Annotated in this window: 49 protein-coding genes (1 of these 49 only partly in view); 9 read left to right on the forward strand and 40 right to left on the reverse strand. The window is 45.4% G+C overall.

The window, feature by feature from the left end; genetic code table 11:
- Positions 1–254 precede the first annotated feature (254 nt).
- Positions 255–1,802, forward strand: a complete 1,548-nt coding sequence (locus NL645_RS12440) for a sodium:alanine symporter family protein (RefSeq protein ID WP_253651780.1) — start codon at positions 255–257, stop codon at positions 1,800–1,802.
- Between the two features lie 99 nt (positions 1,803–1,901).
- Here NL645_RS12440 and NL645_RS12445 read toward each other — a convergent pair whose 3' ends face one another.
- The 5 genes from NL645_RS12445 to guaB all read right to left on the reverse strand — a co-directional run bounded on the left by NL645_RS12445 (position 1,902) and on the right by guaB (position 9,399).
- Complete coding sequence (locus tag NL645_RS12445; RefSeq protein ID WP_005391518.1) at positions 1,902–2,492, reverse strand: GPR1/FUN34/YaaH family transporter; 591 nt, start codon at positions 2,490–2,492, stop codon at positions 1,902–1,904.
- 182 nt (positions 2,493–2,674) lie between these two features.
- Positions 2,675–4,378, reverse strand: a complete 1,704-nt coding sequence (locus tag NL645_RS12450; protein WP_253651781.1) for a chitinase — start codon at positions 4,376–4,378, stop codon at positions 2,675–2,677.
- A gap of 212 nt (positions 4,379–4,590) precedes the next feature.
- Positions 4,591–6,114: a Na+/H+ antiporter NhaC family protein gene (locus NL645_RS12455; protein ID WP_253651782.1), complete on the reverse strand. Its 1,524-nt coding sequence runs from the start codon at positions 6,112–6,114 to the stop codon at positions 4,591–4,593.
- Between the two features lie 165 nt (positions 6,115–6,279).
- Positions 6,280–7,833, reverse strand: coding sequence for a glutamine-hydrolyzing GMP synthase (gene guaA / locus NL645_RS12460; RefSeq protein ID WP_005391523.1), 1,554 nt, complete (start codon positions 7,831–7,833; stop codon positions 6,280–6,282).
- Positions 7,834–7,932: 99 nt separating this feature from the next.
- Positions 7,933–9,399, reverse strand: a complete 1,467-nt coding sequence (gene guaB / locus NL645_RS12465) for an IMP dehydrogenase (RefSeq protein ID WP_005391524.1) — start codon at positions 9,397–9,399, stop codon at positions 7,933–7,935.
- Between the two features lie 231 nt (positions 9,400–9,630).
- Here guaB and xseA point away from each other — a divergent pair, with 231 nt between their 5' ends.
- On the forward strand, positions 9,631–10,962 hold the full coding sequence (xseA, locus tag NL645_RS12470; protein ID WP_253651783.1) for an exodeoxyribonuclease VII large subunit: 1,332 nt from the start codon (positions 9,631–9,633) through the stop codon (positions 10,960–10,962).
- A gap of 13 nt (positions 10,963–10,975) precedes the next feature.
- On the opposite strand, the gene NL645_RS12475 is transcribed toward xseA, so the two are convergent.
- The 20 genes from NL645_RS12475 to trmJ all read right to left on the reverse strand — a co-directional run bounded on the left by NL645_RS12475 (position 10,976) and on the right by trmJ (position 29,761).
- The gene (locus NL645_RS12475) at positions 10,976–11,200 is read right to left on the reverse strand and encodes a zinc ribbon domain-containing protein (RefSeq protein WP_012842112.1); all 225 of its coding nucleotides are present in this window, start codon (positions 11,198–11,200) and stop codon (positions 10,976–10,978) included.
- Positions 11,201–11,509: 309 nt separating this feature from the next.
- A complete protein-coding gene (locus NL645_RS12480) occupies positions 11,510–12,385 on the reverse strand; it encodes an alanyl-tRNA editing protein (RefSeq protein ID WP_253651784.1) in 876 nt (291 codons plus the stop codon).
- Positions 12,386–12,444: 59 nt separating this feature from the next.
- A complete protein-coding gene (gene der / locus NL645_RS12485; RefSeq protein ID WP_005391527.1) occupies positions 12,445–13,941 on the reverse strand; it encodes a ribosome biogenesis GTPase Der in 1,497 nt (498 codons plus the stop codon).
- 167 nt (positions 13,942–14,108) lie between these two features.
- The gene (bamB, locus tag NL645_RS12490) at positions 14,109–15,269 is read right to left on the reverse strand and encodes an outer membrane protein assembly factor BamB (protein WP_253651785.1); all 1,161 of its coding nucleotides are present in this window, start codon (positions 15,267–15,269) and stop codon (positions 14,109–14,111) included.
- A gap of 12 nt (positions 15,270–15,281) precedes the next feature.
- Positions 15,282–15,896 (reverse strand): YfgM family protein, encoded by a 615-nt coding sequence (locus NL645_RS12495; RefSeq protein ID WP_005391529.1) that lies wholly within the window; start codon positions 15,894–15,896, stop codon positions 15,282–15,284.
- Positions 15,897–16,022: 126 nt separating this feature from the next.
- The gene (hisS, locus tag NL645_RS12500) at positions 16,023–17,291 is read right to left on the reverse strand and encodes a histidine--tRNA ligase (RefSeq protein ID WP_253651786.1); all 1,269 of its coding nucleotides are present in this window, start codon (positions 17,289–17,291) and stop codon (positions 16,023–16,025) included.
- Between the two features lie 26 nt (positions 17,292–17,317).
- Positions 17,318–18,436, reverse strand: coding sequence for a flavodoxin-dependent (E)-4-hydroxy-3-methylbut-2-enyl-diphosphate synthase (ispG, locus tag NL645_RS12505; RefSeq protein ID WP_253651787.1), 1,119 nt, complete (start codon positions 18,434–18,436; stop codon positions 17,318–17,320).
- A 6-nt stretch (positions 18,437–18,442) separates the two neighbouring features.
- Positions 18,443–19,393, reverse strand: a complete 951-nt coding sequence (gene rodZ, locus NL645_RS12510; RefSeq protein ID WP_253651788.1) for a cytoskeleton protein RodZ — start codon at positions 19,391–19,393, stop codon at positions 18,443–18,445.
- A gap of 435 nt (positions 19,394–19,828) precedes the next feature.
- Positions 19,829–20,956, reverse strand: a complete 1,128-nt coding sequence (locus NL645_RS12515) for a bifunctional tRNA (adenosine(37)-C2)-methyltransferase TrmG/ribosomal RNA large subunit methyltransferase RlmN (RefSeq protein ID WP_253651789.1) — start codon at positions 20,954–20,956, stop codon at positions 19,829–19,831.
- Positions 20,957–21,332: 376 nt separating this feature from the next.
- Positions 21,333–21,758, reverse strand: coding sequence for a nucleoside-diphosphate kinase (ndk, locus tag NL645_RS12520; protein WP_005391542.1), 426 nt, complete (start codon positions 21,756–21,758; stop codon positions 21,333–21,335).
- A 95-nt stretch (positions 21,759–21,853) separates the two neighbouring features.
- Positions 21,854–23,152 (reverse strand): aminopeptidase PepB, encoded by a 1,299-nt coding sequence (pepB, locus tag NL645_RS12525; protein ID WP_005391544.1) that lies wholly within the window; start codon positions 23,150–23,152, stop codon positions 21,854–21,856.
- Positions 23,153–23,313: 161 nt separating this feature from the next.
- The gene (gene iscX, locus NL645_RS12530) at positions 23,314–23,508 is read right to left on the reverse strand and encodes a Fe-S cluster assembly protein IscX (protein ID WP_005391546.1); all 195 of its coding nucleotides are present in this window, start codon (positions 23,506–23,508) and stop codon (positions 23,314–23,316) included.
- Positions 23,509–23,552: 44 nt separating this feature from the next.
- Positions 23,553–23,891: an ISC system 2Fe-2S type ferredoxin gene (fdx, locus tag NL645_RS12535; protein WP_005391548.1), complete on the reverse strand. Its 339-nt coding sequence runs from the start codon at positions 23,889–23,891 to the stop codon at positions 23,553–23,555.
- A 13-nt stretch (positions 23,892–23,904) separates the two neighbouring features.
- Positions 23,905–25,758 carry a Fe-S protein assembly chaperone HscA gene (gene hscA / locus NL645_RS12540; RefSeq protein WP_104971307.1) on the reverse strand — a complete coding sequence of 618 codons (1,854 nt, stop codon included), beginning with the start codon at positions 25,756–25,758 and terminating at the stop codon, positions 23,905–23,907.
- A 21-nt stretch (positions 25,759–25,779) separates the two neighbouring features.
- On the reverse strand, positions 25,780–26,295 hold the full coding sequence (hscB, locus tag NL645_RS12545) for a co-chaperone HscB (RefSeq protein WP_012842113.1): 516 nt from the start codon (positions 26,293–26,295) through the stop codon (positions 25,780–25,782).
- A 55-nt stretch (positions 26,296–26,350) separates the two neighbouring features.
- On the reverse strand, positions 26,351–26,674 hold the full coding sequence (iscA, locus tag NL645_RS12550) for an iron-sulfur cluster assembly protein IscA (protein WP_005391554.1): 324 nt from the start codon (positions 26,672–26,674) through the stop codon (positions 26,351–26,353).
- Between the two features lie 70 nt (positions 26,675–26,744).
- The gene (gene iscU, locus NL645_RS12555; RefSeq protein ID WP_005381718.1) at positions 26,745–27,128 is read right to left on the reverse strand and encodes a Fe-S cluster assembly scaffold IscU; all 384 of its coding nucleotides are present in this window, start codon (positions 27,126–27,128) and stop codon (positions 26,745–26,747) included.
- Positions 27,129–27,166: 38 nt separating this feature from the next.
- On the reverse strand, positions 27,167–28,381 hold the full coding sequence (locus NL645_RS12560; RefSeq protein ID WP_005391556.1) for an IscS subfamily cysteine desulfurase: 1,215 nt from the start codon (positions 28,379–28,381) through the stop codon (positions 27,167–27,169).
- A 28-nt stretch (positions 28,382–28,409) separates the two neighbouring features.
- Positions 28,410–28,916 carry a Fe-S cluster assembly transcriptional regulator IscR gene (gene iscR / locus NL645_RS12565; RefSeq protein ID WP_005381720.1) on the reverse strand — a complete coding sequence of 169 codons (507 nt, stop codon included), beginning with the start codon at positions 28,914–28,916 and terminating at the stop codon, positions 28,410–28,412.
- Positions 28,917–29,041: 125 nt separating this feature from the next.
- Positions 29,042–29,761 carry a tRNA (cytosine(32)/uridine(32)-2'-O)-methyltransferase TrmJ gene (trmJ, locus tag NL645_RS12570; RefSeq protein ID WP_006741887.1) on the reverse strand — a complete coding sequence of 240 codons (720 nt, stop codon included), beginning with the start codon at positions 29,759–29,761 and terminating at the stop codon, positions 29,042–29,044.
- Positions 29,762–29,992: 231 nt separating this feature from the next.
- Between trmJ and suhB the strand changes: the two genes are divergently transcribed.
- Positions 29,993–30,796, forward strand: coding sequence for an inositol-1-monophosphatase (gene suhB, locus NL645_RS12575; RefSeq protein WP_012842115.1), 804 nt, complete (start codon positions 29,993–29,995; stop codon positions 30,794–30,796).
- Between the two features lie 209 nt (positions 30,797–31,005).
- On the opposite strand, the gene secF is transcribed toward suhB, so the two are convergent.
- The 6 genes from secF to NL645_RS12605 form a co-directional block, all read right to left on the reverse strand.
- A complete protein-coding gene (gene secF / locus NL645_RS12580) occupies positions 31,006–31,953 on the reverse strand; it encodes a protein translocase subunit SecF (RefSeq protein ID WP_005391572.1) in 948 nt (315 codons plus the stop codon).
- A gap of 14 nt (positions 31,954–31,967) precedes the next feature.
- Positions 31,968–33,824 carry a protein translocase subunit SecD gene (gene secD / locus NL645_RS12585; RefSeq protein WP_006741889.1) on the reverse strand — a complete coding sequence of 619 codons (1,857 nt, stop codon included), beginning with the start codon at positions 33,822–33,824 and terminating at the stop codon, positions 31,968–31,970.
- A 21-nt stretch (positions 33,825–33,845) separates the two neighbouring features.
- Positions 33,846–34,175 (reverse strand): preprotein translocase subunit YajC, encoded by a 330-nt coding sequence (gene yajC / locus NL645_RS12590; RefSeq protein ID WP_005381725.1) that lies wholly within the window; start codon positions 34,173–34,175, stop codon positions 33,846–33,848.
- A 166-nt stretch (positions 34,176–34,341) separates the two neighbouring features.
- On the reverse strand, positions 34,342–35,490 hold the full coding sequence (gene tgt / locus NL645_RS12595; RefSeq protein ID WP_005391577.1) for a tRNA guanosine(34) transglycosylase Tgt: 1,149 nt from the start codon (positions 35,488–35,490) through the stop codon (positions 34,342–34,344).
- Between the two features lie 150 nt (positions 35,491–35,640).
- On the reverse strand, positions 35,641–36,693 hold the full coding sequence (gene queA, locus NL645_RS12600; protein ID WP_046874341.1) for a tRNA preQ1(34) S-adenosylmethionine ribosyltransferase-isomerase QueA: 1,053 nt from the start codon (positions 36,691–36,693) through the stop codon (positions 35,641–35,643).
- 270 nt (positions 36,694–36,963) lie between these two features.
- On the reverse strand, positions 36,964–38,130 hold the full coding sequence (locus tag NL645_RS12605; protein WP_046874342.1) for a trypsin-like serine protease: 1,167 nt from the start codon (positions 38,128–38,130) through the stop codon (positions 36,964–36,966).
- A gap of 323 nt (positions 38,131–38,453) precedes the next feature.
- On the opposite strand from NL645_RS12605, the gene NL645_RS12610 reads away from it, so the two are divergent.
- On the forward strand, positions 38,454–38,903 hold the full coding sequence (locus NL645_RS12610; RefSeq protein WP_005391583.1) for a CBS domain-containing protein: 450 nt from the start codon (positions 38,454–38,456) through the stop codon (positions 38,901–38,903).
- A gap of 124 nt (positions 38,904–39,027) precedes the next feature.
- Here the strand turns inward: NL645_RS12610 and aceA are convergent, their stop codons facing one another.
- The 3 genes from aceA to NL645_RS12625 all read right to left on the reverse strand — a co-directional run bounded on the left by aceA (position 39,028) and on the right by NL645_RS12625 (position 43,602).
- Entirely contained in the window at positions 39,028–40,341 is a 1,314-nt protein-coding gene (aceA, locus tag NL645_RS12615) for an isocitrate lyase (protein ID WP_005381733.1), read from the reverse strand.
- 120 nt (positions 40,342–40,461) lie between these two features.
- Positions 40,462–42,090 carry a malate synthase A gene (gene aceB, locus NL645_RS12620; RefSeq protein WP_253651790.1) on the reverse strand — a complete coding sequence of 543 codons (1,629 nt, stop codon included), beginning with the start codon at positions 42,088–42,090 and terminating at the stop codon, positions 40,462–40,464.
- Positions 42,091–42,696: 606 nt separating this feature from the next.
- The gene (locus tag NL645_RS12625; protein ID WP_005383681.1) at positions 42,697–43,602 is read right to left on the reverse strand and encodes a hydrogen peroxide-inducible genes activator; all 906 of its coding nucleotides are present in this window, start codon (positions 43,600–43,602) and stop codon (positions 42,697–42,699) included.
- 199 nt (positions 43,603–43,801) lie between these two features.
- On the opposite strand from NL645_RS12625, the gene NL645_RS12630 reads away from it, so the two are divergent.
- The 3 genes from NL645_RS12630 (at position 43,802) to ppk2 (ending at position 46,287) form a co-directional block, all read left to right on the forward strand.
- Complete coding sequence (locus NL645_RS12630; RefSeq protein WP_005381738.1) at positions 43,802–44,413, forward strand: peroxiredoxin C; 612 nt, start codon at positions 43,802–43,804, stop codon at positions 44,411–44,413.
- Positions 44,414–44,690: 277 nt separating this feature from the next.
- Entirely contained in the window at positions 44,691–45,440 is a 750-nt protein-coding gene (locus tag NL645_RS12635) for a copper homeostasis protein CutC (RefSeq protein WP_172606002.1), read from the forward strand.
- Positions 45,441–45,510: 70 nt separating this feature from the next.
- The gene (gene ppk2 / locus NL645_RS12640; protein ID WP_253651791.1) at positions 45,511–46,287 is read left to right on the forward strand and encodes a polyphosphate kinase 2; all 777 of its coding nucleotides are present in this window, start codon (positions 45,511–45,513) and stop codon (positions 46,285–46,287) included.
- Between the two features lie 62 nt (positions 46,288–46,349).
- Here the strand turns inward: ppk2 and phoU are convergent, their stop codons facing one another.
- Genes phoU through NL645_RS12660 form a run of 4 tightly spaced genes read right to left on the reverse strand, consistent with a single transcriptional unit; the run spans position 46,350 to position 51,808 of the window.
- Complete coding sequence (gene phoU / locus NL645_RS12645) at positions 46,350–47,048, reverse strand: phosphate signaling complex protein PhoU (RefSeq protein ID WP_005381744.1); 699 nt, start codon at positions 47,046–47,048, stop codon at positions 46,350–46,352.
- Positions 47,049–47,078: 30 nt separating this feature from the next.
- Positions 47,079–47,897 carry a phosphate ABC transporter ATP-binding protein PstB gene (gene pstB / locus NL645_RS12650; protein ID WP_005381745.1) on the reverse strand — a complete coding sequence of 273 codons (819 nt, stop codon included), beginning with the start codon at positions 47,895–47,897 and terminating at the stop codon, positions 47,079–47,081.
- Positions 47,898–47,899: 2 nt separating this feature from the next.
- The gene (gene pstA, locus NL645_RS12655; protein WP_253651792.1) at positions 47,900–49,573 is read right to left on the reverse strand and encodes a phosphate ABC transporter permease PstA; all 1,674 of its coding nucleotides are present in this window, start codon (positions 49,571–49,573) and stop codon (positions 47,900–47,902) included.
- A gap of 30 nt (positions 49,574–49,603) precedes the next feature.
- Positions 49,604–51,808 (reverse strand): ABC transporter permease subunit, encoded by a 2,205-nt coding sequence (locus NL645_RS12660; protein ID WP_253651793.1) that lies wholly within the window; start codon positions 51,806–51,808, stop codon positions 49,604–49,606.
- A 207-nt stretch (positions 51,809–52,015) separates the two neighbouring features.
- On the opposite strand from NL645_RS12660, the gene ppk1 reads away from it, so the two are divergent.
- A complete protein-coding gene (gene ppk1 / locus NL645_RS12665; protein WP_005391598.1) occupies positions 52,016–54,106 on the forward strand; it encodes a polyphosphate kinase 1 in 2,091 nt (696 codons plus the stop codon).
- Entirely contained in the window at positions 54,090–55,595 is a 1,506-nt protein-coding gene (gene ppx / locus NL645_RS12670) for an exopolyphosphatase (protein ID WP_139060325.1), read from the forward strand. The genes ppk1 and ppx overlap by 17 nt, the downstream gene beginning before the upstream one ends.
- A gap of 34 nt (positions 55,596–55,629) precedes the next feature.
- On the opposite strand, the gene NL645_RS12675 is transcribed toward ppx, so the two are convergent.
- Positions 55,630–56,589 (reverse strand): PstS family phosphate ABC transporter substrate-binding protein, encoded by a 960-nt coding sequence (locus tag NL645_RS12675; protein ID WP_253651794.1) that lies wholly within the window; start codon positions 56,587–56,589, stop codon positions 55,630–55,632.
- Positions 56,589–57,671, reverse strand: the 3' portion of a protein-coding gene (gene phoR, locus NL645_RS12680) for a phosphate regulon sensor histidine kinase PhoR (RefSeq protein WP_005383667.1). 216 nt of this gene lie beyond the right edge of the window; 1,083 of the gene's 1,299 nt are visible here — the last part of the coding sequence; its start codon lies off the right edge, out of view; it ends in the stop codon at positions 56,589–56,591. The genes NL645_RS12675 and phoR overlap by 1 nt, the downstream gene beginning before the upstream one ends.

A 57,671-nucleotide genomic window follows, 5' to 3' on the forward strand; every position in this document is an offset into this window, starting at 1 on the left:
TTTGGCATTTTTAACTCATCAAATATGCAGCACATTTTAATAACAATATGCTGCATATTTAATCATCAGACAAATCTTCTACCCCAAAGGAGCAAATAAGCAACAAGAACTAAATTTTAACAATCACTCTCCATTCTGTGTTCACCATCACGCTACAAAGGATTTATAGCCAAAAAAGTTAACAATTGCATTACATAAAGGGTAATGTATTGTGTGAAAAACAACCACAAACACAACTAACAGGGAAAATACTCATGCAGTCATTAGTTGATTTTCTGAATGGAATTATTTGGAGCCCGGTACTGATCTATTTGTGCCTTGGTGCAGGTTTGTTCTATTCAATCATGACGCGTTTTGTACAAATTCGTCACTTCTTTGAGATGTGGCGCTTATTACTTTCAGGGAAGAGTTCAACAAAAGGGATATCATCATTTCAGGCACTTGCCGTTTCACTATCTGGCCGTGTAGGTACAGGTAACATTGCTGGTGTTGCTGCCGCTATCGGTTTTGGTGGACCAGGCGCCATATTCTGGATGTGGGTCGTTGCCTTCTTTGGTGCAGCAACCGCATACGCAGAGTCGACACTTGCACAAATCTATAAAGAAGAAGACGAAGGTGAATTCCGTGGTGGTCCTGCTTACTACATTGAAAAAGCAATGGGACAAAAATGGTACGCTTGGATCTTCGCTATCGCAACCATCTTTGCATGTGGTGTTCTACTTCCAGGCGTTCAATCGAACAGCATCGGTAACGCAGTAGAAGCAGCATTTGGCTCAGGTGACATGATTGAAACCGCTATTGGTACCTTCAGTTTTGCTAAAATTTTCACTGGTACGGTTGTCTGTGTCATTCTGGCCTTCATCATCTTCGGTGGCGTAAAACGTATTGCGAACTTTACCCAAATCGTTGTGCCATTTATGGCGCTGGCTTACATCATCACTGCATTTGTCATCATCCTTCTAAACATTGGTGAGGTTCCACGCATTTTCGGCATGATCATTGGTGACGCGTTCACACCAATGGCAGGTGTTGGTGCGGCAATCGGTTGGGGTGTAAAACGTGGCGTTTACTCCAACGAAGCAGGTCAAGGTACAGGTCCTCACGCTGCAGCTGCAGCGAGTGTTGATCACCCAGCTCAGCAAGGTCTTGTTCAATCTTTCTCTATTTACATCGATACACTACTTGTGTGTTCAGCAACCGCGTTTATGATTCTTATCACTGGCGCGTACAACGTAAATGGTGCAGTTGAAGGTACGTTCCTAATTCAAAACCTACCAGCTGATATTGGTGCGAATGGTCCTGTATTTACGCAAATGGCGATCGAAAGTGCACTACCTGGCGTGGGTAAGCCATTCATCGCAATCGCACTCTTCTTCTTTGCGTTTACGACCATTCTGGCTTACTACTACATTGCAGAAACGAACATTGCTTACATTCGTCGTACATTCAAAGTAAATGGGCTGATGTTTATTCTGAAAGTCATCATTATTTCATCCGTGTTCTACGGAACCGTGAAAACCGCCAACTTAGCCTGGGCGATGGGTGATGTAGGTGTAGGTCTAATGGCATGGCTTAACATCGTCGGTATTTTGATCATCTTCTTTATGTCAAAACCAGCTCTCAAAGCATTGAACGATTACGAGGAACAACAAAAACGTGGTGTGACCGACTTTACATTCAACCCTGTAGCGCTAGGCATTAAAGGCGCAGATTACTGGGAAGATAAGTACAAGCGTAAAACGGGTAAGGCACCAACGGCAGACAACAGTACTACAGAAACTGTAGAACAACCATCAACATAGCCTTAACGCATAAACAAGAAAAAGCAGTGGTCCGTTTAAGGGCATAAAAAAGGGGATTAACCATTGGTTAATCCCCTTTTCTGCATTATGTGTAAAGGATTAAGCAGCGACAGCTTCAACTTTACGAGCGATTTTTGCTTTACCTACAGGTAGAACTTCACGACCAAATTCGTTGTTTAGTACCTGCGCCATTGCGAAGTAAATTGCACTTGCGCCACAGAAGATACCTTCGAAGCCAGCGATAGCACCGATCACTTCGCTACCAGTGAAATCACGAGCAGCAAGCAAGAAGAACAGGATAGTTAGAGAACCAAATACAACTTGCTTCGCTGTTGGGTAGCATAGAGAACCAATGAACATGAAACCAGTGAAGATGCCCCAAAGCGCTAGGTACCAACCCATAAAGCTTGCAGGGCTTGCAGGGAGACCCATGTGAGGCATTACGATTAGACCAACCAATGTTAGCCAAAATAGACCGTAAGAAGTAAACGCAGTTGTGCCGAACGTGTCACCGCGTTTAAAGCACATGATGCCAACGATTACTTGGCTAAGGCCACCGTAAAAGATGCCCATCGCTAGAATCATAGAGTCAATTGGGAAAAATCCTGCATTATGAATATTAAGCAGAATAGTGGTCATACCGAAACCCATTAGACCTAGCGGTGCTGGGTTAGCCAGTTTTGTCGACATGTACAAATACCTTTTTTCAAAAATGTTGATAAAAAATGCGCGCGAATTTTAATGGGCGCCAGAACAAAAGAGAAAAACTGTTATTGAAAACTTAGATTCCATAAATAAGCAACCACTCAAATAAAAAAAGACCCCGCTAAAAAGCAGAGTCTTTATAGATGGTTAGACTATTTTTCAATCAACTACAGGCAAAAGATCTCGTCCCAGAACCAGTTACTTTGCGTTGGGCTTTCCCACACACCTGGACCATTTTTCGCAACAAAACATTTGTTTTGGTACGTCACTTTATCGCCGTTAGCGACTTGCGTTACGCCCGGCTCCCACTGAATAAAATTACCTGTCACTGGTGGTTCTGGCTCGGTTACTGGTGGCTCAGGTTCTGTGACGGGCGGTTCTGGCTCAGTCACCGGCGGTTCAGGTTCCGTTGTTGGCGGCTCTGTCGGAGTGCCTGAGACCAACTTCCACGGGTCACCTTGCGTGGGTTCATTACCTTGTGACCACCATTTCGCTTCATAAACAGCACCTTGGTAAGAGACTTGATCACCTGTGTTATACACTTTACCTGCATCCCAAGCCGCCACGCCACCTACAGGTGGATCGACCGGATCAACAGGGTCTAGTTTTTCAACCACACGAACTTCTGGCCACCCCGCATGAGATTGGTAAAAGTTAGTTACACACTTCTCATAATCACCCGCAACTAGCGCAGAGTAAGCAGTTTGGAAACCAACCAGCTCACATTCAAATGAGTGACCTCCCGGACGATCTGAGTAGTATTTCCAGTTACCATCCCAGTTGGTGTAAAGCACGTCTGTCGCACCATTTAGGTTCAGACTGCCGTAAGGCGTCTGCTGCCAACAAGTGTTTGTTTCATCAGCTTCAATTGGAATTTGATAATGGGCGGCAAGACCTTCCCAATAACGAATACGGTTAACAGGTTGACCTTTATCCTTGTTTTGCTCACCACACTCAATACCACCATTGATCACGTTGATGGTGGTACCAAAGCCGTAACCAATGCCAGCATCAAGCTCACGCTGTGAAGGCACCCAAGTACGGTCAATCACATGCAGCATTGCAGGTTTCGGTGCTTGTGGAGTTAGGAAGAACCAGATAGCCGATGCCAAGTTCAGCCATGAATCCGCAACCAAGCCTGGATTTTTTAGCAATACAGATGCATCACCATCAAACATCACTTCAGAGAACGCGCCATAGTTAAAATGGTAAGAAAGCTGTTTAGCACCACGTCCAAAGTAACCTTGTCCTGGTTCACATGGCCAACGCTTATTTTGCCAGTCATTCTGACCACAACCTGTCGTGTAACCTTCTTGACCTTCTGACCAGCCCATTTCACGCACATGAACCAAAGCTTGCTGCCACTCTTCCAATCCAAGAGGGTTATCCGATACGTTATCAATCGAAATATGACCACCAGTTTCCTGCGCAAAGTGAGCAAAGGCTGTCACGATCGATTTTTTACAAATCGCATCCGAATCTCGACCATCCGTGTACTCACCACAGAATGCTGGGAACTTACCAATTGCACGTAGGAAACGCGTGTAAGTATATTCAGGTGCCGCCATTTGAGTCAGGAAGTCCCACTCACTTTCAGGGAACACACGCTCTACACGCTTCACGTTTTCTGGATTGGTTGCCGCTCCAGGAACAATCGCCTCCACCACTGAGTTCGGGCGCGTCTCTAATGCTTGTGACCAAATGGCATACATAGGGTCAGAGGTTTTGCTTTGCTCTACGGCTTGAACGTCACCACGAGCAATGACATAACCGTTTGGATTCTGCGGATCGGGCTGGATATTCATACTCGCATTCGCTTGTGCAGCTAGGACACAACTCAATGCAAGAGGAAGATGTTTGAGTGCAAACATGTCTAGTCTCCGGATTTTAACAATACAATATACAAGGAATAACTAGACATATAGTGGATCATATATACAAAACGCCGAGCTAAGTGCTTTGATTCTGCGAGACAAAATGAATAAATAAGTCCTCGCACACATTTTGTCACAAGAAAAATGTTACCTTGACTCAAAAGAAAAGCGGAGACCCAATGAGCCTCCGCTTTATGATATTTCTATCTTTATTGTTCTGCCGAAACCACGTCTAGCTGCGCGGTTGATTTTTGTTTAGACAACACAAAATAAACCACACACTGAGCAACAATAGCGGCAAGCACAATCACTGGCGAGGCGTTGATTCCAGCTAAAAGGAAACACCCTAATGCAATCATTCCATTGAGTAATGCGTAAGGCAACTGTGTACGGAAGTGCTCATACTGCTCACACCCAGCTCCTGTTGACGACAAAATCGTAGTTTCAGAGATTGGCGAGCAGTGATCGCCAAACAGGCCACCAGATAACACTGCACCAATACAAACTAACAAAGGAGCATCAATCGCGACGGCCGTTGGGATCACCAATGGCATCATGATGGCAAATGTCCCCCAAGATGATCCCGTCGCAAACGAAATAATACCAGCAAGCAAAAAGGCGACTGCTGGCAATAGCCAATACGGGAAACCGGCTTGAGCTTGTTCAGCAATGTATGCAGCTGCACCTAATTCTTTCCCAACCGAGCTAAGTGCCCAAGCCAATACCAAAATCACGGCTACAGACATCATGTTCGACATCCCTTTTAGGTAAACCTGAATGCCATCAGAGAGTTTTCTTACGCCATAAAACGCCATCAGCGCAATTAAAGTGAAGGCGGCGAAGAAGTATGCAGAAGACAGCGCAGCCCTAAACGTTGAGCCCGCCACTTTTTGAAAAGGAAAACCGTGTGGTACGAGGATGGTACATAGGACCACCAGCATAACGAGCAAAGGCGCCCAGACAAAACTGGATTTTGCATTTTTATGCGTAAATACATTCATCGATTCCTGAACTTTCCCAAAGTCGGAGCCCTGTTCTACTAGTTGTTCAGCCTTCGCCATCGGTCCGAAATCTAATTTGAAGAAAGAGACAATCGGCACAATCGCGATCGCAAGAAAGGCGTAAAACTGATACGGGATCGCGCCAATGAAAGCATCCCAGTCACTCATACTGACATTCAGGGCAGTAAACTCTTTTTGAATCAACCCCATGATGTAAACGCCCCATCCGATAAAAGGAATCAAGATTGCGACGGGAGAGGAAGTAGAATCGATAATAAAAGCTAATTTTTGGCGTGATACTTTTAACTTATCAAATAAAGGGCGAAAAACAGGACCAACAATCAACGGTGTACCAAGGTCAGAGAAGAAAATAACCACACCACCAAACCATGCGGACAGTTGAGCTTGGCATTTACTCGCCACCCATTGAGTAACCTTTTTAGCAAAAGCAACACCACCACCAGACTTTTCCATCAGCGCAACGAAACCACCAATGAACACTAATAACAAAATCACACCAGCGTTGTAGCTATCGGTAAGTTGCGGCAGTAGATAGCTTTTCATCAACGCACTAAACGAGTCTAGTGGTCCTTTTTCGACAAATGTCCCTTCAAGCATAGCGACGCCACTGACCACACCAGCGAATAAACCAACGACGACATTTCTCGTCGTCAGAGCGAGGAAAAGAGTAATAAGGATGGGAATGAGAGAGGTAACATCAGCCTGTTCCATAGCAATACCATTTATAATATTTAAACAATTAAAATGAATATATATTTAATTTTACCGCATGTATATATCTCCTATAAAAAAGTTGAGTCCCCTCTTCACAAATTTGAAGCACAAAAAAACCAGCCCGGAGGCTGGTTCTTATAAACTCAACAGTCTAGAGGAAAATTATTCCCACTCGATAGTCGCTGGTGGCTTACCTGAAATATCGTAAACAACACGTGAGATGCCATCAACTTCGTTGATAATACGGTTAGATACCTTACCTAGGAAGTCGTATGGTAGATGCGCCCAGTGTGCCGTCATAAAGTCGATGGTTTCTACTGCACGCAGTGATACAACCCAGTCGTATTTACGGCCATCGCCCATTACACCTACAGAGCGAACTGGTAGGAATACCGTGAACGCTTGAGATACTTTGTCATATAGGTCTGCAGCGTGAAGCTCTTCAATGAAGATAGCATCAGCACGACGTAGCAAGTCACAGTATTCTTTCTTGATTTCACCAAGAACACGAACACCTAGACCTGGACCTGGGAATGGGTGGCGGTAAAGCATGTTATAAGGCAGGCCTAGCTCTAGACCAATCTTACGTACTTCATCTTTGAACAGCTCACGTAGTGGCTCAACAAGACCCATTTCCATTTCATCTGGTAGACCGCCCACATTGTGGTGTGATTTGATCACGTGCGCTTTACCAGTCTTAGATGCCGCAGACTCGATTACGTCTGGGTAGATGGTACCTTGCGCTAGCCATTTTGCATTTTTTAGCTTTTTCGACTCTTCATCGAATACATCTACGAATACGTGGCCGATTGTCTTACGCTTCTCTTCTGGGTCAGACTTGCCTTTCAGTGCTTCAAGGAAACGATCTTCTGCATCAACTTTGATGATGTTTAGGCCGAACTTATCGCCAAACATATCCATCACTTGTTGACCTTCGTTTAAACGAAGTAGACCGTTATCGACAAATACACACGTTAGCTTGTCGCCAATTGCGCGGTGCACCAGCATCGCAACAACAGATGAATCCACACCACCAGATAAGCCTAGGATAACTTCGTCGTCACCCACTTGCTCTTTAATGCGAGCAACCGCGTCTTCGATGATAGATTCCGATGTCCATAGACGCTCACAGCCACATACGCCAAGAACAAAGTTCTCAAGCATTTGTAGGCCACCTTTTGTGTGTGTCACTTCTGGGTGGAACTGAACGCCGTAGTATTTCTTCTCTTCGTTCGCCATCGCAGCGTAAGGACAAGTGTCTGTCTCACCAACTTTTACGAAATCGGCTGGGATCTCTACTACTTTGTCGCCGTGGCTCATCCAAACGTCTTGAGTTGCTTCAAGATCTTTAAATAAGGCACATTCACCAGAAACTTTAACCTGAGCGTAGCCAAACTCACGTTCGTTAGAGCCTGCTACTTTGCCACCTAGTTGTTCCGCCATAGTTTGCATGCCGTAACATACGCCAAGTAAAGGAACACCAGAATCAAACACATATTGAGGCGCGCGTGGAGAGTTCTCTTCCGTTACGCTTTCTGGACCGCCAGATAGGATAATGCCATCTGGGTTGAATTCGCGAATATCCGCTTCTTCTACATCCCAGCTCCATAGTTCACAGTAAACGCCGATTTCACGTACGCGGCGTGCTACTAATTGAGTGTACTGAGAACCGAAGTCCAAGATCAGAATACGTTGGTCATGGATATTTTTAGTCATTTTGAGCAGTCTTTTTAAGGCTAAGTGATTAAAACCGAGGCGAGTGTACTCGCCTCTTCTTAATGCTTCAAGGAAAAAGCAAACGTTTCCGTTAGGTAATTAGTTCCCTAGACGGTAGTTCGGTGCTTCCTTAGTAATTTGAACATCGTGTACATGAGACTCTTGCATACCAGCACCAGAGATACGTACAAATTCAGCTTTCGTACGCATATCTTCGATAGTTGCAGAACCAGTTAGACCCATGCTTGAACGTAGACCACCCATTTGTTGGTGTACGATCTCTTTTAGACGGCCTTTGTATGCGATACGACCTTCGATACCTTCTGGTACTAGCTTGTCCGCTGCGTTGTCAGACTGGAAGTAACGGTCAGAAGAACCTTGAGACATTGCACCAAGAGAACCCATGCCACGGTAAGACTTGTAAGAACGGCCGTTATATAGAATCACTTCACCTGGCGCTTCTTCAGTACCAGCAAACATAGAACCAACCATCACACATGATGCGCCCGCTACGATTGCTTTACAGATATCACCTGAGAAACGGATACCACCGTCAGCGATAACTGGAATACCATAATCATTAGCCACTTCTGCAGCATCTGCGATTGCAGTGATTTGTGGAACCCCCACACCCGTTACAATACGAGTTGTACAGATAGAACCAGGGCCGATACCAACTTTCACTGCGCTTACGCCAGCTTCGATTAGTGCTTTAGCACCAGCACCTGTTGCTACGTTACCACCGATGATGTCTAGATCTGGGTAAGCTGCACGTGTTTCACGAATGCGGCTTAGAACACCTTCAGAATGACCGTGTGAAGAGTCGATAAGTAGAACGTCAACGCCAGCTTCAACTAGTGCAGCAACTCGCTCTTCGTTACCAGCACCAGCACCAACTGCTGCGCCAACACGTAGGCGACCACGCTCATCTTTACATGCGTTTGGTTTACGTTCTGCTTTGTGGAAGTCTTTCGCAGTAATCATACCGGTTAGTTGGAACTCATCATTCACAACCAATACTTTCTCTACGCGAGCTTCGTGCATTTTCTCTTGCACTTCTTCTCGTGTAGCACCTTCTTTAACCGCTGCCAACTTCTCTTTTGGCGTCATTACTGAAGATACTTTCTTAGAAAGGTCCGTCACAAAACGAACGTCACGACCAGTGATAATACCAACAAGCTCATTGCTCTCAGTGACAACAGGGAAACCTGCAAAACCATGCTTTTCAGTGAGCGCAACAACATCAGCGATGGTCGCGTCAGGGTTTACAGTAACCGCGTCAGTTACCATACCAGCTTCGAACTTCTTAACTTTACGAACTTCGGCTGCCTGCTGCTCAATAGACATGTTCTTGTGGATAAAGCCAATGCCACCCTCTTGCGCTAGCGCGATCGCTAGACGAGCTTCAGTAACAGTGTCCATAGACGCTGAAATCATTGGGATGTTTAGGGTGATGTTCTTAGTTAGCTGAGTGCGAAGATCAGCTGTGTTTGGGAGAACGGTGGAGTGTGCTGGCACAAGTAGTACGTCATCGAATGTCAGCGCTTCTTTGGCAATTCTTAGCATTTGCAATATCTCACAATTAGAGGAGTAAAAAGAACAATCCAATCTCATCGTTTCGCATAATGAGGGTAACCTGTGTTAGCAACAAGCTACATTTGGATTAGATATTGCGGAGGGATTATACGGTTAACGCAATCGCTTGACCACAAATTTTTTAATTTTTTTCTTGCAATTACCCCCTTGCTATGTATTATATTGCCGCTAATTTCCATACTCACGTCTAAGAGATTAGCTGTGCTCTCCAAGACCAATCAAAACATCTTTACTGTTTCTCGTCTCAACGCAGAAGTTCGTTTACTCCTTGAAAACGAAATGGGGATCGTTTGGCTCGTCGGAGAGATATCCAACTTTTCAGCTCCTGTCTCTGGTCACTGGTACCTCACTCTTAAAGACTCTCGCGCTCAAGTTAAATGTGCCATGTTTCGTGGTAACAATCGCCGCGTTACTTTCAAGCCCGCTAACGGTAATCAAGTCCTAGTAAAAGCTCGTCTTTCTCTTTATGAGCCTCGCGGTGACTACCAATTGATCATCGAAAGCATGCAGCCGGAAGGTGACGGCCGTCTTCAGCAAGAGTTTGAAGAGCTGAAAATGAAGCTTGCCGCAGAAGGGTTGTTCGCTCAAACCAATAAGCAACCTTTGCCTGAACACCCAAAACGTGTTGGCGTCATCACATCGAAAACTGGTGCCGCGCTTTACGATATCTTAGACGTATTGAAACGTCGTGATCCTTCCCTACCCGTTGTGATTTATCCGACAGTGGTACAAGGTGAAGATGCAGCCATTCAAATCGCACAAGCCATTGGTCGCGCTAACAGCCGTGATGAATGTGATGTGCTAATTGTGGGCCGAGGTGGTGGTTCATTGGAAGACTTATGGTGCTTTAACAACGAGATATTAGCTCGCACGATTGCAGCAAGCCAAATTCCTATTATTAGCGCCGTTGGACATGAAGTCGACGTGACAATAGCTGATTTTGTCGCCGACGTACGCGCGCCTACTCCATCAGCAGCAGCTGAGCTAGTAAGCCGTGATAACAGCCACAAAGATCAAGCTTTAGTTACCCGCCAGCATAAGTTAGCGAGCGCGATGCGTTACTACCTAGCACAACAAAAGCAGCAATCTGCGCAATTAGTGCACCGTCTAGAGAGACAGCACCCAAGCTATCGCTTGCTGCGTCAGACGCAACAGTTAGATGAGTTGGACATGCGCTTACAGCGAGCGATGAGTCGTTTTATTGCCTTGCGTCAACAGCGAATCGAGCGTCAACATTATCGGCTGCAATTAAATTCTCCTGTAACACGCCTTGCCGAGCAGAAGTCGAAGCTAGAACGTGTTGAGCAAAAGCTCATGGATGCAATGGATCGCAAGTTACTGACTATGCGCCATCAACTCGCGATTGCTGCAGAGAAGTTAGACACCGTCAGCCCGCTAGCGACATTGAAACGAGGTTACTCAATTACTCAAACTGAGCAAGGTAAAGTGATTACTCAATCTTCAGATGTAAAATCGGGAGATGTATTGATTACTCGATTAGCCGAAGGCGACGTTCGTTCTACCGTTAACTGAATACAAACTCTGGTTAACTGATTTTCTGGAACTCAAATCGGACACGTGATTTTGATTTGAGTTCATTACACACATTACAAAAGTAGCTCGCAGCACCGCATGCTTGCAGCTTCTCCAGCTCCGCCTCACAATCAGGGCAAAAACCTACTTTTTTAAAATCCGATTCACACTGTGCACAATGGTATTGTCCTGTCCATTCCAGTTCGACATTGCAAGTCGGGCAAATGTTCTGCTGCATATCCCGTTCCTCTCTCTAAACTAAGCAATTTCGAGTAACGCATGCTACTCAAAATAACGAACAAGTATGTTGATCTTCATCACCGCCCCAACAAGTTTCACGAGACGCTAACCATACTTGATACATAGGATCTTATACTGATCGTCTGATATTTACTCCTTGATCAGCGATCACCCCTTAAAAGAATATTTATATAACCACACACCGAAAGCATAAGTTACATATTCTGCATTCCAATTTAAGGCAGCATAAAAACCCTTAAGTTAATTTAATTAGACGTAAAATTAGAGTTTAATAAAAAGATCTTATTCAGAAAGCCGCGTTTACATTGGTGTGCATTTCGATAGTTTGAGCGTCGAGCTCAACGAGTTTAACTTGGATAAAAGCAAACTCATTAAAATGGCTAGCATGCGTTCCACCACAAGGGATTACCGCTAATTGACCTTCCCCTAAATCGCACTTCCAATAGCGAGAATCCGTTAATCTGTCGCCATGGCATTCCATGGTGATCATCACATCTCTTTGAAGCCATTCACCCAGTTGGCCATTCACTTTTTCTGCAATCGCCTGGAGGTCATTCAGCATATCTGCACTGTTTAATCCTCTTTTACGAAGTGTTTTGCCTAAACGGTACGTATCGAGGCACTTGTCTGGAGTGACATAACTCGTAACTTGCGCATAGCTATTAAAGTCATAATAACCATGCGGGTCTTTGCGGTCTGCGTCTTTTCGCCAGTAGCCTTCCGCTAGCACTTTATTCAACGCCAAATACGCTAAGTGTCCTGCACTATGGCCTCGGCTCAAAGCATTTTGATAGTCTTTATCTACCACTAATGTCACCAAGTCATTAATTGCAAGTGATTCCGTACGTGATAAAACATGCACGACGACAAACACCCAACCTTCAGCATCACGCTTTACAGGAATGTCACTACCCACATACAGAGCACCACTTTCCTGCTCCACTGCTCCAACTTGGCAATCTACCACGTCATGTTCAGCCCCATTCACCTTCAACGTTCCTTTGTCTGCAGGGTGATCCGGCCATATGTGACTAACGGGATGGAACGGCGTGACATCTGTAATAACGTAAGTCACTTCTTCCGTAGATTGAACGAGCTGTATTTGTGCTTCTAATTGCCATGTTTGATGACAAAAACGAGTCTTTGTTGCTGTGATAGTCATTTTTACGATTACTTTTGATAAAAAAATACCCAAGTAGAAACTTGGGTATTCGAATTTCATTATTTATTGCGGTTTTTCACCATCGACATCATACGCTTACGTTTACGCTCTTGTGATAGCGTAAGCTTATTCGTACGGTTCTCGTATGGGTTATCACTGTTGTGGAAGTTAATGCGAATCGGTGTTCCCATAATTTCCAGAGACTTACGGAAGTAGTTCATCAGATAACGTTTATACGAATCTGGCAATTCACGAACCATGTTACCGTGGATAACAACGATCGGTGGATTGTAACCACCTGCGTGTGCGTATTTGAGTTTGATACGACGACCACGAACCATTGGCGGCTGGTGATCATCCACTGCCATCTTCATGATACGCGTCAGTACTGACGTACCCACGCGCGTTGTCGCCGAGTTATATGCTTCTTGGATAGATTCAAACAAGTGACCAACGCCAGTACCGTGCAGCGCAGAGATAAAGTGGATACGCGCGAAATCGACGAATCCTAGACGGCGGTCCAGTTCTTTCTTCACGCTTTCTTTCACATCACTGTCTAGACCATCCCACTTGTTAACGGCGATGACAATTGAGCGGCCAGCATTCAGTGCAAAACCAAGCAAGCTTAGGTCTTGGTCTGAAATATTTTCACGTGCATCAATCACCAGTAGAACGACGTTTGCATCTTCTACCGCTTTCAGCGTCTTAACAACAGAGAACTTTTCAACCGTTTCATTGATACGACCACGACGACGAACACCTGCGGTATCAATTAGTACGTATTCGCGTCCATCACGCTCCATCGGGATGTAGATAGAATCACGCGTCGTACCAGGCATATCGTATACAACTACACGTTCTTCACCCAGAATACGGTTAGTCAGTGTCGATTTACCTACGTTAGGACGACCGATGATCGCCAACTTAATCGGCTGCTCTTGAAGGCGCTTGAATTCAGCTTCTGCGTCTTCTTCAGTGTAATCTTCAACAAGAGGCTCTTCGTCTTCGAATCCAGTCAGGTCTTCAATCTCACCTTCTTCAGATTCACTTGTTAATAGATCATCAAAGAATGGAGATAAAGCACGCTCAAGCAGAGCAGTCACACCACGGCCATGAGCGGCGGCAATCTGATACATATCATCCACGCCGAGCTGCCAAAAATCAGCACACGCCGCATCGGCATCAATACCATCTATTTTGTTTACCACCAGCATCGCTGGCTTTTCAATTTTACGCAGATGCGCAGCAATTGCTGCATCTGAAGGAGTCAGACCAGCACGACCGTCAACAAGGAACAATACAACATCAGCCTCATCAATCGCGGCTAATGACTGTTCTGCCATCTTTGTTTCCACGCCTTCTTCTGTGCCATCAATACCGCCGGTATCAATCACAATGAATTCGTGCTCTTCACCAAGTCTCGCCTGGCCATACTTACGGTCTCGCGTTAGGCCTGGAAAGTCCGCAACCAACGCGTCACGAGTGCGAGTCAATCGGTTAAATAGTGTAGATTTACCTACGTTCGGACGCCCTACTAGAGCTACAACAGGTACCATAACAACCTCTACAATAATCTTTCTTCTGTAGTTATAGGTAACGACTTGCTCGATGCCAAATCAAACCAGCTTTTTACCTATAACCACGTCAGGGTTAATAAATTCAAACAACAAAACGGCTCCTAGCTGTCACCAGCCAGGAGCCGAATGTGAATTATATCACGATATTATTCGTTAATGGTTAGTTTCTTTACATCGCCGTTGCGAGTTGTAATCACATAACCATCCGACAATAAAGTCGGGCCAACGGCCAAGCCGCTATCATCGATAAACTGCTGCGCAACAAATTCGCCTGTTGAACGATCCATCCAGTGAAGGTAACCAAGCGTGTCACCGACAACGAGATAATTGCCGACAATAACTGGCGCTGTAAGTTGTCGGTGCTCAAGCAAGCTGTTTTCCCACAACTCAGTCCCACTTCGTGAATCAACGGCAACAACATGATCTTTTTCCGTTATCACAAAGATGCGGCTACCATCTGTAGAAATATCTGTTGCAGATGAGTAATTACGCTTCCAAATCGGGTTCGCTGAACGCAAGTCAATGGCGATAAGTTGACCATTGTATCCAATGGTGAAAAGAGTACCGCCTAGCACAATTGGCGATGAATCAACATCAACCAAACGATCAATTTCTGTCGCGCCTTTTGGCGTACCAACAGGCTGTTGCCAAATCAGCTGACCACGCTCAACGATAGCAGCTGCGAGTCGGCCATTTGCCGTTCCCCAAAATACACCGCCGCCAATTGCAGTCGGAGTACTGTCGCCACGTAAAGTTAGGTTCGGCACTTCTGTACTCAATGCCCAGCGTTGCTCACCTGTACTCTCATTAAGTGCAATCAACATGCCTCGGCTAGTATTGATGATAATAAGGCCTGAATCTGCAACTGGCTTCGCCAGTACCTCACCACCAACTTTCACACGCCAAACAACTTCACCTGTTTCTTGGTTAAGAGAGATGACTTCACCATTCTCAGAGCCAATGTAAAGGTTTCCGTATGCTGCTGTGATACCACCAGAGAGACGAGCAATTACATCTTCTTCTAGGTCCGTTTGCCAACGTTGTTTACCGTTTTCAGGATCCAGCGCTTTTACTAAGCCATCGCGACTTGCCACGAACAATGTATCATTCGCAAATACAGGGGATAGCTTTGAAAAGTAATGACCAACACCATCGCCAACCGATGTGCTCCACTCACTACTGGTTGTAAATTCACTGTCTACCTGAGGTAGTGGCGCCATTACAATGGTATCCTTCTCACCAGCACAACCGGCAAGCACTCCCATTGTTAACACCCCTAACAAGGCTTTGTTAAAGACTCTTTTCATCCAATGCGGTCCTTATTTCGCCAGATCGTCCAATTTCATTTGTAGCGTCGGGCTTGCGTCTGCCGCTTGCTGAGCTTCAGTATACGCAGCGTATGCGGCATCTTTGTCACCTTGGCGAATCGCAATATCGCCACGAAGTTCAGCAATACGCCCTGTCCATGCTGCATCAGTGACGTTACTTAGCTCTGCCGTTGCAGCGTCAAAGTTACCCATTTCCGTTTCAATGCGCGCAATGCGGTAACTAATCAATGGTAACAGCGCAGCATCTTGGGTGTTGCTTTGCGCCCACTTCAATTGCTCTAATGCAGCAGAAAGATCTTGAGCTTCAACTTGTGCTTTAGCAAGTTGTAGCGCAGCCAATACTGAATATTCTTTTACTTCATTTGACTCAATGAAAGCTTTCACGTCAGCTTGAGCATCAGTACCTTTATCTTGCAAAGCATTCATTGCTGTCGTGTAGCTTTGAGAAGCTGCTTCACTCGCCTGAATCACAGAATCCTGGTAGTAACGCCAGCCAAATAGACCACCTAAGCCAACAACCGCACCGATGATGACGGCTTTGCCGTTTTCCTTCCACCAGTCTTTAATGGCTTCAACTTGTTGTTCTTCAGTATCGTAAAGTTCCACTTCCTGTCCTCTTAAAACATGTAAATGGCAGCTTAGCTGCCATTGTTCCTATTTCGTTTAAAGGCTCCACATTTGGGAGCCTTAGCTTACGAACTAGGATGTAATTTTGTTAGATTACTAAAAGACTTAAATCAGTGCTGCGATCTTTTCTGCAACTTCTGCTTGGTTGCAAGTCTCTTGCTCACCACCGGCCAAGTCTTTCAGTACTACGGTGTTATCCGCAACTTCGTTTTCACCCAGAACTAATGCTATAACAGCACCAACTTTGTCTGCACGTTTAAACTGTTTCTTGAAGTTACCGCCACCGAAGTGATTCATCACACGAACGCCAGGGATAGACTCACGAAGCTGCTCTGCTAGCTTCATTCCTGCCATCATGGTGCCTTCGCCTGCTGTTACTACGTAAACATCCACACTGCGACGAACGTCTGTTAGTTCTAGTGTTTCTAGCATCAGAACAAGACGCTCTAGGCCCATTGCAAAGCCAACTGCTGGTGTTGGTTTACCTCCTAATTGCTCTACAAGACCATCGTAGCGACCACCGCCACAAACGGTGCCTTGAGCACCTAGGCTTTCAGTGATCCATTCAAATACCGTGCGGTTGTAGTAATCCAGACCACGAACTAGACGTTCGTTAACTGTGTATTCGATACCTGCGGCGTCTAAAAGTTCACATAGACCTGCGAAGTGTGCTTTAGATTCTTCACCTAAGTAATCTGAAAGGCGAGGTGCGTCACCTAAAATAGCTTGAACGTCTGGGTTCTTCGTATCCAGAACACGCAGTGGGTTCGTGTGCATGCGACGCTTACAATCTTCGTCTAGCACATCAATATGTTGCTCAAGGAACGCAACCAGTGCAGTACGGTAGTCTGCGCGGTCTTCTTGAGAACCGATAGAGTTCAGCTCAAGACGAACATGTTCATTGATACCTAGCTCACGCCATAGACGCGCCGTCATCATGATAAGCTCTGCATCAACATCTGGACCATTTAGACCAAACACCTCAACACCACACTGGTGGAATTGACGGTAACGACCTTTCTGCGGACGCTCATGACGGAACATAGGCCCCATGTACCACAGACGCTGTTCGTCACGGTTGATCAGGCTGTTTTGAATACATGAACGTACACAACCCGCCGTACCTTCAGGGCGAAGTGTTAGGCTGTCTCCGTTACGATCATCAAAGGTGTACATTTCTTTTGAAACGACGTCTGTCTCTTCACCAACAGCGCGGCTGAATAGGTTTGTTTCTTCAACGATTGGCATGCGCACTTCGTTATAACCGTATGCGCTAATTACATTTTTCACTGTGTTTTCTAGTTTCTGCCACAGTGGAGACTGAGTTGGGAGGCAATCGTTCATGCCTCGAATTGCTTGAATTGTTTTTGCCACAATACTTACCGTAATTCTCGTTGAGATTAATCTTGTACTTTAACTTCGATGCGGTTTTCGCCATTCATCATGGCGGCTTTCGCACGGATCTTAGCTTCTAGCTGATTCACAAGGTCATCGTTATCAAAGCGTTCTTTCTGGCGTTTACCATCTTCGTAGAATGCGCTCTTCTTGTTACTGCCAGCTAGACCTAAGTGAGAAACTTCTGCTTCACCAGGGCCGTTTACCACACAACCGATGATAGACACATCCATTGGCGTGATGATGTCTTCTAAACGCTGCTCAAGTGCGTTCACCGTGCCAATTACATCAAATTCTTGGCGCGAGCAACTTGGGCAAGCAATAAAGTTGATGCCTCGAGAGCGAATGCGCAGAGATTTAAGAATGTCGAAACCGACTTTGATTTCTTCAACTGGATCGGCAGCCAAAGAGATACGCAGCGTATCGCCGATCCCTTCAGACAACAGCATACCTAAGCCAACAGATGACTTAACAGCGCCAGCGCGAGCACCGCCCGCTTCTGTAATCCCCAAGTGAAGAGGCTGATCGATTTTCTTCGCTAGCAGACGGTATGAATCCACCGCAAGGAAGACGTCTGAAGCTTTCACGCTAACTTTAAATTGGTCAAAGTTAAGACGATCGAGATGATCTACGTGACGCATCGCCGATTCAACCAAAGCTTCTGGCGTTGGTTCACCGTATTTCATCTGTAAATCTTTTTCCAAAGATCCACCGTTGACACCAATACGGATTGGGATGTTTTTATCGCGAGCACAGTCAACAACAGCGCGAATGCGCTCTTCATTGCCAATATTACCTGGGTTGATGCGTAAACAGTCAACACCGTACTCCGCCACTTTCAGCGCGATACGATAGTCGAAATGAATATCAGCCACTAATGGTACAGAAACTTGCTGTTTAATCAGTTTGAAAGCTTCTGCTGCGTCCATGGTAGGTACAGAAACTCGAACGATATCTGCACCGACTTTTTCTAGTGCTCGGATTTGAGCGACTGTCGTTTCTACGTCAGTCGTGCGAGTGTTAGTCATTGACTGTACGGCAATTGGCGCACCATCACCAATTGGCACATCACCCACATAAATACGCGTCGATTTACGACGAATAATTGGAGATTCGTGTTGCATAATTTTTTATAACGGTAGAGTGAATCTAGCTACTTTGCCTGAAGTATACCCAGAAAGGTCGACAGGTTCACTTGCAAATGTCATTGTAACCCCTTCCGGTGCGCCTAATATCACTTTAAACGGCGCTTTTCCGGTAAGTTCTACATCTTGTCCTGGTTTATGAGTACCACTTAACAGCGTTTTACCATTGGTGTCTTTTACTTGAATCCAACAGTCCGCTTTAAACTTCATAGTAAGAAGTGTCATGCCTTCAGGTACGACTGGCGCAGGCTGTTCCTCTTCCGCAGTTTCAATCACGGCAACAGGTTCTTCAGAATCTACGCTTGTTGTATTTTCAGTTTCAGCAAGCAGAGGATCGCTACCCTGCTCGACTGGTACTTCACTCGTTTCAACAACATCATTACTTGTTGAAACAACTTCTTCAGGAGTACTTGCGATTAACTCCTCAGCCGTCATTAAATCGATATCAGCTAACTCTTGCGCTGTGGGCTTCGGCGCTTCAACACTTGAATCCGTAACTTCCTTCGTTAGGCTATTCTCTTGCTGGTTTTGCCACCACCAAGCTGCAGAAATACCAATAATGACCAACCCGATAACCCAAGTCAGGAGCATGATACGGCTATTGTGCTTCTCATCTTTTGTTTTGCGAGAGAAGCTCTGCATTTCAATTTCTTGCTCTTGTGGCTGTACATCTGCTGTCTGCTCTAACGCAGTCAAAACCATCTTCTCATCAAGGCCTACGAACTTCGCGTAAGAACGCAAGTAACCACGCGTAAATGTCGCAACTTGTTGAGACTCAAATCGGTTATTTTCAATATCTTCAATAACAGAAACGCGAAGCCTCAGGCGATCAGCAACTTGCTTTTGACTCATCCCAAGAGATTCGCGTTTGTTTTTCAGTAATGTGCCAGCTTCAATAGAAAGTGGCACTTCATTCGTATTTTCGTGTTCTGTCATAATGGTGGTATTTAATCTGTTTTAGTGGCTAACGTGGTTATGTATTTTCGTTATTGTTCTTAAGCCTCTTTAAAAGATAGCTAGCCTAAACGCGTTAACCAAAATAATAATTTTAAGAAACTCTCAGCGATTTGAGTGTGAATACCCGTTTTGCAAAAATCAGCAAAGCGTATGTGAGAAAATGCTGAGAATTATCGGTGTCATCGTTAATGTCACATATCATGATAAGCGAATGTGTAACGAAGACAAAAACTCTTTACACTCAAACTAACAGATAGCTCAAGCTTTTGTCCAAACTTTGACAAAGGAATTCGAAATTATACCCAAATAACCTCGAGTTGGAGAGTTGTCGTCATAAATCTTGGCAGAAATGCCCTTATCGCTAAACAAAATAGCCAGAGCAAATGGCTCTGGCTATTTTTGAATTCCGGTCGTTTATACCGCTTTTACTTCAATGGTATCAGCACCGCGCGACGCTTTTAACATTGCAGTACGTTTAGTTCGGTCAATCACATCACCGACTAACTGACCACACGCCGCATCAATGTCATCGCCACGAGTCTTACGAACAGTTACTGTATGCTCATATTGCATCAATGTTTTTTGGAAGCGATCGATACGTGAGTTACTTGGTTTCTTGTAAGGTGAACCTGGGTACGGGTTAAACGGAATCAAGTTAATCTTACATGGTGTGTCTTTCATCAGCTCAGCCAGTTCACGAGCATGGTCCATGTCATCATTCACATGATCAAGAAGTACGTACTCAACCGTTACCTTACCGCGGTTTGCATTCGATGAAGCGATGTAACGACGAACTGATGCTAGGAAATCTTGAATATCCCAACGATCGTTAATTGGCATGATTTCACTACGCAGCTTGTCGTTTGGCGCATGAAGGGAAATTGCCAACGCGACGTCGATTTTGCCTGTCATCTGATCAAGACCAGAAACCACACCTGATGTAGATACAGTCACACGACGTTTTGACAAACCAAAGCCAAGGTCGTCCAGCATTAGCTCTAATGCCGGGATCAAGTTCTTCATGTTTAGAAGCGGTTCACCCATCCCCATCATCACGACGTTAGTAATTGGGCGGCGACCTGTTTCTTTCTCAAGACCAATTTCACGTGCAGCGCGCCACACCTGACCGATGATCTCTGAAACTTTCAAGTTACGGTTAAAACCTTGCTGTGCGGTTGAGCAGAACTTACATTCCAACGCACAACCTACTTGAGAAGACACACAAAGCGTTGCACGGTCATCTTCTGGAATGTAAACCGTTTCCACATCCTGATCACCAACGTTCATCGCCCACTTGATTGTACCATCAGAAGAGTGCTGAGCTTCTGCGACTGTTGGTGCCTTGATTTCGCACTTGTGTAAAAGCTTTTCGCGCAGCTTCTTGTTAATGTTTGTCATTCTTTCGAAGTCATCTACACCGAAATGGTAGATCCACTTCATAACCTGATCGGCACGAAACGCTTTCTCGCCGAGTTCTTCTGCGAAAAACTGACGCATGCCTTTGCGATCAAAGTCGAGTAGATTGATTTTTTCAGTGGTCATGTTGCCTCTCAATGACTGAAACAAGAATAAGGGCGCGAATTGTACAGCCTTTATGCAGCTACAACAAGGGGTGTAAAACCCTGAGTTTGCTAAGGCATTAAAATCAAAATGATTAAATTTTAAGCACCTCTTGCGCTATAAGTGGCTATTACACTACCAAAAGTAAAAGCGTAGAAATCGTAAAGGGAAAAGACTAAAAATAACTCACGTTACTGGGCTTTAAAGCCCATTATATAGTCAGACTAGTTAGCGTGTAAGAGATCACTTATGCAGTCAACATTGCCACTCACTTAGGTATATGAAATGAAAAAGCCTCGGAAAGTTCCGAGGCTTTTCTGTATCAGAGCATCACTAACAAGTGAAGTATCACGCCTAATTAGCGAGAGAAAACCTCTGACTCCGGGAAGAAAAACTCAATTTCACGTGCTGCAGATTCAGGGCTATCGGAACCATGAACTGAATTGTGACGCATGCTAAGTGCGTAATCAGCACGAAGCGTACCGCATGCCGCTTCCTCTGGGTTAGTTTTCCCCATCAGTTCACGGTAACGTGCAATCGCATTTTCACCTTCCAGTACCTGAACCATAATAGGACCAGATGTCATAAACTCTTTTAGTGGAGGGAAAAACTCTTTGCCTTCATGCTCTGCATAAAAACCGCTTGCCTGATCTTCAGTCAGGTGAACCATTTTAGCAGCGACAATACGTAGGCCAGCCTTTTCAATACGGTTATAGATTTCACCAATTAGGTTTCGCTCTACCGCATCCGGCTTAATGATTGAAAATGTTCTTTCTAGAGCCATAAAGTTTCCTTTCTGTACTTGTAATAATAGTTGTGTTTTTAAAGTGACTTACTGGGTAAGAGCAGCACTCAAGCAAGAGAGTGCCGCAATCAATCTTATTTACCAGCTTGCTCATTGAGGAAACGAGCAAGTGTACGAACGCCCATACCCGTAGCTCCCGCAGCCCATTTGTCAGACGCAGCTTTACGGTATGTACCCGCACAGTCGAAGTGCAACCAGCCTTTTTTGTAGTCTTCTACGAAGTAAGACAAGAATGCTGCTGCTGTGCTTGCACCCGGAGAGTAGTCGCCAGAACTGATATTCGATAGGTCAGCAAAGTTTGACGGCAGCATTCCACGGTGGAAGTCAGCAAGTGGTAGCGGCCATAAACCTTCTTTTTCTTGGTTTGCCGCAGTGAGCGCTTGATGCGATAACTCGTCATCGAAACTCATTAGTGCGTGGTAATCATTACCCAACGCATTCTTCGCCGCACCTGTTAGTGTTGCACAATCAATGATTAACTCAGGTTTTTGCTCACTAGCGTAGATAAGGCCATCAGCAAGCACTAAACGACCTTCTGCATCGGTGTTCATGATTTCAACGGTTTTACCGTTTTTGTAGGTGATGATGTCGCCAAGCTTGAGTGCGCGACCAGAAACCATGTTCTCTGCACAACAAAGGATCAGTTTTACACGCTTGTTCAAACCACGAAGAATCGCCAGTGCAAGACCACCGGTGATGGTGCCTGAGCCACCCATGTCTGCTTTCATTGCGCTCATGAAGTTAGAAGGCTTCAAGCTGTAACCACCCGAATCAAAGGTGATACCTTTACCGACAAGACACGCGAATATTGGTGCGTTCTCGTCACCTGTCGGGTTGTAGTCTAGCTGGAGCATCGCAGAAGTACGCTCCGAACCACGGCCTACGGCGTAAATGCCTTCCCAACCTTCTGCCAACAAGTCTTTGTCTTTGACGATACGAGCTGTCACTGTGCCTTTAGGCGCAACAGATTTGATGAATTCAGCGGCCATTGTCGCTAGCTGACGAGGGGCAACTTCTTCTGCGGTTTTATTGATGATATCGCGGGTAAAATCAGTCGCGGTAATACGCGCTTGAAGCTCTGCTTGATCTTCTTCAGACAATGCAGACCACTCAACTGAGCCATGTTTTTTTGGGTTACGGTAACCTTGGTGGAAAGCCCAAACGCTCTCTAAATCCCAGTTATCACCGGAAAGAAAAATAGAACGAATTCCTTGGCCATCTAGCTGACGAGCTGCACGTTGAATTGCACCAAGATCGTGACCTTCACCTAAATGAATGGTTGCGCCGTTTTCAGCGAATGAAAGCAGTGCTTTTTCACCCCAATGTGGTGCTGCCGACTCTTGACTTAAAAATACAGACATCTGTGTAGACATGGTTTCTCCTTGTCTTATAGCAGCGTTGCCTACGCTGCTTCTTTTTAATAACTCACGGATGTTAGCATTATGTAGGGCAAAAATGTCAATTGGATAAAAAAACGGACCTAAAGGTCCGCTTTTTTTAGTAAGAATTGTTAACTAGGCTGTGTTTTACAGACTTAGTCTGCTTCATCCATCCAGCACATGATAACGGCTTCCAGAATCTTTTCGTTACAATGGTTTGGGTCATCTTCAAACTCATCTAACTCCATGATCCATTGATGAAGATCGGTAAAACGCACCGTTTGCGGATCAACATCTGGAAACTTGTCACAAAGTTCAATCGCGATATCGCGAGAATCTGTCCATTTCATTGCTCATCTTCCTTTTGCTTCTTCCCTATATTGGGAAGATAGTTTTAGTGATCTTCTGAAGCGTGGTTCAGCGTGTACTTAGGAATTTCTACCACTAAGTCTTCATCCGCAATTTTCGCCTGACACCCTAGACGAGATTCAGGCTCTAGACCCCACGCTTTATCCAGCATGTCGTCTTCCAGCTCTTCACTTTCTTCTAGCGAATCAAAACCTTCACGGATGATCACGTGGCAGGTGGTACAAGCACATGATTTTTCACACGCATGTTCAATACCGATACCATTTTTTAGCGCTACGTCCAGAACGGTTTCACCAGTGTTTGCTTCCAACACTGCGCCTTCTGGGCACAAATCGTCGTGTGGTAATACAATAATCTTAGGCATAACTACTTATCTCTTATATATCGTCTACTGATTGACCTGACAGCGCAGCTCGAATCGATTTATCCATACGGCGCGATGCGAAATCTTGGCTCGCTTTATCGGTATCTTTAATGCCTTGCTCAATCGCATCTGCATCATCACCATTACGCAGCTCAATCAAGGCTTCGATGGCTTTTATCAGGTCTTGTTTCTCTTGTTCTGATAGCAGTTCGTCACCATCAGCTTGCATGGCTGCAATCAAGCCTTCTATCACACGGTCGGCCTCAACACGCTGCTCAGCTAGCGCACGAGCTTGCATGTCTTCTTTAGCGTGCGTCATTGAATCACGCAGCATATCCGCCACTTCATTATCGCTTAACCCGTAAGAAGGTTTTACTTGAATCTCTGACTGAACACCGGTGCTCTTTTCCATTGCCGTAACAGAAAGAAGACCGTCAGCGTCAACTTGGTAAGTCACACGAATATGTGCCGCACCCGCCGCCATCGGTGGAATGCCTTTCAATGAGAAACGAGCCAGTGAACGACAATCATCAACCATTTCACGCTCACCTTGTACCACATGGACACTCATGGCCGTTTGGCCATCTTTGAATGTGGTAAATTCTTGCGCACGCGCAACAGGAATTGTGGTATTGCGAGGAATGATCTTCTCAACCAAACCACCCATGGTTTCAATACCAAGCGACAGTGGGATCACGTCAAGAAGTAACATTTCTGAATCAGGCTTGTTACCCGCTAGAATGTCGGCTTGGATACCCGCGCCGATTGCGACAACTTCATCAGGATTAATGCTTGTTAGCGGTGTGCGGCCAAAAAACTCGCCTACCATTTCACGAACCAGCAATGTGCGTGTTGAACCACCAACCATGACAACTTCGAGTACTTCGTCTGCGTTAACATCAGCATCTTTTAATGCACGACGACAAGACATTAGTGTTTTCTTCACTAATGGGCGAATCAGATCTTCGAACTGCTCACGAGTAACGGTGCCCTTCCAGCCAAACACGTCAACATCAACGCTGTCTTGCTCAGAGAAAGCAATCTTAGTCGCAGTAGCAATGTTCAGTAGCGTACGGTTTTTTTCAGCAGAAAGTGGGGCTTCGAGACCCGCTTGCTCCATTAGGTAATCCGCTAACAGATGGTCAAAGTCATCACCGCCTAACGCAGAGTCACCACCTGTTGCTAATACTTCAAATACGCCTTTCGACAAACGTAGAATAGAGATATCAAATGTACCGCCACCTAGATCGTAAACCGCAATCACACCTTCTTGGCCTGAGTCTAGGCCGTAAGCAATTGCCGCGGCGGTTGGTTCGTTAAGCAGACGGAGAACATGAAGACCTGCTAATTTCGCGGCGTCTTTCGTACCTGCACGCTGAGCATCATCAAAGTAAGCAGGAACAGTGATCACAACACCCGCTAACTCACCACCTAACGTTTCTTCTGCTCGCTTACCTAGCGCTTTTAGAATGTCCGCAGATACTTCAATCGGGTTTTTGTCACCTTGAGGCGTTTGCAGGATCGGAAGACCATTTTCACTCTCTTTAAAACGATAAGGAAGTGAAGAGTAACGGGACTGAATGTCCTTTAATGAACGACCGATCAAACGTTTTACAGAGATAATCGTGTTCTCTGGTTCAAACTCTGCTTTAGCTTTGGCTTCGTGGCCGACCGTTAACGTTTCCTCAGCGTAATTAACGACTGAAGGTAAAATAGTACGGCCCTGCTCGTCCGCAAGTGGAGTTGCATCGCCGCTACGTACAGAAGCAACCAAAGAGTTGGTAGTACCTAAGTCGATACCCGCTGCTAACTTATGCTCATGAGGTGCCGAGCTTTGGCCCGGTTCTGCGATTTGAAGTAGTGCCATGATAGGTCCTTGTCACGCTAACTAGCCGAGGAGTTTGTCTTCGACTAGTTCAATTTCGTTCTTTAGTTTGGCAATGAATTTTAGCTTACGAACTCGGTCTGCGGCTTCAGCCCAAAGACCATCATCAAGCTCTTGCTCGACGCTTGCCAGATGCTGTTTGTACATTTTGCTGACCTTAGAATCGAAGTCAAAAAGCGCCGATTCAGGATCGGTGCTGTCAGCAATTTCTTCCAGTTCTTCGCGCAGCTCCATTTGCTCCATTAAGAACATTGGATCTTGCATTGTCTGCTGTTCACCTCGGATCTCAACTCCCTGCTCTGCGAGGATGTACTCGGCACGGGAGATAGGATTTTTCAGAACTTGATAGGCATCGTTGATTTGCGCTGCCTTTTGCACCGCCATCAAACGGTCACGTTCAGATCCCGTTGCAAAGTTATCCGGGTGGAAGCGTTTTTGTAGTTCTCGGAACTGAGAAGAAAGAAGGCTACCATCCAGCTTAAACTGACTTGGTAGCCCAAATAATTCAAAGTGATTCATTAAGTTCGGGTCCTAGTAAAGCCTTCCGGACTCGCTTGCCCAGAAGGACAATCAATTAGACGTTGAAGCTTTCACCACAACCACATTCACTTTTCGCGTTAGGGTTGTTGAATTCAAAACCTTCATTCAACCCTTCTTTCACGTAATCCAATTCGGTACCGTCTAGGTACACTAAGCTTTTTTTGTCGATGATAATTTTCACTCCAGAGAGTTCAAAAACTTCATCTTCTTCGTTAAGCTCATCAACAAACTCAAGTACATATGCCATGCCTGAACAACCAGTCGTCTTCACTCCAAGACGTAAACCGATACCTTTGCCTCGGTTATCTAGGAATGCTCTTACGCGACTTGCCGCTGATTCTGTCATTGTGATGGCCATACTGCACCTTAGTCTGTCTAAATTTCGATTGGAATGGGAGCGTCAAAGCTCCCATTATATTACGGAATAATTATTCTTGGTGTTTTTTCTTGTAGTCTGCAACCGCTGCTTTGATTGCATCTTCAGCAAGAATTGAACAGTGAACTTTCACTGGTGGAAGCTCTAGCTCTTCAGCAATTTCAGAGTTTTTAATTGCTGCTGCTTCATCAACTGACTTGCCTTTTACCCACTCAGTTACTAGTGAGCTTGATGCGATTGCACTACCACAACCGTATGTTTTGAACTTCGCATCTTCGATGATACCTTCCGGTGTCACTTTGATTTGAAGCTTCATTACGTCACCACAAGCTGGAGCGCCAACCATGCCGCTACCTACTGATGGGTCTTCTTTATCGAATGAACCAACGTTACGTGGGTTCTCGTAGTGATCAATTACTTTTTCGCTGTATGCCATGATAAATTACCTCGAATCCTCTATTTCAATCCCTGAGATTAATGGTGAGCCCATTCAACAGTGCTCAAATCAATCCCTTCTTTGTACATATCCCATAGAGGAGACATGTCGCGTAGCTTAGTCACTGCAACGCGGATTTGTTCAATTGCGTAATCAATTTCTTCTTCAGTCGTGAAACGACCAAACGAGAAACGAACCGAGCTGTGAGCCAATTCATCATCCATGCCTAAGGCACGAAGAACGTAAGAAGGCTCAAGACTTGCAGACGTACAAGCACTACCAGAAGATACCGCTAGATCTTTAAGCGACATTAGTAGTGATTCACCTTCTACGAATGCGAAGCTGATGTTTAGGTTGTGTGGTACACGTTGCTCAAGGTCACCGTTTACCGTCACTGCTTCTAAGTCTTTCACGCCATCAAAAAGACGGTTACGAAGCGCTAAAGCGTGATCGTAATCTTTTTGCATGTCTTCTTTTGCAATGCGGAATGCTTCACCCATACCAACGATTTGGTGGGTAGGAAGTGTACCAGAGCGGAAACCACGCTCATGGCCGCCACCGTGCATTTGCGCTTCAAGACGAATACGAGGCTTACGACGAACGTAAAGTGCACCGATGCCTTTAGGGCCATAAACTTTGTGAGCAGAAAGCGAAATTAGGTCAACTTTCATCTCTTGAACGTCGATTGGTAATTTACCTGCAGATTGCGCTGCATCCACGTGGAAAACAATTTTACGCTCACGACACAATTCGCCGATCGCAGTAATGTCTTGAACCACTCCAATCTCGTTGTTTACGTGCATAATAGACACAAGCACTGTGTCATCACGCATTGCCGCTTTAAGCTTCTCTAGATCGATCAAGCCATTTGATTCTGGCTCAAGGTAGGTCACTTCAAAGCCTTCACGCTCAAGTTGACGACATGGGTCAAGAACGGCTTTGTGCTCTGTTTTACAAGTGATTACGTGCTTGCCTTTCTTCGAGTAAAAGTGCGCTGCACCTTTAATCGCAAGGTTGTCTGATTCTGTCGCACCAGATGTAAATACGATTTCGCGAGGATCTGCATTTAGAAGGTCAGCAATTTGCTCACGAGCAGTATCGACCGCTTCTTCTGCCTGCCAGCCGTAACGGTGCGAACGCGACGCTGGGTTGCCAAATGTGCCATCCATTGTCATGTACTGAACCATTTTTTCAGCAACACGTGGATCAACTGGACATGTAGCGGAATAATCAAGATAAATCGGCAGTTTCATTCTCTACTCCAATGTAAAAAGCTGACCGCTAAGAGCGGACGTTTACACCGATGGGCGCGGCGGTTGTATTTTTGTTTGATAGCCCATGGGTTACCGCCAGATCAATGTCCTGACGATCAGAAATTTCGAGGACTTCATTGTCTGTCATCAACTCACCAAGAGTGATGTTATTCAAGAAGTCACTAATACGAGAGCTTAAGTCGCGCCATAGCGTGTGAGTAAGGCAACGTGTTCCACCTTGGCAATCTCCTTTGCCCTGGCATTTGGTTGCATCGACTGACTCATCAACGGCTGCAATCACGGTACCAATAGCGATACTGTGTGCGTCGGCACCAAGTCGGTAACCACCACCAGGACCACGAACGCTGGCAACGAGACCTGCTTTACGCAATTTTGAAAATAGCTGCTCTAAGTAAGAGAGCGAGATCCCCTGACGCTCTGAGATGTCAGCAAGAGGTACAGGGTTTTGTTGCGAATGCAGTGCCACATCCAGCATGGCTGTCACCGCATATCTTCCTTTAGATGTAAGTTTCATACCACACCGTATCCACATGGTTTGTAATGGTTAAGATTTTTCCATACCTGAGTAATTTGGTCAAGTATTTATTTGACCATTTTACTCAGGTATTCATCCTTACACCTAAAGTGGTTATTCTCTATTCAGAACTTCTTTTCTATCGAGGTCAAAATACCGCGTAGAATATTGAGCTCCTGGGTTTCTGGCCGAGCACGAGAGAACAAGCGACGCAATTTATTCATCACCTGCCCTGGTTGCTCTTTATTGATAAACTGGGTCTCAACCATCACCTTTTCAAGATGCTCGAAGAACATTTCGAGCTCTCTATGACGTGGGTACTCTTCCGGCTCATTTGGGGCAAACTGGCTTTGCTCTAAGTTCAAATGCGCAACTCGTACTTCGTAACTCAGAGTTTGTACAGCCATCGCTAGGTTAAGCGAGCTATATTCAGGGTTAGCAGGAATGCAAACATGGTAGTGACACCTTTGCAGCTCTTCGTTTGTTAGACCAGTTCTTTCACGACCAAACACGAGCGCGACAGGGTGTTTTCTACCCTCAACCGCAAATTTCTCACCACATTCACGTGGCTCAAGCATTGGCCATTCTAATGTACGAGAGCGAGCACTGGAGCCCACCACTAGGCTGCAATCTTCAACCGCTTCCTCTAATGTGCCGACAATCTTTGCATTTTGAGCAATATCACCAGCACCCGCAGCCAAAGCAAGAGTTTGTTCATCCACTTCACATTGTGGATCGACTAATACTAGTTGGCTTAAACCCATCACTTTCATAGCTCGAGCTGCTGAGCCAATATTGCCTGAATGAGAGGTACCTACGAGTACAATTTTTACTTGATCCAACATCTGTGTTTGCTACCTAAATTAAAACCGCAGAATGTTACCATAGTTTTTTAACACACCCTAGGGCGAAGCAGGCCTCTCTTCTCATTCTTGGTCATTGTTCTCGTTCGCCTCAAGCTAAATACAATAAAACCACTGACTTTAGAACAAAAAATAACCACTTCCCTTTTTACTGATCTCTGGTATACTCGCCGCCGCTTTCATTTGTTCTTTAACATCCGTTGGGAAATTCGTATGCATCCAATGCTAAACATTGCTATTCGCGCTGCGCGAAAGGCAGGCAATCATATTGCTAAATCATTAGAAAACACTGATAAAGTAGAATCTACTCTTAAAGGCACTAATGACTTTGTCACTAATGTAGATAAAGAAGCAGAATACATCATCATCGATACTATCAAGCAGTCTTACCCTGAGCACTGTATCGTTGCTGAAGAACAAGGTCTTATCGAAGGTAAAGATAAAGACGTACAATGGATCATCGACCCACTGGATGGCACCACTAACTTTGTAAAAGGTTACCCACACTTCGCGGTTTCTATCGCTGTTCGTATCAAAGGCAAAACTGAAGTTGCTTGTGTTTACGATCCAATGCAAAACGAGCTATTCACTGCACAACGTGGTGCAGGCGCTCAACTAAACAGTGCGCGTATCCGTGTTGCTCAACTAAAAGACCTTCAAGGTACTGTTCTAGCTACTGGTTTCCCATTCAAACAGAAACAACACGCTGAGTCTTACATCAAGATCGTTGGTGCGCTATTCACTGAATGTGCTGATTTCCGTCGTAGCGGCTCTGCTGCTCTTGACCTATGTTACGTGGCTGCTGGCCGTGTTGATGGTTACTTCGAGCTAGGTCTAAAACCTTGGGATATGGCAGCAGGTGAGCTTATTGCTCGTGAAGCTGGCGCAATCCTAACTGACTTTGCTGGCGGCACTGAGTACATGAAGTCTGGTAACATTGTTGCTTCAAGCGCTCGTGGCGTAAAATCTATCCTTAAGCACATCCGCGAAAACGGTAACAGCGCGATCCTTAAGTAAGATTTGAAAGTCATATTTAGCCCGTCACGCTGATGACTTTAGAAAGCCCCACTCAATGAGCGGGGCTTTTTTGTATCTACTGAACCGTATCTACTTAGCTGTAATGTAAGGCTCTCCATACCGTGAGGTTCTGCAAGCATACGGCTCGATTCAGATACAAAAAAACCGCTGATTGCTCAGCGGTTTTTGTTTTCGATTCTCAACCTGCCTTATGGCATTTCGTCGAACTCTGCGCCTTCTTTTTCTACTTGAGGTGGCATCAAGTGCTCTTTCTGGATGCCCAGTTTTAGCGCTAGTGCTGATGCTACGTAGATAGAAGAGTAAGTACCTACAGTGATACCAAGTAGAAGTGCGGTTGCGAAGCCGTGAATCATCGCACCACCCTGCATGAACAGTGCAATTACCACGAACAATGTTGTACCCGAGGTAATCAACGTACGGCTCAACGTTTGGGTGATTGAAGCGTCCATGATATCGGCTGGCTCACCTTTACGCATCTTGCGGAAGTTTTCACGGATACGGTCAAACACAACGATGGTATCGTTGAGCGAGTAACCGACTACCGTTAATAGTGCTGCGACGATGGTTAGGTCAACTTCTATTTGTAGGAATGAGAAAACACCTAACGTGATAATGATATCGTGAGCCAATGCCATAACCGCACCAGCCGCTAGACGCCATTCAAATCGCATCGAGACATAAAGCAGGATACAGATCAGCGACACGAGGATCGCTAGACCGCCAGCTTCTGTTAGCTCATCACCAACGTTAGGACCTACGAATTCAATACGACGCATTTCTACGCTTTCGCCAGTACCATCTTTGATAGCACCAATGATTTGGTTGCCCAGCGTTTCACCAGAAACGTCGTCACGTGGACGAAGACGAACCATTACTTCACGAGCACTACCGAAGTTTTGTACTGTCGCATCACCAAAACCTTTCGCATCTAAAGCGGTTCGGATTTTTTCAAGGTTCGCAGGTTTTTCAAAGCCAACTTCAATTAGCGTACCGCCAGTGAAGTCTAGGCCCCAATTTAGCCACTTAGTTGACAAAGTGAAGATAGAAGCAGCAATCATAAAGATTGAAAAAACGAATGCTACTTTCGACCAACGCATAAAGCCGATCGTCTTCTCTGCTTTTAGAATTTGAAACATATTAATTCCCAGCCTTAGATCGACAATTTATCAACGCGTTTGCCACCGTAAATCAGGTTCACGATACAACGTGTACCAATAATGGCGGTGAACATTGAAGTTAAGATACCGATAGATAGAGTAACCGCGAAACCTTTCACTGCACCAGTACCGACTGCAAATAGGATAATTGCAGTAATCAGTGTCGTGATGTTCGCATCGGCAATCGTACTGAATGCATTCGCGTAACCTTGGTGAATAGCTTGTTGTGGACTACGCCCATCACGAAGCTCTTCACGGATACGCTCGAAGATCAGTACGTTCGCATCAACCGCCATACCGACCGTTAACACGATACCGGCGATCCCCGGAAGCGTCATGGTAGCGCCTGGAATCATCGACATCACACCAATGATCAACACTAAGTTAGCCATTAGAGCGATGTTGGCAATCAAGCCAAAGCCACGGTAGTAAAGCAGCGTAAACAGCATTACGGCAACCATGCCCCAGATACACGCTTGGATACCCATATCGATGTTTTGCTGGCCCATTGATGGACCAATAGTACGCTCTTCAACGATAGAGATAGGTGCGATCAGTGCACCAGCACGTAATAGAAGTGCAAGGTTGTGCGCTTCAGCTGCGGAGTCTATACCCGTGATACGGAAGTTACGTCCAAGAGCCGATTGAATCGTCGCTTGGTTGATGACTTCTTCATGCTTATCCAGGATGACTTTGCCTTCTGGCGTACGACGACCACTGTCTTTGTACTCAGCAAACACGGTAGCCATTAGCTTACCGATGTTCTTCTTAGAGAACGCTGACATCTTGTTACCACCTTCGCTGTCTAGCGAGATGTTAACTTGTGGACGACCGTATTCATCGACACTTGAGCTTGCATCCGTAATGCTTTGACCACCAAGAATAACACGCTTCTTAAGCACAACCGGACGACCGTCTCGGTCCATTTTGATTTCACTGCCTGCTGGCGCACGACCATTTGCCGCCGCTGATAGGTCAGCTTTATCGTCAACTTCACGGAATTCTAGCGTTGCAGTCGCACCTAGAATCTCTTTTGCACGAGCAGTATCTTGAACACCAGGAAGCTCAACAACAATTCGACTTGCACCTTGACGTTGAACGAGAGGCTCTGCAACACCTAGCTCGTTTACACGGTTACGTAAAATCGTAATGTTTTGCTCAACAGCGTAGTTACGGATCTCTTGTAAACGTTGCTCGGTAAAGGTCGCAGTAAGAGCGTAACGGCCATTTGAATCAGATTCGACAAAGAGCATGTCCGGGTGATTCTTTTCTAGCATTGCTTTCGCTTCTGCTAATTGCTCTTCGTTACGTAGCAGAACCTCTACCGCTTCTTTGCCAGAAGGGCGGATAGCACGATAACGAATTTTTGCCTCACGAAGTTCGCTACGGAAAGCTTCTTCTTGCTGACCAACGAGCTTTTCCATCGCAGCGTCCATGTCTACTTCCATTAAGAAGTGGACACCACCACGAAGGTCAAGACCCAGCTTCAATGGTGACGCGCCAATCGCTTCTAGCCAATCGGGTGTAGAAGGAGCAAGGTTAAGTGCAACAATTGTGTCTTTGCCAAGCGCTTCGCTGATGACATCACGAGCACTGATTTGCGTGTCAGTGTCGTTAAAACGAACAAGAATTGATCCATTCTCGAGAGCAATGGATTTATGAGAGAGTTGCTCTTTATCAAGAGCAGTAGTGACAGCATCCAGCGTTGACATATCTACAGAGGCGCCACGCGCCCCTGTAACTTGAATAGCCGGATCTTCACCGTAGATATTTGGAAGTGCGTATAACGCAGCGGTGATGATGGCAAAAAATACCATCAAGTACTTCCATAATGGATAACGGTTTAGCACAGCGAGGATCCTTTAGCTGTTTTATAGAGACTTAAGCGTACCTTTTGGCAACACTGCAGTGATGAAGTCTTTCTTGATTACCACTTCATTGTTCGCGTTAAGCTCGATTGAAATGTAGTCATTGTCTTCAGCAATCTTAGTGATTTTACCCACTAGGCCACCGCTAGTTAGAACTTCGTCGCCTTTGCCCATAGAAGCCATTAGGTTCTTGTGCTCTTTTACACGTTTCGCTTGTGGGCGGTAAATCATGAAGTAAAAGATCACTGCGAACATGCCAAGCATGATTAGCATTTCAAAACCACCGCCTGCTGGCGCGCCTTCTGCTGCTGCGTGAGCCTGAGAAATAAACATTAAAACATCCTCATTATATTTTATTGATAATCCAACAAGTTGGGCTTTCGCATTTTAGATTCAAGTCTGAGAGTAACTAATAGCGATCACTCTCTCAAAAATAACGTGCGTTAGCCTACTTTATTAGCAAAAGCCTCTGGCGACATGCCAAAGGCTTTAATTCTTTTTAGTCCGTCAATGACTGTTCTTTTGCTAGTGGTGGCACTTCACGGCCACGACGCTCATAGAACTCAGTAACAAACTCATCGAAACGATCTTCATCAATCGCTTTACGAATACTTTCCATCAGACGCTGGTAGTAGCGTAGGTTGTGGATCGTATTCAGACGAGCACCTAGAATTTCATTACAACGCTCTAAGTGATGAAGGTACGATTTACTGTAGTTTTGACAAGTGTAACAGTCACAGTGCGGATCCAGCGGGGTTGTATCCGTTTTATGTTTCGCATTACGGATCTTGATCACACCACCAGTCACAAACAGGTGACCATTACGCGCGTTACGCGTTGGCATTACACAGTCAAACATGTCGATACCGCGGCGAACACCTTCAACCAAGTCTTCTGGTTTACCCACGCCCATTAGGTAGCGAGGTTTGTCTTCTGGAAGCTGCGGACAAGTGTGCTCAAGAATACGGTGCATATCTTCTTTAGGCTCGCCTACTGCCAGGCCACCAACCGCGTAACCGTCAAAACCGATTTCCGTTAGACCTTTTACCGACACATCACGTAGATCTTCGTAAACACCACCTTGAACAATACCAAACAGGTTGTTCGGGTTTTCTAGCTTCTCGAAGTGATCACGTGAGCGCTGTGCCCAACGTAGTGACATTTCCATCGATTTCTTCGCTTCATCGTGTGTCGCTGGGTATGGCGTACACTCGTCAAAAATCATGACGATGTCAGAACCTAGGTCTTTTTGAATTTCCATCGACTTTTCTGCGTCCATGAAAATCTTGTCACCATTAACTGGGTTACGGAAGTGCACACCCTCTTCGGTAATAGTACGCATCTTGCCAAGGCTGAATACTTGGAAGCCGCCTGAATCAGTAAGAATAGGACCGTGCCAGTTCATAAAATCATGCAAGTCGCCGTGCATTTTCATGACTTCTTGACCTGGACGCAGCCAAAGGTGGAAGGTGTTACCTAGTAGGATTTCTGCGCCCGTACCTTTCACTTCTTCTGGCGTCATGCCTTTAACCGTACCGTAAGTACCAACTGGCATAAACGCTGGGGTTTGAACAGTGCCACGTTCGAAAGTCAGTTGACCACGACGCGCATTGCCGTTTTTCTTCTTAAGATCGAATTTTAATTTCACGATGCCTCCGGGTGTCAGAGAAACAGTCTGACTGAGTGTTTAGGGCTCTACCCTACTTTAAGGAGCGGTCGCTTTTCCTTGCGAGAGATAAAGCAGAGGTTCTGCTCTATTTCCTAGCTTACTGCTAGCACTCGTAAATCTTATTTTTTACTAAATCGTTTTCTTCTTGATGAACATTGAATCACCATATGAGAAAAAGCGATATTTGTTTTCTACCGCATGCTTGTAAGCATTCATGGTGTTCTCATAACCTGCAAATGCACTCACCAACATGATCAGTGTGGATTCTGGCAGGTGGAAATTGGTAATCAAGCAATCCACAAGCTGATATTCGTAGCCAGGGAAAATAAAGATTTCTGTATCACCAAAGAATGGGACCAACTCAGTCCCTTTTTTCAATGCGTCTTGCGCAGCGCTTTCAAGTGAGCGCACCGATGTTGTACCAACAGCAATAATTCGTCCACCTCGCGCTTTCGTCGCTTTAATTGCTTCGACGACTTCTTGCGGTACTTCTACGTACTCAGCGTGCATATGGTGATCGTTGATGTTTTCTACTTTTACTGGCTGGAATGTACCTGCCCCAACGTGCAAAGTGACGTAAGCAAACTCTGCGCCTTTCGCTTTGATTTTCTCTAGTAGAACATCATCAAAATGAAGACCCGCTGTCGGCGCCGCTACTGCGCCTGGCTTCTGGTTATATACGGTTTGGTAACGCTCTTTATCTGCATCTTCATCTGGGCGGTCAATGTAAGGAGGAAGTGGCATGTGGCCGATTTCTTCCAAAATTTCTAATACCGTCTTATCAGCGTTAAATTTCAGTTCAAATAGAGCGTCATGACGCGCCACCATTTCTGCTGAGTATTCATCATTCTCGCCAACAATGATGGTTGTACCTGGTTTTGGAGATTTAGAGCAGCGAACGTGCGCGAGGATGCTTTTCTCGTCAAGCATGCGCTCCACCAGCACCTCTAGCTTACCACCCGACTCTTTACGACCAAAAAGACGAGCAGGTATAACACGAGTATTATTAAACACCACGAGATCACCGGGTTGAACTTGGCCCAATACATCAGTAAATGTGCCATCAATTAGCTCTCCGGTATTGCCGTCCATTTGTAATAGTCGGCTAGCGGTACGCTCTGGCTGAGGGTAACGAGCGATAAGTTCATCTGGAAGGTCGAAATGGAAATCTGATACTTGCATGTTACTTGTCTTATATATTGGTCAAATCACGTCTAGGACGACGATAAAATTGCGACGAGTTTTTCGCAGCAGACTAGTATATGTTTACATGCTGCAATAGCAAGCAAATCCCCAGAATATCACTGTAAAAGCCATGATGAAGAGTGTAATAAAACGTGAAAAACCGCGATCACTTGGCATTGTTTTTCAGTTTAAGCCGACAGAAATGGAACATTAAAAAGCAAAGCAGCGCATAACGCTGCTTACTCGTTTGGTATTCAAATCGCCCTATCAAACCTCACGCCTTCGCCACCACGCCAAGGGTACGAATAGACCCAATAGCCACAGACCCAAACTGCCACCATCATCATCTGACCCTTTGAAATCACAGTTATTGGTTGCAATACCGTCGTGACACTCTTTATCTCCGCCGACTTCGTTATTAGCCTCTTTAATAAAGTTCGGTGCAATGATGTAGCTACTTGGTGGCGCATCGGCAGTAATGTAAGACTGTACCCAGTCGTAATATTGGCTCACCTTGGTGTAGAAACTTGGAATCGTCAAAGAGCCACAAGTCGGAAGAATGAGAGGTCCACCGCTAACAATACCAATCTGTTTTCCCGTAGCCACATCGACCAGCGGCCCCCCACTGTCACCTTTACATGCAGAGTTACCATATTGGGTGTGGCTATCCGGCTCTAATACTCGGTTTTTCGTTGGTAGCGTACAAATTTTGGTTTGGTTTTCTCTTGAGTCGATGATCCCCGGAAAACTGCTGCCAATTTCTAAACGCTCATAACATTTGTCGATGGGTAAAAATGTACTAATGGTGGTTTTGAGCGTATTGGAAGGTTCAGAAGCATCCGGCTGAGTGGTCCCCCACCCAAACACTTGCACATTTTCGACACGTTGATTGGTCAGGTAATTATCGTTCCAATCCGCTGCCAAACGCGCTTCGATACTCTCCATATCGGCTTTGTTTGCTAAATCAGCAAAGCTCGCATTTGCCACTGGGCGCGTGAGATACAGCAACGCGATGTCTGAGTCTAAACCGGTTTGGATAGGTTTCACGTTACCATTACTGTCGGTCTCAGCTTTTGAAATCCGCGTGTAATCAGGGTGAACCACAACGTGAGACACCGGATAGAAGTTATCAAGCCCTGCTGAATTAAGTTCATGCACATTCGCATTCACCGACAACTCGCCCGGCGGGGTCACATAGTAGCTGGCTTCGTTCGTTCCCTGCCCCATTACCACGCAGTGTGCCGCAGTCAACACCCACTGCTCCGTCAGCATGGTGCCGCCACACAGTGGGAACTCTGCCATATTACTTGCTCGTAAAGTAACGCGGTCAACAGAGTCGGTTAGTTCATCTCCTAACACAATCGCCTGTGCTGATTGCACACTGAATGCCGCCACTGCCAGCGCAATGAGTTTGTTACACGTTGTTCTTTTCATTTAGGTTGCTGTCTTCAATTTGGTAAGCCTGAGCGTATCTTCTTCGAGAGACGAATCTTGGAAAATCCAACGAATAAAAATGTGCGATTCAATTCATTGGATTACCTTGGGTACACATTCAATATCAATCAAAAATGCCAACTGACTCGCACGCAAACCGACTTATTCAAATTAATAAAAACGTCGATAAGACACAGATTACGCAGACAAAAAGAAGCGCAAGTGTATTGTGCTATTTAATTGATGAAAAACGAGTTAGCTCCCAGATATACAGAAAAATATTCTCTATATTTAAGAGAAGGACAATGCCGCTGGAGGTCTCTATGATCAAGGTTGAAGACATGATGACTCGTAATCCTCATACCTTACTGCGCACGCACACCTTGCGTGATGCAAAAAGCATGATGGATGCGCTTGATATTCGACATATTCCGGTTGTTGATGCCAATAACCACTTACAAGGCTTGGTGACTCAACGCGACATTCTTGCTGCTCAAGAATCGAGCTTGCACCCAGATGAGGCTGAACAATCTTTTACTCTAGATACACCGCTCTACGAAATGATGCACACTAACATCATGACGGCCGAACCCATCGCGGGGCTTAAAGAGAGCGCTATCTACATGCAAAAGCACAAAGTTGGCTGTTTACCTGTTGTCACCAAGGGTCGATTGGTAGGCATCATTACTGACAGTGACTTTGTGACCATTGCGATTAACTTATTGGAACTGCAAGAAGAAGTGGAACCCGAAGAAATAGAGCCAGAAGAATAATACGCAAACGCGTTATCTTGGGTGTAAATTTCGTTTCTTAAACGTTTTAAACGAAAAAAGAGCGGCAGGGTTGCCGCTCAAAATGCCATTACTGACGCTGATTAAGGAAGTGTTTCTCTGCCAATTAGAATTGGTCTTCTTCGGTCGAACCGGTCAATGCGGTCACTGAAGAGTTACCACCTTGGATAGTATTGGTCATTCTATCGAAGTAACCTGTACCTACTTCTTGTTGGTGTGCAACAAATGTATAGCCTTTTTCTGCCGCCTGGAATTCAGGACGCTGAACTTTCTCAACATAATGACGCATACCTTCACCTTGAGCATAAGCGTGCGCCAGTTCGAACATGTTGAACCACATGTTGTGAATACCTGCTAGCGTGATGAATTGATACTTGTAGCCCATGTCTGCCAGCTCTTGTTGGAACTTAGCAATAGTTTCTGCATCTAGGTTCTTCTCCCAGTTGAAGGACGGCGAACAGTTGTATGCCAACAGTTGATCTGGGTATTCAGCGTGAATCGCTTCTGCAAACTTACGTGCCTCTTCCAAACATGGCGTCGCTGTTTCACACCAGATCAAATCTGCATACGGTGCGTAAGCTAGGCCACGAGAGATGGCTTGGTCAATACCAGCACGAACGCGGTAGAAACCTTCTTGAGTACGCTCTCCTTCAATAAAGTCTTTATCGTATGGGTCGCAATCTGAAGTAATGAGGTCTGCCGCATTCGCATCAGTACGAGCAATAACCAAGGTTGTTGTACCCGCTACATCAGCAGCTAAACGAGCAGCAACCAGTTTTTGCACCGCTTCTTGCGTTGGAACTAATACCTTGCCGCCCATGTGGCCACACTTTTTCACCGATGCTAGCTGGTCTTCAAAGTGAACGCCCGCTGCGCCTGCTTCGATCATCGACTTCATGAGTTCGTAAGCGTTAAGCACACCACCAAAGCCTGCTTCAGCATCCGCTACGATTGGTAGGAAGTAATCAATACCACCTTCATCTTCAGGCGTCTTACCAGCAGCCCACTGAATTTGGTCTGCACGACGGAATGAATTGTTGATGCGTTTTACTACCGACGGTACAGAATCTACTGGGTAAAGAGATTGGTCTGGATACATCGTCGAAGCGGTGTTGTTGTCCGCTGCTACCTGCCAACCAGATAGGTAAATCGCTTCAATACCAGCTTTAGCTTGTTGAACAGCTTGGCCGCCAGTTAACGCACCAAGACAGTTTACGTAACCTTTTTTCGCACTACCGTTGACCAGTGACCAAAGCTTGTCTGCACCACGTTGTGCAATTGTGTTGGCTGGTACCATAGAACCACGCAGTTCCACCACTTCCTCGGCAGTATATGTACGTTTTACATTTTTCCAGCGTGGGTTAGTTGCCCAGTCTTTTTCCAGAGCTTCAATTTGTTGGCGGCGAGTTAAGTTAGTCATTGGTCTATCCCTCTTTATAATTTGCACTTTATGCGTGTGCGTTGAGTTTCCGTTCTCAGGCAGTACTTCCCTATCTGCCTTGAAAATCCTTCACGTTATTGGTGTTACAGTTATTCTTTATTAATCTAGGTAGTCATAACCAGGAACTGTCAAAAAGTTGGTCAGTTCATCGCTCGTAGTGAGCCTTGCCATCAAGCCTGCCGCTTCTTCAAATCGACCCGCTTGGTAACGCTGATCGCCAATTTCTTGTTTCACTACTTCAATCTCTTCTTTTAGATAGAGCTCGAACAGATCCTTAGTGACCTTCAATCCGTTATCTAGCGACTTGCCGTGTTGAATCCATTGCCAGATAGAAGCGCGAGAGATTTCAGCTGTCGCCGCATCTTCCATCAAGCCATAAATCGGTACACAACCATTACCAGAAATCCAAGCTTCGATGTATTGCAGCGCAACACGAATATTGTGGCGCATTCCGGCTTCTGTACGCTCGCCTTCACAAGGCTCGAGTAGTTCAGCCGCTGTAATAGGTGCATCCTCTGAACGACTCACATCCAATTGGTTGGTGCGCTCGCCCAGTACAGCACTAAAAACTTCCATCGCGGTGTCCGCCAAACCTGGATGAGCTACCCAAGTACCGTCGTGACCATTGTTGGCTTCTAGCGATTTGTCAGTCTGGATCTTGTCTAATACTTTTTGATTCTCTTGCGGGTCTTTCGCTGGGATAAAGGCAGCCATGCCGCCCATCGCGAAAGCACCTCGTTTATGACAAGTACGCACCAATAATCGCGAGTAAGCGTTCAAGAATGGCTTGTCCATAGTGACCACTTGGCGATCTGGCAGTACGCGTTCAGGGTGCTTCCTCAAGGTTTTGATGTAGCTAAAGATGTAATCCCAGCGACCACAGTTCAAACCAACGATGTGTTCTTTAAGTGAGAACAGAATCTCATCCATTTCGAATACGGCTGGTAAAGTTTCAATCAGCACAGTCGCTTTGATGGTGCCTGTATCAAGACCGAAATAGTCTTCCGTGAAATGGAACACTTCGCTCCACCACTTCGCTTCGTGATGCGATTGCAGTTTTGGAATGTAGAAATAAGGGCCGCTGCCTTTTTGAAGTAACGCTTTGTAGTTGTTATAGAAGTACAGAGCGAAATCGAATAGCGCACCTGGAATGATCTGACCGTGCCACGTAACGTGTTTTTCTTTTAAATGAAGGCCGCGAACACGGCAGATCAACACCGCTGGGTCATCTTCCAGCTGATAATGCTTGCCATTGCCAGGGTTGGTGTAACTGATGGTGCCATTCACGGCATCGCGTAAATTCACTTGCCCATCCAGCACTTTACTCCATGCTGGAGACATTGAATCTTCGAAGTCTGCCATAAACACTTTTACATTCGCATTCAGTGCGTTAATCACCATCTTGCGATCAGTTGGTCCGGTAATCTCCACTCGGCGATCTTGCAGATCTTGTGGGATTCCTAGGATCTTCCAACTTCCTTCACGGATGTCTTGTGTCTCTGGTAGAAAATCTGGTAGCTCACCAGCATCAATACGTGCTTGCTTCTCTTCTCGTGCTTCCAGCAACTGTTCAACACGTCCGGCAAATTTTTCACACAGTAGAGATAAAAAGGTTTGGGCTTCAACAGGGAAAATTGCTTGATGTTCTGGAGCAACGACTCCATTCACCTCAAGCATGCCTTGGGTTTGCTTTAGTTGTTGTGTTTTTTGTTCTGTCTGAGCAAGCATAATCATTCATCCTTAACGTGCTTTATCCATCTTGGGCAGTCAGCGTAAAGCTACATTTGTAAGTTATGAACAACAAATTACATCCTTTAACTTTGTGTTCAACTCGTCTAGCCATGTCGATAGATTGCGTAATGTTATGTGTATTTTCAATCTAGACATAAGTCTTATCGGCCTTTAAATAAGCTATCTCAACAAAGGGTTTAACGAAACCCCCAAGATAAACAAAACAGAAAATTCGAAGTTTTATTCGGCAGGGTAAAAACCGCCTATCGAACACCTATTTTTGTAAGTTATTACGTAATTAAATTACATTAACTTTAAGGTCGATTTATCATTTCAAACGAGTGTATGAATATAGACTGGCAAACAAACGCCTTGTATTCACAAGGGCTGGCAAGGTGGATTCAAACAAGGGTCAAACAAGACATACAAGGTTTTGTGTAAAATTAACATTGTGAAATTTCACTATTTTATGAAAGCTTCATCAAAGAAGAGCTGTAAAATTTTACAAGTCAAAGTTCACCAACAGAATAAAATACTAGAAAGCGCACTGTTTTCAGTGCGCTTTTAGATAAATAATGGAGATGTAGAGGCTAATACTAATAGCTAAAGCAGCTCGGAAACGACTTCTGCAAGCTGATTAAATGTTTTCGTTCTTGATGAACTCGGACGCCAAACTAAGCCAATTTCGCGATAGGCTTGCTTTCCTGGGGGATCGATCACGACTAAATTCTGGTTATGCAGCAGGCCGTGGTCGATAGCCATTTGAGGAATGAACGTTGTTCCCAAACCATTCGCAACCATTTGCACCAAAGTATGAAGACTGGTTGCTGTAAACGGATTAATTTTTTCTTTATCTGTTAATTTACACGCAGATACCGCGTGTTCCGTTAAGCAATGCTCTTTCTCTAATAAAAAGACGGATTCGTCAGGTAAATCTGCGTAACGAATCGGCACAGGCACCGATTGGGCTTGATTCGCACTAATAACCATTCGAAACGGATCCTTACCCACCACTCGACTTTCCATACCGTCAATTTCAACTGGCAACGCTAAAATGAGTACATCCAACTCACCGTGTCTAAGCGCTTGAAGTAAGTTTGTTGTCGTGTCTTCTCTTAATAAAAGATTCAGTTGTGGGAAACGATAGTTAACCTCTTGCACCAAATCACACAGTAAAAACGGAGCAATTGTTGGTATGCATCCCACTTTTAGCTGGCCTTGCATATCGTCGCCTTGGCACATACGTCCAAGCTCGACCAAATCTTGCCCTTTTGCTAACAGCTCTCGCCCCTGCTTTACTACCATTTCTCCTGTTTGGGTAAAAACCAGTGGACTTTTCTTGTCTTTCTTTTCATATAATGGACAACCAATCAATTCCTCTAAGTTTTGAATACCTTTACTTAAAGTCGACTGACTGACAAAACAACGCTCTGCAGCGTCACTAAAATGTCTTGTTTCATGCAGTGTGACTAAGTAGTGCAACTGCTTCAAACTGGGCCATTTATTCATAATTGTATTTGTATCTACCGCCGTTCCAGTGATCGAGTTAAGAGTTTTGCTATTATCGTTTTTTTCGATTAACTCAATCTATTTATTTCGCTTTTTTCAATACTACAATCTGTACTATAGTTTGTCTCGTACAAACACGGACCAAACCGACACAACTGAATTCGGTTTGGAACTAACCATACTTTTTAGGAGCAAAAAAATGGTACTAGTAGGTCGTCAAGCCCCTGATTTTACTGCAGCAGCTGTTCTAGGTAACGGTGAAATCGTTGAAAACTTCAACTTTGCAGAGTTCACTAAAGGTAAGAAAGCAGTAGTATTCTTCTACCCACTAGATTTCACTTTCGTTTGCCCATCTGAGCTAATCGCATTCGACAACCGTCTAGCTGATTTCCAAGCTAAAGGTGTTGAAGTAATCGGTGTTTCTATCGATTCTCAGTTCTCTCACAACGCATGGCGTAACACTGCTATCGAAGATGGCGGTATCGGTCAAGTTAAGTACCCACTAGTTGCTGACGTTAAGCACGAAATCTGTAAAGCTTACGACGTTGAGCACCCAGAAGCAGGCGTTGCTTTCCGTGGTTCTTTCCTAATCGACGAAGAAGGCGTTGTACGTCACCAAGTAGTTAACGACCTACCACTAGGCCGTAACATCGACGAAATGCTACGCATGGTTGACGCTCTTAACTTCCACCAGAAGCACGGCGAAGTATGTCCTGCACAATGGGAAGAAGGTAAAGCAGGTATGGACGCATCTCCAAAAGGTGTTGCAGCGTTCCTATCTGAGCACGCAGCTGACCTAGGCAAAAAATAATAGACCTTCACCCTAGCTCAACGGGTGTGATGGTTGGATGTATATAAAGCAAAAAGCTAATGCGGAAAACCGCAAACGCCAATCAGTCTAAGTAAAGTCCTATCAAAGCCCAGAGCAAATGCTCTGGGCTTTCTTTTACCTTCAGATAAACCGCCAAAATGAGGTAACGCTGCAGCGTAAACTTTACCTCTATTTCTCATGCCCTCCATACAGATTCTGCTTACTGGCCCTGTTAATATCTTAGCCACAACACTTATTTGTAACGTTAGCAGGATGAATGAACGTGGTTACTCACCTAGAAGTCTGTATCGATAATATTGAATCTCTGCACTACGCCATTGCTGGCGGCGCCACTCGGATTGAGCTTTGCTCCTCTTTGGCTTTAGGCGGGCTAACACCCAGCTATGGCTTTATGCAGCAAGCGGCTAAGCTTTCTAGTGTTCCAGTTTATGCCATGATCCGCCCACGCCAAGGTGACTTCTTCTACAATGAAGAAGAGATCGAAATGATGCGGTGGGATATTGAAGCTGCTCACCAATCGGGCTTGGATGGTGTGGTTTTAGGTGTACTCACTCAAGAGGGGGATATTCACATGCCCTTTGCAACAGCACTGTGCGAATTCGCACAGGAATTAGGGCTGGGCATAACGTTCCATCGTGCTTTTGATCAATGTAGAAACGCTCAATCAGCATTGGAAGAGGTCATCAGTTTGGGCTGCGAACGCATTCTCACTTCAGGGCTCGCACCTTCTGCGCCAGCAGGCCAGAAAGTACTTAAATCTCTTGTTGAACAAGCCCAAGGACGCATTGCAATCATGGCGGGTGCTGGCGTTAATGCGAGTAACGTACGTGCATTAGTAGAAGACACTCAGGTTCCTGAAATCCATTTGTCAGGGAAAACGACTCGACCGAGTAAAATGACCTTTATTGCTGAACAAAGCAAAATGGGCGCAACTGATGTCGATGATTTCTTAATCCCCATCACAAGTACACAAGCCATTACCGATGTCGTAGCAACTCTCAAATAGACCACCGCAACCTCACACGCATAGCTTTTGAGTGCTAACATATTGTTTATCAAGGAGTGAGGAAAGATGTATGTCTAAATTGAAGAAAAAGGAATACGAAAAGGAGCTCAAAAACCTTCAAGTTGAGCTCGTAAAACTTCAAGAGTGGGTCAAACACAAAGGGTTAAAAGTGGTGATTCTGTTTGAAGGCCGTGATGCTGCGGGCAAAGGCGGGGTGATAAAGCGAATTACAGAAAAGCTAAACCCGCGTGTTTGTCGCGTAGTGGCTCTGCCTGCACCGACAGAAAAAGAAAAAACGCAATGGTACTTCCAACGTTACGTCGCTCATTTGCCATCTGCTGGTGAAATCGTTTTATTTGACCGAAGTTGGTATAACCGAGCGGGTGTCGAAAAAGTCATGGGGTTCTGTACTCCAGACGAATACGAGGAGTTTTTACGCTCTTGCCCTGAATTCGAGAGAATGTTGCAACGCTCTGGGATTATTCTGATTAAGTATTGGTTTTCGGTTTCAGACGAAGAGCAGGAAAAACGTTTTCTAGGTCGAATTAATACGCCGATCAAACGTTGGAAATTCAGCCCAATGGATTTAGAGTCACGTCATCGCTGGGCGGAGTATTCGGAAGCAAAAGATAAGATGTTTGCCTATACAGACACGAAAAACTGCCCTTGGTGGGTCGTCCCTTCTGATGACAAAAAGAAAGCGCGCTTGAACTGTATCAGTCATTTACTAAGCCAGATTGATTACAAAGCACTTGAGTACTCACCCATCGAATTACCTGAACTCAATAAAGAAGGTTATGTCAGAGCGCCCATTGATGATCAGACCTTCGTGCCCGATAAATATTGACGTGCTTTCCCTTTCCCTAATAAATAGACCAGCCTAAAAGCTGGTCTCTTTATTGAAATCAGTTACTTCAGTACGTCATCAATGCTTTGATCACCTAGATGGCGTACATCTTTCCCTTTCACGAAGTAAATAATGTATTCACAAATGTTCTGGCAACGGTCCCCCACGCGTTCAATGGCACGTGCAGACCACATCACTTGCAGAATGTTGGGAATATTTTTTGGGTCTTCCATCATGTAGGTCATCAACTGACGAATTACCGCTTCATATTCGGCGTCTAGCTTGTCATCTTGTTTGTGCACCTCTGCTGCCGCTTCCACATCCATGCGGGCGAACGCATCTAAAACCTGATGCAGCATATTAATAGCCTGACGGCAGAGAGGCTCTAACGACACTTGGAACTGTCGTTCTTTTGATGATGGGCTTTCAATGGCAACGTAAGCAATGCGTGTCGCCACGTCACCGATACGTTCTAAATCAGTGATCGTTTTGATGATAGCCATGATTAAGCGCAAGTCTTTTGCCGTTGGCTGACGCTTAGCAATAATGCGTGTGCAGGCGTCATCGATCGAAACTTCCATCGCATTCACTTTATGATCGTCACGCACAACCTTACGCGCCAGTTCGATGTCTTCTTTATGCAAGGCTTGAATAGCATACGAAAGCTGCTGTTCTACCAAGCCACCCATGGTCAATACATGAGTACGAATCGATTCTAGCTCTACGTTAAACTGCCCTGAAATATGACGTCCAAAGTGCATGATGTTCCTTATTCCGTATAGAGTCGCGACTTAACCGTATCGACCCGTAATGTAATCTTCGGTCTGTTTCTTCATTGGCGAGGTGAAGATCGAGTCCGCGTCAGAGTATTCAATTAACTTACCCATATGAATGAATGCGGTGTGATCACTCACTCGCGCCGCTTGCTGCATGTTATGGGTAACGATAACGACAGTATATTGAGTCTTAAGCTCATTGATAAGCTCTTCAATAGTTAAAGTTGAGATTGGATCCAACGCTGATGTCGGCTCATCCAATAACAGGACTTCCGGCTCAATCGCCACCGCGCGCGCAATGACCAAGCGCTGTTGCTGACCACCAGATAAACCAAATGCGTTCTCATGCAAGCGGTCTTTTACCTCATCCCACAACGCCGCCGAGCGCAAGGATCGCTCCACTGCGTCATCTAAACTGCGGCTGTTTTTTACACCTTGTAAGCGTAAGCCATAAACTACATTTTCATAAATAGACTTAGGAAATGGATTGGGTCTTTGAAACACCATCCCCACTCGGCGTCGAAGTGTCGCAACATCGACATTGGGATGATAAACATTCTTGCCATGTAGACGTACTTTACCTGTGACTCGACACCCTTCCACTAAGTCGTTCATGCGATTGATGCAACGTAATAACGTCGACTTTCCACACCCTGAAGGACCGATAAAAGCAGTGACTCGCCCTTTGGGAATTCGCATCGAAATATCATGCAGCGCCTGAGTTTGACCATAGAACAGATTAAGGTTCTCGATTGAGATTGCTGTTTGTTCATCCGTTAAATTATGAACGTCCAATGGTGGCTCATAACCTAATGTACTATCAAAATTAAACATACTTAATCTTGTCCTAACGTTCTGTATTTTTCTCGTAAATTATTGCGAATACTGATTGCTGTTAAGTTTAGCCCGACAATCACTGTCACGAGTAAGAAAGAGGTGGCATAAACTAATGGTCGCGCAGCTTCGATGTTGGAGGTTTGAAAGCCAACATCGTAAATGTGAAAACCTAAATGCATGAACTTTCTATCCAAATGCACATAAGGGAATTGCCCGTCAACCGGTAAACTGGATGCCAATTTCACGACCCCCACCAGCATCAGTGGCGCTACTTCTCCAGCTGCACGCGCAATCGCAAGGATCAACCCTGTGATAATAGCTGGCGTCGCCATAGGCAAAACCACACGCCATAGTGTTTCGAACTGAGTTGCACCAAGCGCCAGAGAGCCATGTCGTACTGAACTCGGAATACGAGTTAAACCTTCTTCTGTCGTCACAATCACAACTGGAAGCGTCAGCACGGCAAGAGTTAGTGCAGACCACAACAAACCCGGAGTACCAAAGGTTGGTGCCGGTAGCTTCTCCGCATAGAATACGTTGTCGATAGAGGCACCAATCGTATAAACAAAGAAGCCTAAACCAAACACGCCATAAACAATCGATGGAACACCCGCTAGGTTTATAACCGCAATACGAATAACCCTGGTTAGAGCGTTATTCTTAGCGTATTCATGCAGATAGATAGCAGCGATCACCCCAAGTGGCATCACAATGATCGACATGATAATTACTAAGAAAACCGTACCAAATATCGCAGGGAACACGCCTCCCTCGGAGTTAGACTCTCTTGGATCTTCAGATAAAAACTTCCAAACCTGCTTCCCCCAGTGCATGACTTTATCAGGCAGTGACATTTGGTTTGGGTACCAGTAGTCCAAAATGTCTTCGAGCGGAATCGATACTTGTGAGCCCGTCATATCCTCGACAATCAGGGCATAGCCAGAAAGCTGTAATCGTAAGCCATCAAGCTGTAAATCTAACGTCGCCAGAGCTTTCTCTATCCGCTCTTTTTTCGTCTGGTTTTCCTTTAAGAAGCTTTCTGTCAGCGTGTCATTCAACTCATGCTTGCGCTTTTCTAATCGCAATTGCTCTAGCTTCCAACCAAGCTCTTTAAGCTGTTCGACAACCAAAGAATCAATCTCATGACGCAGAGTTTCTGCATCATCCAGTTTTTTGTTCAAGATTGATTGAATATCGTTGGTGTATAAGTTGTCTCCATCCTGAAACGCCACCAGCTTACCAAAAAAGTAACCGCCACTACTTCGCTCGATCACAGCCCACTCTTTTGGCGTCGTGGGCTCATCCAACTGCATTTGCAATACGGAGATAAAATCAGCGGGATACAACTCTCGGTTGGCGATTTTGATACTGAGTCGCGTAGCAAAGTCTTCATCGTCTTCTAATTGCTGCGCCGCGCTTTCAGGCAGATAACTCTTCGGTACAAAGCTGCGTTCATACACTTGACCAATCAGAATAGTATTTTCATGTAGCACTTCGCCTTGCACAGGGGTCAACGCTGCAACATTCCACTGATACAAGGGCGCTGGCCAAAAGTAAGTCAGGCCTTTCCAACCGATCAGAAGTAACAACCCTAATACCGACAACAAACTGATGCTGACTGCACCGCCTGTTAGCCATATCCACGGTGCGCCAGAACGAATCCAATTTAACACGTCATTACTCGCTCTTTATTCAAACCATTATTACAACGCACGGTACTTGTCTCTCAGTCTCTGACGAACCCACTCCGCAAGCGCGTTTACTGCAAACGTAAACACAAACAAAATCAATGCAGCTAGGAACAGCAGGCGATAATGCGAACTTCCAACTTCCGACTCTGGCAACTCAACGGCGATGGTCGCCGACAGGCTGCGCAATCCTTCCAAAATATTCCAATCCATTAATGGCGTATTGCCCGTTGCCATTAACACAATCATGGTTTCACCAACAGCGCGTCCCAGGCCCATCATAATGGCAGAAAAAATACCTGGGCTTGCGGTAAGCAAGACAACATAGATTAAAGTTTGCCAAGGCGTTGCCCCTAATGCCAAAGAGCCATCCGATAAATGCTTCGGTACAGAGAAAATGGCATCTTCGGCGATGGTAAAAATCGTCGGGATAACAGCAAACCCCATCGCTAACCCCACCACCAATGCATTGCGTTGATCGTAGCCAATACCATGCTCGGTTAAGAATAAGCGCATATCGCCACCAAAGAACGTCTGCTCAATCGTAGGCGAAATCCACACGCCAAGCCCAATCAGTACCAATATGACAGGCATGAGCACTAAAGCATGCCAACCATTAGGCAGACGATTCCGCAAAGGTTGCGGTATTAATGCCCATAGCCCGCCCATAATCATGGTGCTCAAGGGCAAAACAAACAGCATGACGACGATCGTAATCAGGTGATCTTCGACAATAGGCGCGAACCACAATCCCGCTAGGAAACCTATGATCACCGTCGGCAGTGCTTCCATTAGCTCAATCGACGGTTTTACGACACGACGCATACGTGGCGACATAAAGTAAGCCGTATAAATAGCACCTAGCACTGCGAGCGGTACTGAAAACAGCATCGCAAACATCGCCGCTTTTATCGTCCCGAACGCAATAGGTACTAGGCTGAACTTAGCCTCAAAGTTATCGCTCGCCGAAGTCGATTGCCACACAAATTCAGGCTCAGGATACCCTTCGTACCACACTTCTTGCCATAATGAAGACAATGAAATTTCCGGATAGGCATTGTCCACTTCCGCAACGTTTAACTCATTATTTTGCCAAGTGATTAAGTAGCGTTCATTGTTAGACATTGCTGCGATTGCGGGCGCTTGATTGTACGCACGCTTAAACAACACCAGTTTTTCACTGGTTGTATAATGGCTTTGCAACGTGCCGTTGGTGTAAAAGCTATAAAATCCTTTTCGATGAGAATCCGGCAACAAATACTTAAGCTCTGATGCCAATTTAAAATCACGAATATGCGTTAACGTGCGTCTCTCTTCTTGCAGCGTATCAAACCATTGCGACACTCGACCATCGTTGTGTGTCACCAAAAGCGAGTAAGCACCAGCCAATAAGTCTATCGTACGAACGGAGTGCTTCTTATCACCTTGAGTGAGGTCGACCACCTCTCGCACAGCAAATTTACGTGCGGTTTTCTTTAACACGATCAACTCAGAGCCATCGCGCAAATAAAGCGTCTCACCATCAGGTGTCAATAACATTTGCTGAGGTGCATCAAAGCCTGAAGAGAGCGTAAAATCGATCGTTGTCGGAGGCGTACCCAAAGACGAAGCCACTTGCCAACGAGCCTTCACTTCACCGCTTTGTGTCTGCCAAACAATTGTTGGTAAGGGCGTTGAAGCTGCAAACACAAACTGAGTCACAGGATCTTGAGGCGTACTCAGCGTCAGATCCATGCTGGTGTCTAGCTCAATCACTTCCGGAGGACGTGTATTCTCTCTCAACGTGGCATTAAATTCAGGCTTGAAAAGGTGTGCTTTACCCTGCACATCAACAACCCCATACCAACCTAGTCCAGGAGCAGATTGAGAGAAAGCGACGGGTTTCTGGACGATTTGCTGTTTATACACCGCAGGTTTCGTAGGATCGTCCATCGACAAATATTGAATCTCACCACTTTGGGTTAGAACGAACGCGAGCTGAGCGTAATCATCCACCGAAATCGCCAGTGGTGTTTCAATATGGGAGGCTCGAATGGCTTGGTTGGTTTTGATCGCCGCATCAGAAAAAAGCGGAATGATCACCATGGCGAGGTAGACAAAGATCAAAATAAGCGCCGCGAGTACGCCGACACCACCGGATGTCACTGCAAGTCGAACTAAACGATCTTTTATCAGTCGTTTCTTATCTTTTTCCTGCAATGAAAACTCGGCTTGTGCCATTTAAATCTCTACCTTTTTTGACTTAGTACTAGAATATGTCGTTAAGATGACAATTATATTACAGATCACATTAAACACCTGAAAAGAATACAACTCTTATGCAATGCGTGGTATGAAATAAATCTGTAATGAAAATCTCATAATGTTCTCACTCATCCATTTTTCCAAGATGAGTACGTATTACTTCACTTTTGGCTAGGTAAGGTTATGAGCGCAGAAAAACTATATATAGAAAAAGAACTTAGTTGGTTGTCTTTCAACGAACGAGTATTACAAGAAGCTGCCGATAAAACCGTCCCTTTGATCGAACGTATTCGCTTTCTTGGGATCTTTTCCAACAATTTAGATGAATTTTACAAAGTACGCTTTGCGGACGTGAAGCGCAGAATCCTAATCAGCCAAGAGCGTGGTGGCAGCGATAGCCCTAAACGACTGTTAACCAAAATGCAGTCGAAAGCACTCAAGCTTAACGAACAATTTGATGAACTTTACAGCGAATTGATTCGAGAAATGGCGCGACGTCGCATTTTCTTGGTCAACGAACAACAACTGGATGAATCGCAACAAAAGTGGATCGCGAAATACTTCCGTAGAGAGGTCATGCCGCATATCACTCCTCTGCTAATGAAAGACGAGATCGATGTTCTGCAATTTCTCAAAGACGAGTACGCTTACATCGCTGTAGAGCTACGTAAAGAAGAACATTACCAGTACGCTCTGATCGAAATTCCGACCGATCACCTTCCCCGCTTTGTGATGGTACCAGAACAGAAAGGAAAGCGTCGAAAAACCATCATCTTACTTGATAATATTATCCGCCACTGTTTGGATGAGCTGTTCAAAGGCTTTTTTGATTATGATGAGCTTAGCGGCTATGCGATGAAAATGACGCGTGACGCCGAATACGATTTACGCAACGAAATCGAATACAGCTTGCTCGAACAAATGTCGGAAGGTGTCAATCAGCGACTGACAGCAAAGCCCGTTCGATTCGTCTACGAACGTGATATGCCGCCCCAAATGCTAGAGTTTCTTTGTAACAAGCTCAATATCTCTAATTACGATAACCTTATCCCCGGCGGCCGCTATCACAATTTTAAAGACTTCATTGCGTTTCCAAATGTTGGGCGAGAGTACCTTGAAAATAAACCGCTTCCGCCAATGAAATGCGCCGATTTCGAAGGTTACGCTAACAGCTTTGACGCGATTAAAGCGAAAGATATTCTGCTCTATTACCCCTACCACACTTTTGACCACATTAGTGAGTTGGTACGCCAGGCCTCCTTCGATCCAAAAGTACTTAGTATCAAGATTAACATTTATCGCGTCGCGAAAGATTCTCGCTTGATGAACTCATTAATTGATGCGGTGCACAACGGCAAAAACGTCACCGTGGTCGTCGAGCTGCAGGCTCGCTTTGATGAAGAAGCCAATATCGAATGGTCAAAAGTGTTGACCGAGGCAGGTGTACACGTCATCTTCGGAGCGCCTGGCCTTAAGATTCATTCAAAGCTACTGATGATCAGTCGCCGTGAAGGTGAAGAGATTATTCGCTACGCGCACATCGGCACAGGCAACTTCCATGAGAAGACGGCACGAATTTATACCGACTTCTCTCTCCTTACCGCAGATCAAGAAATCACTAACGAAGTTCGTAATGTCTTCGGTTATATTGAGAATCCATACCGCCCAGTGAAGTTCAACCACCTCATGGTATCTCCACGTAATTCTCGAACCCAAATCTACCGCTTAATTGATAATGAAATTGCGAATGCCAAGCTAGGAAAGAAAGCCGCTCTTACGATCAAGGTCAATAACCTAGTCGATAAGGGCATCGTCAATAAGCTATATGGAGCAAGTACGGCGGGAGTGAAAATAAATATGATCATTCGCGGCATGTGCTCATTAGTACCGGGCATTGAGGGGATCAGCGACAATATTCGCATCATCAGTATTGTTGACCGCTTTTTGGAACACCCACGCGTGGTGATTACCCATAACGATGGCGATCCGCAAGTCTATATCTCTTCTGCTGACTGGATGACAAGAAATATCGATCACCGCATTGAGGTGGCGGCGCCAGTCCGTGATCCACGTTTGAAACAGAGAATTATTGATATAACGAATATCCATTTTACCGATACAGTAAAGGCTCGTTTTATAGATAAGGAAATGAGCAACGCTTACGTACCACGAGGTAATCGCAAAAAAGTTCGTTCTCAAATCGCTATCTATGACTATCTTAAAAATATAGAAAAGCAAACTAGAAAACAAAATTCAGATGCCTCAAATACTTGAACAAGATACTCGCTACATTGCCGCGATAGACCTCGGCTCAAACAGTTTCCACATGGTGGTGGCCAAAGTTGTAGGCAGTGACTTACAACTGGTTAGCCGTCATAAACAGCGTGTTCGCTTAGCATCAGGACTCGACAGTGAATTGAACTTAAGTCATTCCGCGATGGAACGTGCGTTAGAGTGCTTAGCCATGTTCGCTGAGAGGCTGCAAGGGCTTGATGAGTCGAATGTGCGTATCGCCGCGACACACACACTAAGACGCGCTAAAAATGCTCATCTATTCATTGAGCGTGCGAAAGAAGTGATGCCCTTCCCAATAGAAATCATCCCAGGGGAAGAAGAAGCCCGCTTGATTTACTTAGGTGTCGCTCACACTCAAGTAGAGTCAAACTCCAAGTTGGTCGTTGATATTGGCGGCGGCAGTACCGAAATGATCATTGGACAAGAGTTTGAACCTGAGCTTCTCAACAGTAAACAGATGGGATGCGTCAGCTTTACAGAGCAATATTTTAAAAACGGCAAACTGTCTGGGAAAAACTTCAATAAAGCGATGTTAGCCGCCGAGCAAAAACTCGAGTCCATCGCTTCAGCATACCGTAAAAAAGGCTGGGATATCGCGCTCGGCTCGTCAGGAACTATCAAAGCGATTCAAGAAGTACTTGTAGGGTTGGGTTTTGAAGATGGCCTGATCACCGCGAAGAGACTGGACACGCTTATTGAAACTCTGTGTAATTTTGATTCAATTGAAGAGATTGAACTGACAGGTTTAACAGAAGAACGTAAGCCCGTATTCGCGGCAGGCGTGGCGATTTTGTCCGCAATTTTCAAAGCACTCCGCATTGAGCAGATGTTTTTCTCCGATGGTGCTCTGCGCGAAGGTCTGTTGTACGAAATGGAAGAGCGTTTTGCGCGCTCCGATATACGTATGCGCACAACTGAAAATTTAGCCAACAAACACCGGGTTGACTTAGAGCATGCTGCTCGTGTTAAAGGCCATGCACGTGAGATGTTATGTCAGGTGCGCTCTGAACTAGGTATTAAGAAAAAGAGTGAGTTATTTGACTTACTAGAATGGGCAGCATTGCTTCATGAAGTCGGATTAAGTATCAACTTACGTAGCTTCCATCGCCACTCTTTCTATATTCTGTTGCATTCCACTCTACAAGGTTTCAACCGTGAACAGCAATTAGTGCTCGCAACATTAGCCCGCTTCCAACGCAAAGCACTTAAACTGCAAGAACTGCCAGTTTTCAACCTCTACAAACAAAGTGACGTGATAAGCCTCATCAAAATATTACGACTTTCTATCGTATTAAATGGACAGCGTAACGAAGATCCATTGCCTGACATCACTTTATCCATCAAAAATGATGAATGGATTCTTACGTGCACAGATAAAGCATGGCTAGAAAACAACAAATTGCTTCATGCTGATTTGCAGGAAGAACAAGAACGTTGGGACAGTGCGAAGTGGACACTCACTTTCTGATCTCGTGCTGTTCATACCTAAACAAAAAGTCGGCTTACAGGCCGACTTTTTTTAACTCTTCTTCTGCAAAATCTGCCGTAATGGGCACATAACCATCTTTCTCAACCAACGCTTGCCCCTGAGCGGAGAAAATAAAGCGAATAAACTCGGCTTCAATTGGTGTTAATGGGTAATCCGGGTGCTTATTCACGTAAACATATAAGTAACGTGATAGTGGGTACTTACCACTAACAATATGTTCTCGCGTTGGCGTCACGTAGTCATTCCCCGTTTTTGCCACCGGAACTAAGCGTACGCCTGCCACTCGATAACCGACACCGGAATAACCGATTCCACTGATGGTTGACGCTACAGCTTGCACAACTGACGCGGAGCCTGGCTGCTCGTTAACTCGGGTCTTGAAATCTCCGCCACACAAAGCATTGCTTTTGAAGTAACCATAAGTTCCAGAAACGGAGTTACGACCAAACAACTGCACGTTTCGCTTTGCCCACTGTGATTCAAGACCTAGTTGCTGCCAGTTTGTGACGAATTGACTTTCACCACAGCGTAGCGTGGCAGAAAACAAAGCATCTAATTGACTAAAGTTAAGCCCTTGAATTGGATTGTCTTGATGAACAAAAATACCTATTGCATCGATCGCAACTCTAAGCGCCGTTGGCTTGTAGCCATGTTCACGTTCAAACGCTTCAACCTCTCTTAAACGCATCGGGCGACTCATGGGACCAAACTGAGCTGTTTGTTCGGTCAATGCTGGGGGAGCAGTGGAAGAGCCAGACGCTTGGACTTGCGCATTAATATTCGGGTAAATGGATTTAAACTCTTCAACCCAAAGTGTCGTCATGCCCGCAAGCGTATCGGAGCCGACAGAAAGCAAGTTCCCAACAATCCCAGTCGTTTTATGATAATTCGGCAATGGCTTATCTTGAGCGACAGCCATACCGGAACAAGCAAGAGCCAGTAGACTGAACACTTTTGCAACTCTTAATACCATTATTTAACCACCAAACGTTCAGGCAATACAAAAGAAAACTTGCTGCCCACGCCCACTTCACTGTGAATTTCCAAATGAGAATCATGGTGGCTCAGCGCATGTTTCACAATAGCCAACCCTAACCCACTCCCTCCGGTATCGCGTGATCTTGCTTTATCGACGCGATAAAAACGCTCAGTAAGTCGATGGAGGTGCTGAGGCTCTATACCATCACCACTATCCTCCACCTCTAAGCATGCGCCTTGAGATGTCTGGAACCAACGAACATTAATGTTCGCGCCAGGCGGTGTGTATTTGACAGCATTATAAACGAGGTTAGAGATAGCACTACGTAACTGGTCATCATCGCCCAGTACGCGTAGGCTAGCATCAACATCAAATTTCAATTTATGTTGGTTGTCCCCGCTAAGGCTGACCGCCTCTTTTTCTAGTACTTCGAGCATCGCAGGTACATTCACGACTTCTTCAAGCTCATGCATAGGTGCCGCTTCAATTTTAGATAGCGTCAGTAGTTGGTTCACCAAACTGTTCATGCGGTTAAGCTGCTCCGTCATAACACCATGCGCTTTGCTCCACATTGGGCCCACAACCATGTCAGGGTCTTCTGTCATCTCCAAATAACCTTGTAGCACCGTCATTGGTGTACGCAGTTCATGAGAAACGTTAGCAAAGAAATTACGGCGCATTCCCTCAAGTTGTTTTAACTGGCTAACATCACGCACCACCATCAAATGTTCACCTTCGGTATACGGTACGATACGTAGTTCTAGCATGCGTTCGACATTGAGTGGTGAACGCATTTCCAATGGCTCAGAGAAGTCTTTCTTGTTGAGGTACTTGATAAAGTCAGGCGTACGAATGAGGTTGGAGATAGGTTGACCAGAGTCTTCCGGCCAATGGAAACCCAATAAGTGTTGAGCCAGTTTGTTACACCAAACGATATTGCCTTCAGCACGGAACACCACGACGGCATCGGGTAACGATTCCGCACCATTTCTGAATCGACGAATGAGATTAGTAAGCTCTTTGCGTTTACGGCGTTGGCGCTGCTGTAAGCGATACAAGCCATTGAACAAAGATTC

Origin of the sequence: Vibrio sp. Y51_MX_L26 (genome assembly GCF_024181935.1) — a bacterium.
Lineage (GTDB): Bacteria > Pseudomonadota > Gammaproteobacteria > Enterobacterales > Vibrionaceae > Vibrio > Vibrio diabolicus.

Excerpts from the sequence above, each read along its gene's own strand:
- NL645_RS12440 (WP_253651780.1), top strand. The coding sequence starts at position 255 with ATGCAGTCATTAGTTGATTTTCTGAATGGAATTATTTGGAGCCCGGTA.
- NL645_RS12445 (WP_005391518.1), bottom strand. The coding sequence starts at position 2,492 with ATGTCGACAAAACTGGCTAACCCAGCACCGCTAGGTCTAATGGGTTTC.
- NL645_RS12450 (WP_253651781.1), bottom strand. The coding sequence starts at position 4,378 with ATGTTTGCACTCAAACATCTTCCTCTTGCATTGAGTTGTGTCCTAGCT.
- NL645_RS12455 (WP_253651782.1), bottom strand. The coding sequence starts at position 6,114 with ATGGAACAGGCTGATGTTACCTCTCTCATTCCCATCCTTATTACTCTT.
- guaA (WP_005391523.1), bottom strand. The coding sequence starts at position 7,833 with ATGACTAAAAATATCCATGACCAACGTATTCTGATCTTGGACTTCGGT.
- guaB (WP_005391524.1), bottom strand. The coding sequence starts at position 9,399 with ATGCTAAGAATTGCCAAAGAAGCGCTGACATTCGATGACGTACTACTT.
- NL645_RS12475 (WP_012842112.1), bottom strand. The coding sequence starts at position 11,200 with ATGCAGCAGAACATTTGCCCGACTTGCAATGTCGAACTGGAATGGACA.
- NL645_RS12480 (WP_253651784.1), bottom strand. The coding sequence starts at position 12,385 with ATGACTATCACAGCAACAAAGACTCGTTTTTGTCATCAAACATGGCAA.
- der (WP_005391527.1), bottom strand. The coding sequence starts at position 13,941 with ATGGTACCTGTTGTAGCTCTAGTAGGGCGTCCGAACGTAGGTAAATCT.
- bamB (WP_253651785.1), bottom strand. The coding sequence starts at position 15,269 with ATGAAAAGAGTCTTTAACAAAGCCTTGTTAGGGGTGTTAACAATGGGA.
- ispG (WP_253651787.1), bottom strand. The coding sequence starts at position 18,436 with ATGCAACACGAATCTCCAATTATTCGTCGTAAATCGACGCGTATTTAT.
- rodZ (WP_253651788.1), bottom strand. The coding sequence starts at position 19,393 with ATGACAGAACACGAAAATACGAATGAAGTGCCACTTTCTATTGAAGCT.
- NL645_RS12515 (WP_253651789.1), bottom strand. The coding sequence starts at position 20,956 with ATGACCACTGAAAAAATCAATCTACTCGACTTTGATCGCAAAGGCATG.
- ndk (WP_005391542.1), bottom strand. The coding sequence starts at position 21,758 with ATGGCTCTAGAAAGAACATTTTCAATCATTAAGCCGGATGCGGTAGAG.
- pepB (WP_005391544.1), bottom strand. The coding sequence starts at position 23,152 with ATGTCTACACAGATGTCTGTATTTTTAAGTCAAGAGTCGGCAGCACCA.
- iscX (WP_005391546.1), bottom strand. The coding sequence starts at position 23,508 with ATGAAATGGACAGATTCTCGCGATATCGCGATTGAACTTTGTGACAAG.
- fdx (WP_005391548.1), bottom strand. The coding sequence starts at position 23,891 with ATGCCTAAGATTATTGTATTACCACACGACGATTTGTGCCCAGAAGGC.
- hscA (WP_104971307.1), bottom strand. The coding sequence starts at position 25,758 with ATGGCACTACTTCAAATCGCAGAACCGGGCCAAAGCTCGGCACCTCAT.
- hscB (WP_012842113.1), bottom strand. The coding sequence starts at position 26,295 with ATGAATCACTTTGAATTATTTGGGCTACCAAGTCAGTTTAAGCTGGAT.
- iscA (WP_005391554.1), bottom strand. The coding sequence starts at position 26,674 with ATGGCCATCACAATGACAGAATCAGCGGCAAGTCGCGTAAGAGCATTC.
- iscU (WP_005381718.1), bottom strand. The coding sequence starts at position 27,128 with ATGGCATACAGCGAAAAAGTAATTGATCACTACGAGAACCCACGTAAC.
- NL645_RS12560 (WP_005391556.1), bottom strand. The coding sequence starts at position 28,381 with ATGAAACTGCCGATTTATCTTGATTATTCCGCTACATGTCCAGTTGAT.
- iscR (WP_005381720.1), bottom strand. The coding sequence starts at position 28,916 with ATGAAACTTACATCTAAAGGAAGATATGCGGTGACAGCCATGCTGGAT.
- trmJ (WP_006741887.1), bottom strand. The coding sequence starts at position 29,761 with ATGTTGGATCAAGTAAAAATTGTACTCGTAGGTACCTCTCATTCAGGC.
- suhB (WP_012842115.1), top strand. The coding sequence starts at position 29,993 with ATGCATCCAATGCTAAACATTGCTATTCGCGCTGCGCGAAAGGCAGGC.
- secF (WP_005391572.1), bottom strand. The coding sequence starts at position 31,953 with ATGTTTCAAATTCTAAAAGCAGAGAAGACGATCGGCTTTATGCGTTGG.
- yajC (WP_005381725.1), bottom strand. The coding sequence starts at position 34,175 with ATGTTTATTTCTCAGGCTCACGCAGCAGCAGAAGGCGCGCCAGCAGGC.
- queA (WP_046874341.1), bottom strand. The coding sequence starts at position 36,693 with ATGCAAGTATCAGATTTCCATTTCGACCTTCCAGATGAACTTATCGCT.
- NL645_RS12605 (WP_046874342.1), bottom strand. The coding sequence starts at position 38,130 with ATGAAAAGAACAACGTGTAACAAACTCATTGCGCTGGCAGTGGCGGCA.
- NL645_RS12610 (WP_005391583.1), top strand. The coding sequence starts at position 38,454 with ATGATCAAGGTTGAAGACATGATGACTCGTAATCCTCATACCTTACTG.
- aceA (WP_005381733.1), bottom strand. The coding sequence starts at position 40,341 with ATGACTAACTTAACTCGCCGCCAACAAATTGAAGCTCTGGAAAAAGAC.
- aceB (WP_253651790.1), bottom strand. The coding sequence starts at position 42,090 with ATGCTTGCTCAGACAGAACAAAAAACACAACAACTAAAGCAAACCCAA.
- NL645_RS12625 (WP_005383681.1), bottom strand. The coding sequence starts at position 43,602 with ATGAATAAATGGCCCAGTTTGAAGCAGTTGCACTACTTAGTCACACTG.
- NL645_RS12630 (WP_005381738.1), top strand. The coding sequence starts at position 43,802 with ATGGTACTAGTAGGTCGTCAAGCCCCTGATTTTACTGCAGCAGCTGTT.
- NL645_RS12635 (WP_172606002.1), top strand. The coding sequence starts at position 44,691 with ATGAACGTGGTTACTCACCTAGAAGTCTGTATCGATAATATTGAATCT.
- ppk2 (WP_253651791.1), top strand. The coding sequence starts at position 45,511 with ATGTCTAAATTGAAGAAAAAGGAATACGAAAAGGAGCTCAAAAACCTT.
- phoU (WP_005381744.1), bottom strand. The coding sequence starts at position 47,048 with ATGCACTTTGGACGTCATATTTCAGGGCAGTTTAACGTAGAGCTAGAA.
- pstB (WP_005381745.1), bottom strand. The coding sequence starts at position 47,897 with ATGTTTAATTTTGATAGTACATTAGGTTATGAGCCACCATTGGACGTT.
- NL645_RS12660 (WP_253651793.1), bottom strand. The coding sequence starts at position 51,808 with ATGGCACAAGCCGAGTTTTCATTGCAGGAAAAAGATAAGAAACGACTG.
- ppk1 (WP_005391598.1), top strand. The coding sequence starts at position 52,016 with ATGAGCGCAGAAAAACTATATATAGAAAAAGAACTTAGTTGGTTGTCT.
- ppx (WP_139060325.1), top strand. The coding sequence starts at position 54,090 with ATGCCTCAAATACTTGAACAAGATACTCGCTACATTGCCGCGATAGAC.
- NL645_RS12675 (WP_253651794.1), bottom strand. The coding sequence starts at position 56,589 with ATGGTATTAAGAGTTGCAAAAGTGTTCAGTCTACTGGCTCTTGCTTGT.